Genomic DNA, 48544 nt, shown 5'->3' with positions numbered 1-48544 from the left:
GGCACCGTGATGGTGGTGACCGGGGTGTATACGCGCGGGATGTCGACGTGCAGCAGCACCTGTGCGATGCGCAGGCCGTCGGTGTAGGCGGGAATCCGGTCGGCGGTGACGGGTGCGGCGAACGAGAGCAGCGCCCAGTGCTGATCGGAGTCGTTGCCGCGCAGCGACTCTCGGGCGCGATCCAGGTAATCCGACACCCGCTCGCCATGATCGGGTCCCAGACGGTCGGTGGTCACCACCGACCGCACCGGCGGCTGCGCCCACCCCAGCACCAGCAGCAGCACCACGAGAACCACACCGCCGACCACGATTCCGGCCCCGCGCACAACCGGAGCGCCCAGCCCGAACCCACCGCGCGCACCTCGCAGCGCCTCCGTTCCCGACGCCGAAGCACCGCTCACCCGGCTGTCACCCACCCGGCCACCGTTCACCCGGCTGTCGCCCACCCGGCCACCGTTCACCCGGCTGTCGCCCACCCGGCCACCGTTCACCCGGCTGTCGCCCACCCGGCCACCGTTCACCCGGCTGTCGCCCACACGGTCCTCGCTCACACCGCTGTCGCCTTCGACGCCGCCGCCTTCGGCTGCGACACCGGCACTTTCACGGCCAGCGCCGATGCGGTACCCCTTACCTTCGCCGCTCGCACCGGCATCGCAGCGACCGGCCCGACCCTCGCGGCTGCCACCCGCGGAGCGGCCGCCCGCGTGCGGCGGGCGGTCACCCGCGACGGGGCCGACACCGACGGGACCCGCGTCGTCGGAGCCACCGACATCACGGTCACCGGACTCACAGCTGTCGCCTGCGCCGTCGTGATCGGTGCCGTCGTCGCGCGCGGGTCGGGCGGTCATCGGTTCGCGGCCGGACTACGCATTGCGCAGCCCATCCAGGGCGTGTTCGAGATCGGCGGGGTATTCGCTGGTGATCTCGATCCAGCGGCCGTCGGCCGGATGGTTGAAGCCGAGCTGGCGGGCGTGCAGCCATTGGCGTTCCAGGCCGAGGCGCTCGGCCAGGCGGGGATCCGCACCGTAGGTGAGGTCACCGCAGCAGGGATGCCGGATGGCCGAGAAGTGCACGCGAATCTGGTGGGTGCGACCGGTTTCCAGGTGGATGTCGAGCAGGCTGGCGGCCTGGAACGCCTCGATGGTGTCGTAGTGGGTGACGCTCGGACGACCGTCGGCGGTCACCGCGAACTTCCAGTCGTTGCCGCGCGCCCGCCCGATCGGCGCGTCGATGGTGCCGCTGGAGGGGTCCGGATGGCCCTGCACCAGCGCGTGATAGCGCTTGTCCACGGTGCGGTACTTGAACGCGCGCTTGAGCTGGGTGTAGGCGTGCTCGGACTGCGCCACCACCATCACCCCGGAGGTGCCGACGTCGAGCCGGTGCACGATGCCCTGACGTTCGTGCGCCCCGGAGGTCGAGATGCGGTAGCCCATGGCGGCCAGCCCGCCCACCACGGTCGGCCCGGACCAGCCCACCCCGGTGTGCGCGGCCACGCCCACCGGCTTGTCCACCGCCACGATGTCGTCATCGGCGTAGAGGATCTTCATCCCCTCCACCGGGGTGGCCTCCACGGTGAGTTCCCGCTTGGGCTCCGGGAACTCGACCTCGAGCCAGGCCCCGGCCGTCAACCGGTCGGACTTCCCGGCCGCCACCCCGTCGAGCTGCACCGAGCCGTCCTCGGCCAGCGCCGCCACCGCCGTGCGCGACAGCCCCAGCAGCCGCGACAGCCCGGCGTCGACGCGCATACCGTCGAGCCCGTCGGGCACGGGCATGCTGCGGGTCTCCCTCATACCGTCTTCTCCTCGGTGTTCTCCTCGGCCGACTGCCGGTGCGCGCGGGTGCCGTCCGGCTCGAACCCGAAAACGGTCAGCACCACCAGCAGAATCGCACCGCACACGATGGCGGAGTCGGCGACATTGAAGACCGGCCACCAGCCGACGGCCAGGTAGTCCACCACATGCCCCTGCAACGGTCCGGGCGCGCGGAACAGCCGATCGATGAGATTGCCCAGCGCCCCGCCGAGCACCATGCCGAGCCCGATCGCCCACCACAGCGACCGCAGCGTGCGGCCGATGCGGATGACGCCGATCACCACGGCCGCCGCGACCAGGGTCAGCAGCCAGGTCATGCTGGTCGCCATGGAGAAGGCCGCGCCCGGATTGCGCACCAGGCTGAACCGCAACCAATCGCCGATGAGGTAGACGGGCTCGCCGGGCGTCAGCGTCGCCACGGCGACGACCTTCGTCAGCAGGTCCAGGCCGAGCAGGACGGCGGCGATGATCAACAGCGTCCGCAACCGCAGCGGCCGACCCGCGGTCGCCGCATCATCCGGACCAACAGCGCCGGCTGCGGCATCCGAACCGACAGCGCCGCCCGAACCAACAGCGCCATCCGCGCCTGCCGTGGTATTCGAGCCTGCAGCGGTGTCCGAATCTGCTGCGGTGTCCGAATCTGCCGAGTCCGAGGTTGCTTCGGCAATCGACCCCGTCGCGAAATCCGTGCCCGTGGCGGCGTCCGCGTGTGTCTCGGCACCCGAGCCCGCCACAGCGTCAGAACCCACAGCGGCGTCCGAACCCACAGCGGCGTCCGAACCCACAGCGGCGTCCGAACCCACCGCAACACCCGAACCCGCCGCCGTGCCCGAGCCCTTCTCGCGCGCCGCTCCGGCCCCGGCCGCCCCGCGCTCCGCCCCTGCGCCGGACACCCCGGAACCACCCCTCGACGGCGCGTTCTCCGTATCGGCAGGGGTGTCGGGCGTGTGCTCGCCCACGGCGGAGCCGCCGGGTGGCGGTGGGGATTGGTCTGCGCCGGTGTCGCGCGGCCGGTCGATACTCACGCCTGCCATCATCCCCTATGCCGATTGCCGCCTCGTCGCTCACCGGGTCGCACACCCGAGCGCCGCCTGAGAACCAGGTGGGGGACCCGCCCCCTGACAACCCAGCTGATTATCAGGATCGCGCCGTACCCTGTTCGACGTGACGGTGTTGTCTTCTCCCACTTGCTCGGCGACCGCCACCGCACCCTGCGCCGGAGACTCCGGCCGACCGCGGTCCGCGATCCGATCCGCCCGCCCCAGCGTGCTGCTGGTGGTGATCGCCGTCGCCTTCTCGGCGTTCGGCGTCGGATGCAGCAATCGTTCGGAGGCCACCGTCGATGTCGAGGGTGCGGAACCGGCCGGGATCGGCAAGGAGGTCACGGTGCCCATCGCGGCGGTGGTGACCACCGTCCTCGATGCCGGGGAGAGCCCGCGCGGCATGCTGTCGCGCAGCCTCCCGACCGGCACCACCCAGGAGGTGACGCTGCGCACCGACCACCACATCGAGCAGCAGATCAACGACCAGGCGGTGCGCGACTTCTCCCCGCCGGCGGTCACCATTCCGCTCACCGCGCTGACCGATGAGCAGGGCTGCGAGCTGGTGCTCGGCAATGTCACCTCCAGCGACCCGGTGCTGGCCAAGGCGCTGCGGCCCGCCGACGGTTCGCGTGCGGGCCTGGAGATGAGCGAGTACGGGGCCATCACCGCATTGCGGCTGACCCCCAACACCGCCACCTCCGATCCGGCCCGCGCCGCCCTGGAGCAGGCGTTCTACCAGGCGGTATACCAGTCCATCGCCTTCCCGCGCACCCCGGTGGGCGTCGGCGCGGTGTGGACGGTGCGCCAGCGGGTGTCGGGCAGTGTGCCGCTCGACCAGGTGACCACCGCGACCCTCACCGATCGGGAGGGCGATCTGCTCACCATCGCGCTCGAGGTCACCCAGACGCCGAAGGTGTCGGAGTGGGAACTGCCCAACAATGCCGGAACCCTCGAGATCGTCGACTACCTCATGCACGGGTCGGGCGTGATCACCGTGGATCTGACCAAGCCGCTGCCGGTATCGGGCGCGATCACGGTGGGCGGCAACCAGACCTACAAGGATCCGCGCAGCTCGGTGACGCTGCGGCAGACGCTGAGCACCGAAGTGCAGTGGGGCGAATGAGCGGACGGACCGTGACGGCGGCCCTGGCCGCGGTCGTCGCGGGACTGGCCGTATCCGCGTGCGGCTCGGACGATTCCGAACCCGCGCCGCCGACGCTGGGACCGATGGTGCCGCCGCCCTCGATACCGGCCGACGCGCCCGTTCCCGACGCGGCCGCCCTGCGCGCCGACCTGCTCGGCATCGACCGGCTGCCCGCCGGTTTCGCCGCCCTGCCCGATCCGGAACCGGACGAGAGCGCGGCGTTCGGCGACACCGATCCCCCGCAGTGCGCGAAAGTGCTCGCACCCATTGCCGATCAGACGCCGGGCGCGGTGTCACGCGCGGCGGCGTCCTTCGGCGGACCGAATTTCACGAGTATCGACGTCGATGCCGCCGCCTACTCGAACAGTGCTGCGGCGCAAGCATTTTCGGAAGCACAAGCACTGCTTCGGGAGTGCGTGCGGTATTCCGCCGCCGATGCCGAGGACACCGTCGTGCGCTTCCGGGTGGGAGGGCTGGACCAGCCGACGGCCGGGGACGCCTCCACCGCCTTCCGGGTCGAGACCACCAGCGAAGGACTCACCCTGTACTCCGCGGTCAGCGTGACCCTGGTCGGCACCACCGTGGTGCAGGTGGCCCTGAGCGGTCCCGAGGAGCCCGATCCGCGGCGGCTCGGTGAACTGACCGCCGCCCAGGTGAACGCCCTGCGGGGGATCGCGGGTCCCTGACCTCCCGGATGGACCGGACAACCCGACCGGACGCCCCGGCCGGACAAGCCGCCTTGACACTCCGCGGGAAGGCCATCACCCCGATACGCTGGCGCACCCGGCGCGGCACCGCATCCGTCGATGCTTTTCTGTCGGTGCCCCGGCCTACAGTCGGGCTGTCACACCCACCATCGATCGGAGGTATTCCGATGTCCGATGTCACACCCATTCCCGAGGGCTACCCGGTGGTCTCCCCGGCTCTCGCCATCGACGGCGCGGCCCAGGCCATCGACTTCTACAAGCGGGTGTTCGGGGCGGCCGAGCGCTTCCGCATGCCGGGTCCCGACGGCAAGATCGCCCACTGCGAACTGCTGTTCGGCGATTCCGTCGTCATGGTCGGTGATCCGGCCCCGGAGATGGGCTTCCGCGATCCCAAGGCGGTGGGCGGCACCCCGGTCAACCTCTACACCTACGTCGAGGACGCCGATGCCGCGCACGCCGCCGCCCTGGCGGCCGGAGCCCGGGAACTCCAGGCACCCGAAACCCAGTTCTACGGCGACCGCACCGCCGCCTTCGAGGATCCGTGGGGCCACCGCTGGACGGTGTCCACCCATGTCGAGGAGGTCAGCCCGGAGGAGATGGAGAAGCGGATGGCCCAACTGGGCTGACCACCGCTGTGCCACCGCACCCGTCGCGACGAGGCAACGGGTGCGGGTCGACCGTCAGCGCCAGCCCAGCACGTCGATGGGGCCCGGACTCCACAGCCCGGAGTGGTTCTCCGGGGTGACGATCGGCCGCGCCGGAATCGCCGAGTCGTCGATGCGGGTGAAGCGCTGCAGCTCACCCCAGTCCGTGCGCCACGAGTGGTTCAGGTAGGTGGCCATGGTCTGCGGGCGCAGCAGCAGCGAACTCCAGCCCAGCGGGCCGCCGCTGTCGTGGCTCTGCCAGCGGTTCGTATCCTTGGCGCCACCGCGGTCGGGCAGAATGCGCCACTGCGGGGTCTCGGCGATGCCGTTGTGATGTTCGTAGGGCCGCTGGCACGGAACCTGCAGGCCCACCGCCCAGTCCAGCAGCACCGGGGCGTCGGAGCCGACGACCTGCTGCAGGGTGCGCGTCTGCGGGACGCGCGGCGGGGTCAGCGCCACCCACTGTTTCCAGTTGTCGTCCCGATCGGAGGCGATCAGACGGATCGCGGTGGCCTCGGCCGGGATATCGGTGAACGGGAAGCGCAGATTGCGCCAGGTCGGCGCGGGACCGATATCGATCGGCGCGACCCGGCCCACCTCCCGCACCCCGCCCGCCGCATCGGCGACGCCGTAGGCGATCTCGACCGACTGTCCGGGCGTGACGATGCCGGACGCGTCGACCGAGCGGATCCGACCCGCCGCCGTGACCGCGATGAGGCCGGTGCGCTCACTCGCCTCCGGCAGCCGGTACCAGCCGGTGGTCAGGCTCGCGATCGGCTCGGTCGTGCCGTAGCTGCCCAGCACCGGCGTGGTGGCCGGGTCGAGGCCGAACGGCAGTGCGGCCGAAGTGGTTCCGGACGCGTCGTCCTGTTCCGCACTGTCCAGCGCGCTCACGATGGCGCTGGTGTCGACCTCGTCGTCGGCCTTCAGATCCGTCGCCACCCCGTTCGGGGCGAAGCCGACCGCGTCGGCGGCGAAGGTAGCGAACGCGTCACCGGCCAGCGGTGCCAGCATGCCCGCATTGGGGTCGGTTTCGACCAGCACCTCCTCGGCGATACCGCACGGCTTGCCCAGCACGGCATTGACATTCGACTTCGCCAGGGAGAATCCCGGGTACTGCGCGACCGCACCCTTGGCCAGCGATCCCACCTCGAAAAGCACCATGAAGGCGGCCACCACCGTCAGCGGCGGCAGCGCCACCAGCCGCCACACGGGGCGGGAGATGCGGTGCGAGGCACCGGGTTCCGGCGCACGGACGTGAAACCATCCGGCGAGCGCGAGCAGCAGCAGGGCCAGCAGCAGGAACAGCTTGTTGACGCCGACACCGGCCAGCACCACGGACTTGTCGTTCCAGGGGATGCCCCAGTTGGAGACGTACCACCAGCCGTTCATGCTGGAGAACGTGATGGCCAGCAGGAAGGCCACGATAGCCGCGAACAGGGCGCGATTGCGGGGCGAGCGCAGCACGCGCGGACCGACGGCCACCGCGATCACCACGGCCACCGCACCGGCGATCCCGGCGTAGACACCGTTGTGGTGAGTCCACTTGGTGGGCGTGACCATCATGAGCAGGATGACGCCGACGCTGGTGCCGAGCAGACGGCGCACCGGACCGGCGGCCGTGAACGGAATCCGGCCGCCCCGACGCAGCAACACGAAGGCACACACCAGCAGTCCCGCCCAGAACATGAACATGCCGAAGCGCCGGGCCACCGAGCCGTCGATGGTGGGCATGAACAGGTACTGGTAGCGCAGATATTCGTCGTACCACTGGACATTCGGGCCGACGAGTTCGTGCACGTGCCGCATTTCCAGCATCGCCGCCGCGGTCTGGTCGGCGAAGGCCGCCGCCAGCACCACGGTTCCGGCCGCCGCCACCGGCGCGATCAGGCTCAGATAGGAGCCGATGCGCGTCCACAGTGTGGTCGCGAACCCGGCACCCGGGGCGACGGGTTCGCTCAGCTCACGCGCCCGCGCGTCGAGCGCCCGCCACATCGGCCTGATACCGGCCAGCAGCGGAGCGACGCAGATCACGCCCGAGGGTCCGGCCGTGCAGGCGAACGCCCCGATGAGCGCCGCCACCGCGTAGGGCAGCAGCCGCCGCGTCGCGACGGCGCGCTCCACCGACACCCAGGTGAGCAGCAGCGATACCGCCACGGCCGCCTCGGGCCGCAGCCCGTTGTTGTAGGGCAGCCAGACGGCCAGGAAGCCCAGACCGCCGGTCCACACCGCCACCCGGTTGCGCGAAATGCGCACGCCCAGACGCGGAATGACCTCGCGACTGATCACCAGCCAGGAGATGATGCCCGCCAGCAGCGCGGGCAGCCGCACCCACGGGCTGGCCGGTGAGATCAAGGCCAGGTAACCGAACAGTGAGTGGTATAGGCCCACCGGGTTCTCGGGGACCCCGAAGTAGGCGAAGTAGTTGGCCATATAGCCCGACGGGATGGCGGCGCGGCCCATACCGAACAGGTAGCCGTCGTCCGCCGTGGTGGCCCCGATGAAATGCCAGAGCACCAGCGCGCCCAGCACCGCCCCGTCGACCAGGGAGAAGGTCCACCACCGCCGCGGCAGGAAGCGTCGTCGCGAGCGCCCGTCGCGCCGGTCGAGGCGGTACAGCGCGAACAGCGCCACGACCGTCCCCAGCAGGGCGGTCCAGATCGCCACCCGCTTGAGCACGGTGGGGGTGGAGGAGAAGCGGCTGTCGACCTGGGCGGTGACGCTGGTCCCGGCCGCGGTGGCGAGATCGCTGTAGATGCCGACCAGCTGGGGCCGGAAGTCGCCGTCCAGGGTGACCGGCGCGACCGTGGTACCGGTGAGGGTGGCCGTGGTCCGTTCCATCCCGGCGTGCACGACCAGGGCACAGTCCGCGCCGAGTTCGTCGACGGGCACGCTGACCAGTCGCTGATCCCGCAGCACCGCCTCCAGCCGGGCCGGTGTGGTGGTGCCGTCCTCGGCGGTGCTCGCCGCGCTCACCCATGCCAGGAAGCCGTACCGCCACCGGTCCGGCGCACCGTTCGGTGTGGTCGCCACCAGCGTCCCGCCGTCCGGAACGAGCTGTGCCACAGCCGCACACGGGATCTCGGCGTCGAAGCTGACCGGGGCGTAGGAGACCAGCGGGGCCTCCACGCCGCGCGTGGAGTCGCCCTGCGGCCAGCTGAGGGTGGCCGCGTCGACGGTGACCGGGAGCAGCGGCACGGCCACCGCGGACAGCACCGCGAGGAGTCCCGCCAGGAGAGCGACGGGGCGGGCCCAGCCGCCCCTGCGATCGGTGGAACCCGGCTCCGTACTGTCGGCGGCATCGGAGTCCGCTCGCTCCATCACATCGGTCACGGAGGGCGATGTTAGCGAAAGAAAAGGCCCGGCGTCCCTTCGCGGACCCGGGCCCCTTCGCCGTCAGCGCGTCAGACGCAGGCCGGGGAGGTCTGGTTGGCCAGCTGGATCATGTTGCAGATCCACTCCTTCTGGACCTTCCACTTGCCGTCCTCGGCGACGAACGGCACGACCGCCTGCTGCGGCTCGCCGCCCGCGAGCGCCACCTGGGCGTCGGCGGTGATGGTGCCGTTGCCCAGATCGGTCACACCGGTGACGGTGATGGTGGCGTTGTTCTGCTGCACCGCCTCGACCAGGCGGGTGGGCAGCTGCGGATCGGCGCTGATGCCCTGGAGCAGCTCGAGCTTCTCCTCGTTCGGCACGTTCGGGTCGAGGCCGCGCTGCAGTTCCGCGTTGAGGTCGGCCACGGTCGGCACCGGCGGCAGATCGGACTGCGCCTGCGTCTGCACCTGCGAGGTGGTGGTCTTGGTCGTGGTCTTGGTGCCCTCGTTCTCCTTGTCACCACTGCCACACGCCGACAGTCCGAGTGCGGTCACGACTGCCAGCGTGGCGACCGCGATACGTCCGGTCTTCTGAAGCTTCAACTGCTCGTCCTTTGCGTTCGAGTAGGTCCGTTCGTCCATGTGACAGCCGCCCATAACCCGACCGGCGGCGCTGCACGAGGCACCAGGCTAACAGTGCTGTGGCCGGAAATAACTCCTCGAACCCGGTGCGGAGCAATTTCAGAATGAACCCACAGAGTTCGGCGAGGCTATCGCCAGGCGCACAGTCGATTCGCCGCGCCGCCGCGCCGTCGTGAGCGGGGCGCCGACCTCGGCCGACGCCGTCAGCGCAGGCTGCCGAGCGGGTCGGCGCGGCGCAGGTCGGGGTCCTCGGCGGCGAAGGTGCGGGCGGGGCCGGGTCCGGTGGAGCGGGTCTCGAAGCGCACCGTCACCACGCCGTGGCCCGCGCCCTGCACCCAGCCGTGCCCGAACTCCGGATGTTCGACATCCACCCCGGGGTACCAGGTCTGGGTGGTGTAGTAGCGGGTGGGCGGCGGCACCTCCGGCTCCGGCCCGGCGGCCAGCGCGAGAGTCGGCTCCTCCGATACCGATTCGGTGTCCACGGTCCGGTCCAGTTCCGGGAACAGCGATTCCTGGCGTATCTCCGACAGTCCCGCGAAACCCACGCCGACCAGGCGAATCGGCCCCAGCTCGGCCGGATCCAGCGCCGAGCGCTGCGCGGCGGCGGTGAGGGTGGCCAGATCCTCGGTGGCGTAGGGCAGCGTGGAGGACCGGGTCACGATGCTCATATCGGACTTCTTGAGTTTCAGCACCACGGTGCGGGCCGCCCGACCGTCGGCGGTGAGCCGCCGGTACGCGGCGGCGGCCATGGCCTCGATGGCGGGGCGCAGCTGCGCGAGGTTGACGATGTCGGATTCGTAGGTGGTCTCGGCGCTGATCTGTTTGGCCTCGGCGCGTTCGGCGACAGGCCGGTCGTCGATGCCGCGCGCCAGCCGGTGCAGGGCCGCGCCCACGCTGCCGCCCAGAATCGAGGCGGCCTCACTCTCCGGCAGCGCCGCGAACGCCCCCACCGTCTCGATTCCCAGTGTGCGCAAACGACTTTCGGCGACCGGACCGATTCCCCAGAGTTTGCGCACCGGCAGCGCGGCCAGCATGTCCCCCTGTTCCTCGGGTGAGATCACCCGCACCCCATCGGGTTTGGCGAGTCCGGAGGCGATCTTGGCGAGCTGCTTGCCGCTGCCCGCGCCGACCGAGGCGACCAGGCCGGTGCGCTCGCGCACCGATTCCCGCAGCTGCTCACAGAATTCCAGCACCCGCTGCGGCGTCGCCCCCGCCAGTTCCGCGGGTTCGCCGAACGCCTCGTCGAAGGACAGTGTTTCCAGCACCGGAATCCGCGCCCGCAGCACGTCGAACACCTGCCCGCTCAGCTCCGCGTACACCGCCCCGCGCGGCGGCACCACCACCGCGCTCACCCCGACCAGGCGGCGCGCCATATGCATGGGCATGGCCGAGCGCGCCCCGAACACCCGCGCCTCGTAGCTGGCCCCGGCCACCACACCGCGCCCGCCCACGCCCCCGACCAGCACCGGCCGTCCGCGCAGCGTGGGCCGGGTGAGCTGCTCCACCGAGGCGAAGAACGCGTCCATATCGATATGCAGCACCCACCGCCGGGTCGCGCGGGCCCGTTGACCTCGGTCCCGCCGGGTCGGTTCGAGGCCAGCGGCCGAGTTGTGTGCGGCAGGGACATGCGCGGCAGCGGTGTGAGCGGCAACGCTCGACGCAGCAACGCTCGACGCAGCAACGCTCGACGCGGCAACGCTCGACGCGGCAACGCTCGACGCGGCAACGCTCGACGCAGCAACGCTCGACGCAGCAACGCTCGACGCAGCAACGCTCGACGCGGCAGGCGCGTGCGCGATGGGCGGATGCGCCGCGCTGTCTCGCGGCACCGCCGCCGCGTCGCACCGTTCCGGCACCGCGCCCGGCCCCTTCGGCCCGTCCGGCCGCGGATCCGGGCGACCGTTCGACCCGTCGTCGACTGGGAGGTGGCTGTCGGTCTGCTGGGAGTCAGACCCGACCGAACGGTGTGCTGCGGGTGATTTGCCCGATCCCGCCCCGGGCCGCTGACCAGGCACAACGTACCCGTCAGTCGGTTCGGCGGCGGTGTTCACATCGAGGAATCTACGCTCGGCTACCGACAGGTACGACGCCGCGGATGTGTGATGATCGGGGCATGACTATTCGCAAGGCCGTGATCCCCGCCGCGGGTATCGGCTCCCGCCTGCTGCCGCTCACCAAGGCGATCCCGAAGGAGATGCTCCCGGTCGGCGACAAACCGGTGATCGAGCACACGGTCCGCGAGCTGGTCGCCTCGGGAATCACCGATATCACCATCGTGGTGAGCGCCGGAAAGTCGTTGATCCAGGACCACTTCCGGCCCAATCCCGCCCTGGTGGCGCAGTTGCGCGCCGACGGCAAGCAGGCGTACGCCGATGCGGTGGAGGAGGTCGGCGAACTCGGCCGCCTCGGCCATATCACCTACCTGGACCAGCACGGCCCCTATGGCAACGGCACCCCGGTGCTGAACGCCGCCCGCACCCTGGGTGACGAGCCCATGCTGGTGCTGTGGCCCGACGATGTGTTCGTCGCCGAGGTGCCGCGCGCCCAGCAGCTCATCGATGCCTACGAGAAGACCGACGCACCGGTACTGGCCCTCATGCCCATGGACCCCGCCGAATCCCAGCGCTACGGTGTGCCGGTGGTGGAGGAGGAGCACAGCGACGGCCTGATGCGCATCTCGGGCCTGAAGGAAAAGCCCAAGCCCGCGGACGCGCCCTCCTCCTACGCGGCCATCGGCGGTTACGTGGTCACCCCCGGCATCATCGCGGAACTGCGCCGCCAGGTCGACAACTGGTACACCCACCGCACCGGCGAGGTGTACCTGACCGACGCCATCAACACCTTCGCCGCCGACGCCCCGGTCTACGGCCAGGTCATCCGCGGCCGCTGGTACGACACCGGCAATCCGGCCGACTACCTGGTCGCCCAGTTCGCCTCCGCGCTCAACCACCCGGAGTACGGCCCGCTGCTGCGCGGACTCTGCGACTGACGCTCGATCAGTAGAACCGGCGCACGGAGAAGATGTCGAAGTCGGACAGCGGGGTCAGTCCGACCGGAACCCCGGGCGAGTGCGCATTGAGGACCTGCCCGGCCCCCGCGTAGATGCCCACGTGCGAGGCGTCGCCGTTGAGCACGATCACATCCCCCGGCTGCAGTGCGCCGACGGGCACGGTCAGCCCGGCCTCGGCCTGCTGCCACGTGGTGCGCGGCATGTCGATGCCGACGCTGCGGAAGGCCCACTGCACCAGCCCGGAACAGTCCCAGGCGTCGGGTCCGGTGCCGCCCCACCGATAGGGCTTACCGGTCTGGGTGGTGGCCAGGCCGAGCGCGACCATGGCCCGGGGACTGGCGAGCGGCAGTTGCGCCGAACCCGACGCGCTGCCGGAGGCCGAGCCGCTGCCGCTGCCCGAGGCGGAACCGGAGGCGCTTCCGGTATCGGAGTGGGCCGCGCCCGCCCAGAGCACACCGGCGCACAGCAGGGTCATGGTGGCCGCAACGGCCCGGATCAGGCGGTGGATCGCTTGTCGTCGCACGTGCTCGCCCTTCGGTCGGCACTCCCCGAACGCTCATTGCTCACGCAACGCTCATTAACCACGCATTTGCCGTCTCTTCTGTTGTAACCCAGAAGCGCGGCGAGTCGTCGAACCCTCCACCATGCGTGTCATGAGACTCCGATCACAAACCGTGGCCGGAATGTGACATTGCACCCCCATGGAAATCGGGGCATAAGTAGCATTTCGGCGTCCCGCGGGGGTCCGGGAGTCCGCATCCGCCAGCTACCACAGGGGCCCTGAGTTGACTCGTCGTATCAGGGCGCGAGCGCTACTGCTCGCGCTGACAGTGGTTTTCGCCTGCGCACTGCCCGGCACGCCGGGCCCTGCCGCGGCGGGGCCACCGCCCGACCCGGTCACCACCACCGGAACCCTCATGGCCACACCGGTTTCCGCGGACGGCTCCACCATCTCCTCGTACCGCGTCCGCGACGCCCGCAACATCACCCTCACCGTGCACTCGGCCGCCATGGACCGCGACGTGGTGGTGGAGGTGCAGCGTCCCGCCGACCCCTCGGTGCCCCGGCCGGTGCTGTACCTGCTCAACGGCGCTGGGGGCGGCCAGGATACGGCCACGTGGCGACGCAATACCGACGCGACCGAATTCTTCGCCGACAAGAACGTGAACGTGGTGCAGATCGTCGGCGGCGGCTTCACCTACTACACCGATTGGCGCGCACCGGATCCCCAGCTCGGCACCAATATGTGGCGCACCTTCCTCACCGAGGAGCTGCCGCCCCTCATCGACGGCGCTCTGGGCACCAACGAGATTCGCGCCATCGCCGGAATGTCCATGTCCGGCACCAGCGTTCTGCAGCTGCCCATCGCCGCACCCGGCCTGTACCGCGCGGTGGCGGCCTACAGCGGTTGCGCCCGCATCAGCGACCGAATCGGCCAGCAGTTCGTCAAATTGGTGGTCGCGGCGGGCGGCGGCGACGTGCACAACATGTACGGCCCGCCCGACGACCCGATGTGGGTGGCCAACGACCCCTACGTGCACGCCGAGGGTCTGCGCGGTCTGGAGCTGTACCTGTTCAACGGCACCGGTCTGCCCGGACCGCGCGACACCCCCGGCGATATCCGCAGTCTCGGCCCCAATGACGGCGGACTGATCCAGCAGCTGGTGGTCGGCGGCATCATCGAGGCCGCGACCGACTGGTGCACCCGCAGTCTGGTGGACCGGCTGCGGCAGCTGGACATCCCGGTAACCGCCGATTTGCCACCTCGGGGTACGCACTCCTGGGGCTACTGGGAGGACGCGCTCAAGCGGTCGTGGCCGGTGCTGGCGCGGGGGTTGGAGCTACCCGAGTCCTGAGCTGCGCCAGGGCGGTCTCCACGCCGGCGCGGACCGTCGCCGGATCGCCGAGACCGCCACTGAGGGCCACGCCGTCGCGCACCAGCAGCAGATAGTGGGCGGCGGTGTCCGGGTCGTCGTGCCCGGCCGCCGCCAACCGCTCGCGCACCAGCCGCCGGAACCAGTCCCGGTAGTCGGCCACCACCGCGCGCACGGCGTGCGCGGGGTCCGGGAATTCCACGGCCGCGTTGAGGAAGGGGCAGCCGCGGAAGCCGGGCGCACAGCTCAGCTCGCCGAGCCGCTCGAAAATCACGGTGACAGCGGCCATTCCGGAGTCGGGCACGGCTTCCAGCACGGCGCGCTGGCGCTCGTACTCACGCGCCAGATAGGCCACCACCAGATCGTCCTTGGTGCGGAAGTGCCGGTAGAAGGTGGCCTTGGCGATACCCGCCTCGGCAATGATCCGGTCGATGCCCACGGTATGGACGCCCTCGGCATAGAACAGCCGCGTGGCGGTGTCCAGGAGTCGATCGCGGGCGGCACTCATACCCTTGACGATAGCAGACAGATCTGTCTACTCTGGCCATCGAAGTGAACAGACAAGTCTGTCTAGGAGGACTCCATGGCTCCCATGTACACCGCCGTCGCCACCTCGGTCGGCCGCGAAGGCCGTTCCTACAGCGATGACGGCATCCTCGACCTCACCCTGGCCCGCCCCAAGGCGCTGGGCGGCGACGGCGCGGGCACCAATCCCGAACAGCTCTTCGCCGCGGGCTACTCGGCGTGCTTCGCCAGCGCGCTGCAGCTGGTCGCCAAGCGCATGAAGCTGGACGCCGACGAGGCCGCCGTCACCGCGGAGGTCGGACTCAACAGCCGCGAGGGCGGCGGCTTCAGCCTGTCGGTGGTGCTGCGGGTGGAACTGCCCGAACATCTGCACAACGAATCCGGGCGGGCGCTGGTCGAGGCCACCCACCAGGTGTGCCCGTACTCGCACGCCACCCAGGGCAATATCCCGGTCGAACTCGTCGTCGAGTAGCGCCCCGCCGACACATCACGCACGACCGGCGAGCTATCCGGGATCCCGCGCCGCTGCGCCCTGCTCGGCCGAGTCCTGCTCGGCCGAGTCCAGCTCCGCCGGGTGCCGCTCCGTCCAGTCCTTCTCCGAGCTAGTCCTTCTCCGACAGCGGAAATGTCTGCTGCGGCGAGGTCCAGTCGAACCAGGTGTCCGGTTCCGCCACCCAGGTGCGGCCGGTGGCGGTGTCCTCCACGGCCACCCGCAGCAACTGCCAGCGGTCGGAGTCGGCGCTCATCCCCCCGAGCCGGACCTCGAGGTCGGTCGGCGGATCGTGCGCGATGTACGTATACGGGCCGTAGCGGCGACGCGCGCCGCTCTCCAGATCCTCCGTGGGCCCGTTCAGCGGCAGCCACACCAAATGGCAGTCGGTATGGCCGAGCAGCCGGACCAGAATGCTGCCGGTGGTGCCCGCACCGGGTTCCCGCCCGGTCTCCAGGGTGATCCGGTAACGGGCGGACGGCTCCCGGTGCAATTGGAATCCGCGGGTCAGCACCGTATCGGCACTGCCGGTCTCCTCGGGTACCACCGCGGCGGCGAAACCCTGCTCGGTCTCGGGAACCGGCGTGCTCTGCCACAGCGTATGAGTATCGAGATCCTCCACCTGGAACCAGTCGATGGCCGCCAGCGTCCAGGTCGACTCCTCGGAGTCGACGCGCACCCACAGCTCGGTGAGATCGTCGAGCGCGGTGCCGTAGTCGATGTGGAATGTCTGCTCACGCCCGATCTGAGTGGGATCGCCGGGCAGATGCACCGCCGCCTCACCCGTCGCGCCCCCGGTATCCCCGAGCCGCACATACACATCGCCATTGCTGCCCGCCTGGTCGGCGCCTCCGTACCGGACGGTCACAGCGAACTTCGGTCCACAGGCCATATCGCCACCTCCGATAGCCGGGTAACCACACCGGAACGCCGGAAACCCGGGGTGATCGCCGCGACGGACGCCCACCCCGGATGCCGATCAGGCCGACGGCGCGGCCGCCACCCGGGCCGGAACCGCGGGCACGGCGTCGGTCTCGGGCACCTCGGTGCCGCGCAGCGACGCGCCCACCGTCTCCCGCAGGAAGGCCCAGGCCACCAGGCCGACCAGACACGCGCCCACCATGTAGAGCGCGGGGAACAGCGTCCAGCCGGTGCCCTCGATCACGGCCTCGTTCACCAGAGGCGCGGTACCGCCGAAGATCGCCGTGGACACGTTGTAGCCGAGAGCGAATCCCGCATAGCGGACATGGGTCGGGAAGATGGCCGGGAAGGTCGCGGTGATCGTCGCCAGCTGCGGCAGATACAGCAGCCCCAGCACCACGAAGCCGATGACGGCCCAGACGATGCCCTGCCCCATCAGCCAGTACATCGGAATGGCGAGCACCGCCAGGCTCAGCAGCGACACCAGCCACATCGGCCGCCGTCCGACCCGGTCGGAGAGATGGCCGAAGAAGGGCAGCGACACCATCATGATCAGCTGGCCGATCAGCATCATGGCCGTGGTGGTCGACTCGTCGACGCCGATGGTGTTCTCGAGATAGGTCGGCTGGTAGGTGAGCAGCGTGTAGTTCACCACGTTCAGCGCGATCACCAGGCCGCCCAGGGTCAGCAGCTCACGCCGGTAGTCCCGCAGCAGCACGCGCAGGCCGGTGCGCGGATGCTCCTGCTCCTGCACCTCGGTGAACACCGGGGACTCGTCCAGCTTGGTGCGCAGATACCAGCCGATCAGGCCGAGCGGCACGGCCAGCAGGAACGGAATGCGCCAGCCCCACTCGTACATGGCGTCCGACCCCAGCGCGAGCTGGCAGGCCAGCACCACCGCCGAACCGCCCACGAAACCGCCGAGGGTGCCGAACTCCAGGAAGCTGCCGAGGAAGCCGCGGCGGCGGTCCTCGCAGGACTCCGCGAGATAGGTCGCCGCACCGCCGTACTCGCCGCCGGTGGAGAAGCCCTGCACCACGCGCAGGGAGATGAGCAGGATGGGGGCCAGCACCCCGGCGGTGGCGTGGGTCGGCAGCAGGCCGATCAGGCCGGTGGCGGCGGCCATGAGCAGAATCGTGGTGGCCAGGACCGCTTTTCGGCCGATGCGGTCACCGAGCGGACCCCACACCATGCCGCCCAGCGGGCGCAACATGAAGGAGACCGCGAAGCCGAGCATGGTGCCCAGCACTCCGAGGTCTCCGGGAAAGAACGCGGCCGTGATGTAGGTGGCCGCCGCGGCGTAGACGCCGTAGTCGAACCATTCGGTGGCATTGCCCATGGCGGCCGCGGCCACCGAACGGCGCTGTTGTCTGGGTTCCGGATCGCGGCTAGTCATGCCAGCTCCTCTCCCCCGCGAATTGGCGTATATCGTTTCCGCGCCGTGAGGGCACGGCGCACACGAAATAACCGGGTACCCGGGACGCGGATTCGGCAAACCACAGCTACCGTCCAGCAGCGCCCGGGCAATACCGCTACCAGCGCATACGAGAGGATAGTGACCCCGGTCGCACCTCATTCCAGCGGGCACACGGACCTTTGCGCACAACCTGTCGCGGATACCGCCCCGGCCCGGAGCAACGCCAGCGCGACCGGCGGAGATCCACGACGCGACGATCATCACGTCGAACTGTCAGGCGGGCCAGGCCGAACGGCACCGAGAGCCCGGCCGACGAGGCGACTCGACCGTTCAGCCACACCGCGGCCCGACCAGTCGGCTCGGAACACCGAGCCGCCACCGCCGCCGACCACCCACCTCGAAACACCGAGCCGCCACCGCCGCCGGACCACTCACCTCGGGGCGGAGCCGTTCGGCTCCGCCCCGAGTTCGCCTAGCGCTCGCGGGCGATCACGCCTTGGTGATCGACACCCGCACGCCGCCCACGATCTCGCTGGCATCCGCGCCCGCCGCGTCGAAACTCAGCGAGGTGGCGAGGATTTCCCCGGCGATGAGATCGCGGTGGGTCCGCGCCCACTCCTGCCGCTCGGCGGGCACCTCCAGCACCACGGCGATGCGGTCGGAGACGTCGAGGCCCTTGGCCTTGCGGGTCTCCTGCAGGTCGCGGATGAGGTCGCGGGCCCAACCCTCGGCCTCCAGTTCCTCGGTGACCGCCGAATTCAGCACCACCAGACCGGCATTGCCGGGCAGGGCGGCGGTGGAGTCCGGCTCGGCGGCGACCAGGCGCTGGGTGTACTCCTCGGGCAGCAGGGTGATGCCCGCGGCGCTCACCACGCCGTCGGCCGATTCGGTCCACTCGCCCGCCTTGACCGCCTTGATGACGGTCTGCACGTCCTTGCCCAGGCGCGGACCGGCGGCACGGGCGTTGACCACCAGTTCGAAGCGGCCGTGCGCGGCCACATCGGTGGTGAGATCGACCTTCTTGACATTCACCTCGTCGGCGATCAGATCGGTGAACGGGGTGAGCCGCTCCGCGTCCTCGGCCGCCACGGTGACCTCCGAGAGCGGCAGCCGCACCCGCAGATTCTGGGCCTTGCGCAGGCTCAGCACCGTCGAGCACACCGCGCGCACCTCGTCCATGGCCGCGACCAACTCCGGGTCGGCGGGCAGCTCGGTCTCCCCCGGCCAGTCGGCCAGGTGCACCGAGCGGCCGCCGGTGAGGCCGCGCCAGATCACCTCGGTGATCAGCGGCAGCAGCGGGGCCGCCAGCCGGGTGGTCACCTCCAGCACGGTGTGCAGGGTGTCGATGGCATCGCGGTCCTCCTCCCAGAAGCGCGAACGCGACCGGCGCACATACCAGTTGGTGAGCGCGTCCGCGAAGGAGCGCAGTTCGTCACAGGCCCCGGCGATGTCGTAGACCTCCAGCGCCTCGGTCATGACCTCGCGGGTGCGGGCCAGCTTGGCCAGGATGTAGCGGTCCAGCACATGCGTTGAATCCGTGCGCCAGGTACCGGGTTTCGAGGCGTAGAGCTGCAGGAAGGTCCAGGCGTTCCAGAGCGGGCGCAGCGCATGGCCGACCCCCTCGCGGATCCCGCGCTCGGTGACGATGAGGTTGCCGCCGCGCAGGATGGGCGAGGCCATGAGGAACCAGCGCATGGCATCGGAGCCGTCGCGGTCGAACACCTCGTTGACATTCGGGTAGTTGCCCTTGGACTTGGACATCTTGAGCCCGTCGTCGCCGAGCACGATGCCGTGCGCCGCAACGGTTTTGAAGGCCGGACGGTCGAACAGCGCGGTGGCCAGCACGTGCAGGGTGTAGAACCAGCCGCGGGTCTGGCCGTTGTACTCGACGATGAAATCGCCCGGGTTGTGGCCGACGGCGCCCGTGGACTCGGCGGCGGTGCCGGCCGTGGACTCAGCGGTCGCGGTGCCGTCGAACCAGTCCTTGTTCTCGAACGGGTAGTGCACCTGCGCGAACGGCATGGAGCCGGACTCGAACCAGCAGTCGAGCACCTCGGGGGTGCGCCGCATCATCGACTTCCCGGTCGGGTCATCGGGATTCGGGCGCACCAGGTCGTCGATCATGGGCCGGTGCAGATCGGTCGGGCGCACGCCGAAGTCGCGCTCCAGCTCGTCGAGCGAGCCGTACACGTCCACCCGCGGATAGGCCGGATCGTCGGAGACCCACACCGGGATGGGCGAACCCCAGTACCGGTTGCGGCTGATGTTCCAGTCGCGCGCACCCTCGAGCCATTTGCCGAACTGGCCGTCGCGGATGTGCTCGGGCACCCAGGTGATCTCCTGGTTGAGCTCCACCATGCGGTCGCGGAACTTGGTGACGGCCACGAACCAGGACGGCACCGCCATGTAGATGAGCGGCTGCCCGGACCGCCAGCTGTGCGGGTAGGAGTGCTCGATGGTCTCGTGCCGCAACAGCTTTCCGGTGGCCTTGAGGTCCTTGATGATCACCGGGTTGGCGTCGAAGACCATGAGGCCCTCGTACGGCGGCACCATGGAGGTGAACTTGCCGCCCGCGTCGAGGGGCTGCACCAGTTCGATGCCCGCCGCCGACGCGACGTCCATATCCTCCTCACCGAAGGCGGGCGCGAGGTGCACGATGCCGGTGCCGGAGTCGGTGGTCACGTAATCGGCGGTCAGCACCCGGTGCGCGTTCGGGTGGCCGACGAAGAAGTCGAACGGCGGCTGGTAGCGCAGGTCGACCAGGGCGGCGCCGAGCTGCTCGCCGAGCACCTCGAAGCCGTCGGCCTCCTCGCCCAGCTCGCGCGCGTAGTGCGAAACCCGTTCGGCGGCAAGCAGGTAGCGCTTGCCGTCCTTGCCCTTGACGTGGGTGTAGGTGACGTCGGGGTGGACGGCGATCGCCAGGTTGGACGGCAGCGTCCAGGGCGTGGTGGTCCAGATCAGGGCGTTCGCGCCGTCCAGTTCGTGCAGCGGATGGTCCGCGGGCACCGACAGCACCATATCCACGGTGACCGCCGGATCCTGCCGCATCTTGTAGGCGTCGTCGAGGCGGGTCTCCTGGTTCGACAGCGGCGTCTGCTCATACCAGCTGTAGGGCAGCACCCGGAAGCCCTGATAGATGAGCCCCTTGTCGTACAACGCCTTGAAGGCCCACATGACCGACTCCATGAAGTCGAGATCGAGGGTCTTGTAGTCGTTGTCGAAGTCGACCCAGCGGGCCTGACGCGTCACATAGTTGCGCCACTCATTGGTGTAGCGAAGTACCGAGGACTTGCACGCGGCATTGAATTCCGCCAAGCCCATGGCATCGATCTGTGATTTGTCCGTGATACCGAGCTGCTTCTCCGCTTCGATTTCCGCGGGCAGGCCGTGAGTATCCCATCCGAATCGGCGCTCGACCTTCTTTCCGCGCATGGTTTGGAAGCGCGGGATCAAATCCTTGACATAGCCGGTGAGCAGATGTCCGTAATGCGGCAACCCATTGGCGAAGGGGGGCCCGTCATAGAAGACGAATTCCGGTGCATCGGAACGGTTCTCGATGCTGGCGCGGAAGGTGTCGTCGGCGGCCCAGTACTCCAGGACGCGCTGCTCCAGATCGGGGAAGGACACCTGGCCGCCGGTGCGGCCCAGGTCGACGCGGGGATACGCGTTCCGGGTGACTGTGGGGTCCACAGCGGGGTTGTCTACAGGGGCCTCGTCCGCCATCGCGGGCTCCGTCTCTCCTCGTGCCATCACCTGGGGCACGGGGACGACGACGAGCGCTCGGTGCGCTCTCACCGCGGTACCACCCCGCTTGTCCGGCGGCGTCCCGATCGGGACGGCCGAACCTCTCGTTGCGAGCTGTGACGGGCTCACCCGTTCGGTTCTACTGAGCGGCCGCGGCCGCCGTTCTTCCGAAGGCTCCCCGGTGATTGCCGGATCGACGCCGTAGTGCAGTGTCAAGTCTAGCGAGCGCGGTCCAGGGATTATTCCGCGGACCCGCGCTCTAGTGTCTGGCGTGCTTACCGCCTGGCCGGGACTGGGTCTCGTCCTCGTCGGAGCGCATGGACAGCGCACTGACCAGCAGGAGCACCGCGCCGATCACACAGACCACGATGCAGGCCCATGCCCACACCACGGAACCGGTGGTCAGGGCGGCGACCAGCAGTCCGAATCCGACCGCCGCGAGGCCGAGCGTCACCACGAGCACGGGCACCCCCTGGTCTGACCGCGAATTCCGAAACGGTGGTGTCGCTGCGCTGTGTCACCCGGCCCGTGGCCACCCGGCCCGTGCGGGCCGTGCGGCGCAGCACCGGGGGACGTCGTCGCGACGGCTTTACTTGCCGCCCTTGAGCAGTGCACCGTTGCCGGACGCGCCCTCGCCGAACTCGCCACCGTCGACCGGCACCGCGGACCCACGGTTCTCCAGCTCCTCGAGCTGCGATTCCAGGTAGGACTTCAGCCGCACCCGGTACTCGCGTTCGAAGGTCTTGAGCTGCTCGATCCGACTCTCCAGCACACTGCGCTGCTGGGTGATGGTGGCCATGATCTCGGTGTGCTTGCGCTCGGCGTCGGCCTGCAGGCCGTCGGCCTTCTCCTTGGCCTGGCGCAGCTGATTGTCGGAGCGGGTCTGCGCGTCCGACAGCATGGCCTCGGCCTTCTGGCGGGCGTCGGCGATCATCGACTCGGAGCGGGTACGTGCATCGCTGACCAGGCGCTCGGAATTGGTTCTGGCGTTCGCCAGCAACTGCTCGGCCTCGGTCTTGGCATCGGAGGTGAGCCGATCGGCCATCTCCTGGGCCAGCGAGAGCACCTTGGCCGCTTGCAGATTCGCGTCCGCGGAGGGCGCGTCCTTGGCGGCGGGCGCGGGAGCCGGCATGGGCGCGGGGGCCGGAGCCGGGGCGGGCTTGGGGGGCTCCGGCGCGGGAGCCTGCTTCACGGCCGCGACCGGGCCCCGATTCTTCTTGGCGTCAGCGAGTTCCGCGTCGAGCTCGGCGACCCGCTGGCGCAGATCGGCGTTCTCTTCGATGAGGCGTGAGAGCTCCTGCTCGACCAGATCGAGGAAGGCGTCGACTTCGTCCTCGTTGTAGCCGCGCTTCCCGATCGGTGGTTTGCTGAACGCGACGTTGTGCACATCGGCTGGGGTCAGCGGCATGGAAGGATCCCTTCACGCTTCGTACGGAGATCTAGCACTAGATCAGACAAGCTTTCTTCTCGGCCCATTCTGTCACATCTCAGCTACGCGGTGCCGCCAGTGGCCGTGAGCGAGTAGAGGAAGAAGACGACAAAAAGCAGGACCATAATCGACAGATCGAGCCGAATTCCCCCAAGATTCACTGGCGGTATCAAACGCCTCAGGAGTTTCACCGGTGGATCCGTGATCGTGAAGATCACCTCGAAGATGACGGCGAGGAAGCCGCTGGGGCGCCAATCACGCGCGAACACGTGGATGAACTCCACGATGACGCGGCTGATCAGCAGCAGCCAGAACAGGAGCAGGACTAGGTTCAACACCGCGATCAGGGCCACGTGTTCACTCTGCCTCAGAATCGGTGTCCCGCAAAACATACGCGCCGCTCGGATCGGCGCGCCCTCCCCCGTGCACGGCGTGTCCCCGCAGGGTGCGGCGGTGCGGCCGCACCCGGATCGGGTCGTTATTTCTGGTTGTAGAAACCGGTTTCGGCGATGCGCCGACGCTCCTCGGCCGATACGTCCACATCGGCCGGTGAGAGCAGGAACACCTTGGTCGCGACCTTGTCGAACGAGCCACGCAGCGCGAAGGCCAGCCCGGCGGCGAAGTCGACCAGGCGGCGGGCGTCGGAGTTGCTCATCTCGACCAGGTCCATGATCACCGGGGTGCCGTCGCGGAAACGCTCACCGATGATGGCAGCCTCGGCGTAGGTGCGCGGACGCAGCGTCGTGATCTTGGACAAGGGGCCGCCTTCCTCGAAGAGCCCGGACCGGCGCGGCGGCGCGGTCTCGATGCGGCGCTCCTCCATCCGCAGCTCTTCCATGCGCCGCTCGGCCTCCGTGTCCACCGCCAGCGCACCGCGGGTCGCGCCGCGCACCATCGGCGCACCGCCGCCCAGGCTGCGGGTGCGGCTGGACGGGGCGGTGTCGATGCGGGTGGGACGGCGCGGCGGCTCGTACCGGTCGTCCGCGTAGTCGTCGGCGTAGTCATCGCGACGCGCCACGCTGTAGCCCGGCTGGTACGGGGCCTTGTAGGACGGCTCGGGGTAAGCGGGCTCGTCGTCGTAGCGGTCGTCGGCGTACCGGTCGTAGTCGCGGTCGTATTCCCGGGGACGCGGCCGACGCGCACCACGCTCGTCGAGGCCACCCCGGTGTCCCCCGCGGTCGTCGACGTAGTCGTCCTCGTAATCCTCGAGCGGAACCATGCCGAAGTACGCCTTGAACTTGTGCAGCGTGCTCATGCCTCCACCTCGCTAGCGCTCGGCTCCAGCACGAGCACGCTCGTGGCTGCGTCAACGGCTCGCTCGCTACGCTCGCTCACTGCCTCCACCTCGCTAGCGCTCGGCTCCAGCACGAGCACGCTCGTGGCTGCGTCGATCATTCGCTCGCTACGCTCGCTCATACCGGTCGACCTTCCTTCGGCCCCGACTGGCCTGGGGTGTTGAAGTACTGCTCAGTCCCTCGTCCTTCACAAGCATATGTTTCAAATGTGACTGATGAGGTTTCTTTGCTAAGGCGAGGTTATCGGTCGCGCGCCCATCAACGCGGTACCGACACGCACGCAGGTCGATCCGTGGGCGATGGCGGCCTCCAAATCGTTTGACATCCCCGCCGACAGCTCCCTGGCCTGGGGATGTGTCGCCAGCAGGCGGCCGTGCAGGTCGGCTAGGCGGGCGAATTCGGCGGCCGGATCGGTGCCCAGCGGCGGAATCGCCATCAGGCCCGCGAGCTGCAACGATGCCGATTCCTCGATCCGGTCGGCGAGGGCCGGGAGATCGTCGGGGGCGACGCCGCCGCGGGTGGGGTCGGCGTCCAGGCTGACTTGCAGCAGGACGCGCAGGGGTGTGTCGCGATCGCCCGCCTCGAGGGCGGCGGTGACGGCGGTGTCGAGTGCGGTCGCCAACCTGTCCGAATCGACCGAATAGACGGTATTTGCCCAGCGTGCAACGTGTTTCGCTTTGTTGCGCTGGAGACGCCCGATGAATTCCCAGCGCACGTGCGACAGGTGGCGCAACTGGGCCACTTTCTCGCTGGCCTCCTGTTCTCGGGATTCGCCGAATTCGCGGCGGCCGAGCCCATAGAGGATTTCGATATCCGAGGCCGGAAAGAATTTAGTTACGGGGAGTAAGCGTACGGTGTCGGGTTCCCGCCCGGCCACCCGGCATGCTGCGTCGATGCGCTCGGTCAGGGTGGTGAGGTTGGCCGACAGTTCGGCGGTGCGCGCCGTGACGCGCGTCTCGCCGTCGGTTTCGATACCCATTGCGGCGGTGGACGATTCGGAGGTCATGCCGCCGCTCCCTCGGATGACATCCAAATCACACCGGCGATTCGGCCGGTCGGCGCGCCGCGACGGTGCGAGAACAGCGTGTCGTCCTCGATGGTGCAGCGCGGGTCCACCGCGACGGCGCCGACCCCGGCCGCCTCCAACTGCCGCCGGATGCCCGCGCGCAGATCCAGGCCCGGGGTGCCCTTGGCGGTAGTGGTGGCGCTGCCCGGCAGATGCTCCTCGACGTCGGCGCGCATGGTGGCGGGCACCTCGTACCGGCGTCCGCTGGCAGCCGGACCCAGGAACGCGCCGATGCGTTCGGGTTTCGCGCCGAGTTCGTACATGGCCTCGAGCACCCGCGGCACGATGCCGATGCGCGCGCCGATGCGGCCCGCGTGCACGGCCGCGATCACCCCCGCCTCGTCATCCGACAGCAGCACCGGGACACAGTCGGCGGTCAGCACCACCAGCGCCAGATCCGGCTGCGTGGTGACCAGGGCGTCGGTCGCGGGCACGGCGTCGGTGCGCGGCCCGTCCACCACCGTGACGGTGCGCCCGTGGATCTGCTCCATCCAGATCAACCGCTCCGGCGCCAGCCCGAGGTTCTCGGCCAGCCGCAACCGATTGCGTCGCACCGCCTCCGGATCGTCGCCGACATGATCCCCGAGATTGAACGAGTCGTACGGGGCCTTCGAGAACCCGCCCGCCCGTGTCGTCGTCACCCGCCGAGTACGCAGTACCGGTGCAGCAGAAGTCATGCCTCCGAGGGTAATGGCCACCACCGGGCAACCCGCGCCAGCGGCCGCGTGCGGACCATCACGTGACACGCGACACCGGGACCGAACGCCCGCCGCCCCACAGCGTGCGGCTCTCGGCCACGCTCGGTCCTGCGCGAACTCTCAGGCGGACCGGGTGGTGCGAGCGGAAGCTGGCAAGTGCGCCCACCGGTCCACGGACAACACGCACTCCAGGGTCAGTGAACCGGCAACCCGGCGGCCACATACCGGCTGGATGATGGCACCACGAACACATCGCGTCCGATCGCGCCACCGGCGGGCGCTGTCACCGGACGAGCTGCCGAGCTGACAGGTCTGCGAGCAGAACGCGCCGACGCGACAGTCAGCGATCACGCGCCCGACAGTGCGGGTCAACCGTGCTGGACCGACACGACACGTCGGCGGCGGTGTGCCGACGCGAGAGAAATCAGCAGCGATGTGCCGGGAGTTGGGCGAACTTCGTCTGGGGGGCCGGATACCGGTCAGCCGCGGGCCTGCCGGTCAGCCCGCGGAGCCGCCGGCCGAACCCGAGGAACCGGAGGAGCTGCCCGCCGAGCCGGAGGCGGAACCGCTGCCGCCGCCGGTGTTGCCGGTGGCGACGACGCTGAAGTCGCCGCACCAGCCGCCGGGGCCGCGGGTGGCCTGGCAGGCGATGTAGGCGGTGTCGCCGACGGCGGTGAAGGTCTGGGTGACGGTGGTGGGGGCGGTGGCGGTGACGTCGCGGCTCACGTAGGCCACGCTGGTGGCCGAGTCCAGGGCCAACGCCAGCACTCCGCCGCCGTCGGCCGCGCCGACCCGCACCGAGAAGGTGTACTCGGCACCCTTGACGACGGGGACGTCCTGGCCCACGTACCCGCTGTCGCGCACGGTGGCGGTGCCGCCGCCGAGGTGGGCGTTGTAGATGTGCCCCTCCCAGCCCCGGGCTCCCTCGGTGAACGCGGGATTGGCGACCAGATTCTGCGCGGCGGTCAACTCCACCCCCGGCGATGCCTGGGCAATCCCGGCGGAGGCGAAAGATCCCACCGCCGCGACCGCAATCGCGCAGCGAGCAGTCCGTCCCACCGTGCTGATCATGAAGCTCCTCCCGCATGCGGCGAGCACCGCGCATCGAATCCGTTACCCGCTGGCAACCCAACGACGGGCCAGGCTAGCAGGCCGCGACACGCGGACCACGTCCGCCTCCGCCGCCACCGGCACGGCGCGCCACGCCGCCCGACGATGCGGCGACCGGCGCTGCGGCCCGTCGCGGCACGCTGCGACACGACCGTTCGCGGCACAGCTGCGCCGCAGCCGTCGAGGCACAGCAGCGGCGGGTATCGGCGCACCGTGCCCGCGGCAATCGGCCCTCACCGGCACGGACACGCTGTCGCCGCCGACTCGATCACGTCCGTCGCACCGGCCGACCCTGGTTGCGACACACCAATCTGCGAACTCTCCGCGGCAGCGGAGGCGGTGCCCACGAGAGGGTCGACGGCTCGGCGTGGCGACCGATCCGGAAGTCCGCGTGGTCACCCGGGTCGGGTGAGTAGCGCCGTGCAAGGTTCGGCTGCCGAACTCCGGACGCGCACCACGGCCGCTCGCCGCGACCCGAACGCACCGACACCGCGCGTGAACATCACCGCGCCCCCGAACGCACCGACGCACCGGCCCCCTGCACAGGTAGGTGCGTCGACGGTGGTGGGTTGGGTCAACGACGCAGCAACACAGCGACGCCCACGTCGTCGTCGGACGGCTGGATACGCGAGCGGGGGTTGTGCACCGCCGCCACGCCCCCGAACGCACCGACGCACCGGCCCCTGTGCGGGCACCGGTGCGTCAGCGGTGGTGCGTCAGCGGTGGTGCGTCAGCGGTGGTGCGTCAGCGGTGGTGCGTCAGCGGTGGTGGGTCAGCGGCGCATGAACGAGGGGACGTCCACGTCGTCGTCGGTGTCGTCGTCGGACGGCTGGATGTGGGAGCGGGGGTTGTGCGCCACCGTCGGGTCGATCGAGGAGGGGCGGGGCGAGCCGTAGGAGGGGGCCGGGCCGCGGGAGACCGGTTGTTCCGGGGCCGGGGTGGGGTCGGGGCGCACCGGGTCGGGGGTGCGGGCCGAACCGTAGTCGGAGGTGCGGGAGGTGGACGGGGCCACATCGCCCGCCCGGGCGGAGCCGATGGTGGAGGTGGCGGTCCGGGTGATGGTGGATTCGATGCGCCGGGCGGGGCCGGTGCCGTCGAAGCCCGCGGCGATGACCGTGACCCGTACCTCGTCGCCGAGGGAGTCGTCGATGACCGTGCCGAAGATGATGTTGGCCTCGATGTGCGCGGCCTCCTGCACCAGCGAGGCGGCCTCGTTGATCTCGAACAGGCCCAGATCCGAACCACCGGCGATGGACAGCAGCACCCCGTGCGCGCCGTCCATGGACGCCTCCAGCAGCGGTGAGTTGATGGCGGCCTCGGCCGCTTTCACCGAACGCCCCTCACCCCGCGCCGAGCCGATGCCCATGAGCGCACTGCCCGCCCCGGACATGACGCTCTTGACGTCGGCGAAGTCGACATTGATCAGACCGGGGGTGGTGATCAGGTCGGTGATGCCCTGCACACCGTTGAGCAGCACCTCGTCGGCCGAGCGGAAGGCGTCCATGAGCGAGACCGCCGCATCGCCCAGCTGCAGCAGCCGGTCGTTGGGGATGACGATGAGGGTGTCGCAGGATTCGCGCAGCGCCTGGATGCCCGCCTCGGCCTGGTTGGAGCGGCGCTTGCCCTCGAAGGAGAACGGCCGCGTGACCACACCGATGGTGAGCGCGCCCAGCTTGCGGGCGATGCTCGCCACCACCGGCGCGCCGCCGGTGCCGGTGCCGCCGCCCTCACCGGCGGTCACGAAGACCATGTCGGCCCCCTTGAGGACCTCCTCGATCTCGTCCTTGTGGTCCTCGGCGGCCTTGCGGCCCACCTCGGGGTCCGCGCCCGCGCCGAGGCCGCGGGTGAGTTCCCGGCCGACATCGAGCTTGACGTCCGCGTCCGACATCAACAGCGCTTGCGCGTCGGTGTTGACCGCGATGAACTCGACTCCCTTGAGTCCCTGTTCGATCATTCGATTGACGGCGTTCACGCCGCCGCCGCCGATACCGACGACCTTGATCACTGCAAGGTAGTTGTGCGGGGGCGTCATGGACTCTCGCCTTCCTTCGATCCAACAAGCTTGGTGTCTTCGGATGCTCGCCGTAAGCCAGTACCGAAAGGTCTCGGTCTGATAAAGCCTCAACCATAGGTTTAGCGTTATGTCAAGTATCCGACTGTTGCGGAACGCTATTCGCAGCCACCGCGTTACGCGCGCAGGCGCGCCGAAACGAGATTCAGAATCTTGCGTGATCCCACTCGTCCGACCCGCCTCGCATCGTATCGTGGACGGTTGCTCTCCGGTGCCGGGATGGCAGCCGGAAGCGCTCCGGATGACCACCGAAAATTTCGGTGTCCCAAAGGGTATCGTTCACTTTACCGTGACGAGATTCGGACTCGAAATGTCGAACACCTCGCCGTCGCGTGTCAGCAGCGGTATCACCACCGCCGCCTTGCGCTCGGAATCGCCTGCTCCACCCCACAGCACGCGCCGTCCGTCGCGTAGCTCGAGCTGAATGTCCGAAACCGATCTCGCCACAATCGCTCCCACCTCGAGCCGCAGTGATACCGGGACCGCATTGATCACGGTGACGGCCGCACGGGTGGCGGGATCGTTGCCGCCGGGAGTTTCGGTGACCAATTTCGGTACTCCGATCGGGGCCGGTTCGATGGCGAATTCCACGCTCTCGGAATCGATCAGATGGGCGCCGTCGGGTGCCTCGAAGTAGAGCACCGGTGTGCGTTCGACCACCGTCAGCCGCACCGAGGACGGGAACACCCGCTGCACCCGCACCGAGTGCACCTTGGGCAGCCGCGCCACCCGCTGCGCCAGCTCGGTGGTGTCGATGCGGAGCATGGACCGCCCCGCCGGCATGTCGAGGGCGTCGAGGACCTGTGCCTCGGTCACCACCGACAGGCCGTCGACGCGCACCGTGCGCACCGCCAGCAGCGGCGAGAAATAGGCGACCAGGCCGAGCGCCAGCGTGACCACGACCCCGGCGGCCACGCCGATGCGCGCCCGCCGCGACTCCCGGACCCGGATCCACCAGGGCTCCCGGCGACCGCGCCGGAGCCGGGCCCAGCGGGCCGCGTCGTCGGGCCGGCCGGTCTCGTCCGGGTCGACGGGATCATCGACCGGATCGGCCGTTTCGGCGTCCACTCCCCCGCGGCGCATGCCGGATCACCGCCCGTGCGCGGGCCGGGCGCGCAGCCCGTCGAGAATCTGGCCGCCGAGCATGGTGACATCGCCCGCGCCCATGGTGATCACCACATCGCCGGGGCGCGCGAGTCCGGCCACCTGGCGGCCCACCCGCGACATATCCGGCTGGTAGTGCACGGGTTTGGTGACGGCCTGCGCCACCAGTGCCCCGTTCACGCCCGGCAGCGGCTCCTCCCGCGCGCCGTACACATCGAGCACCACCACTTCGTCGGCGAGGTCGAGGGCGGCCCCGAATTTGGTAGCGAAGGTGGCGGTGCGGCTGTACAGGTGCGGCTGGAAGACCACGATCACTCGCCCGGGCCGCGACCGCGCCCCGTCGGCGGCCTCCTGCGCCACCAGCTCCGCCGCCGCGCCGAGCACGGCGCGCACCTCGGTGGGGTGGTGGGCGTAGTCGTCGAAGACGCGCACGCCGTTCTCCCGCCCGGTGAGCTGGAAGCGTCGGTGCACGCCGCCGAAACCCTCCAGCCCCTGGATGATCTCGCCAACGTCGGCCCCGGCGGCGCGGGCGGCCAGCAGCGCGCCGAGCGCGTTGAGCGCCATGTGGCGGCCGGGTACCGAGAGCCGGAGCGTGCGCGGCGCGGGTTCGTCGGCGAGCTGGAACTGCGCCACACCGCCCACATCGCGCGGCTCCCAGGAGTGCAGGCGCGCGGCGACGGGCACCCCGGTCGCCACTCCGGCCGAGCCGTAGCCGAGCACCTGGATGCCGCGGTCGTCGTCGGCGAGCCTGGCCACGGTGCGTTCGGCCAGTCCCAGCGAGCCCGGATCGTCCAGGCACACCACGAGTTTCCCGCCGGGTACCAGGCGGTCCACGAAGTCGTCGAAGACCTGCACGTAGGCTTCGTCGGAGCCGAAGTAGTCCAGGTGGTCGGATTCGATATTGGTGACGACCGCGACGTCGGGCGCGTATTGCAGCAGCGAGGCGTCGCTCTCGTCGGCCTCGGCCACGAAGCTGCCGCCGGTGCCGTGGTGGGCGTTGGTGCCGGATTCGTTGAGTTCGCCGCCGACCGCGAAGGACGGATCGAATCCGCAGTGCTGCAAGGCCACCACCAGCATGGAGGTGGTGGAGGTCTTGCCGTGCGTACCGGAGACCAGCAGCGAGCGGTGCCCCTGCATGAGCGAGGCGAGCACGGCGGGGCGCAGCAGCACCGGGATGCCGCGGCGATTCGCCTCCACCAGTTCCGGATTGGTCTTGGGGATGGCGGCGTAGGTGGTGACGACGGCGCTGGGGCCGCCGGGTAGCAGGTCCAGGGCGCTGGCGTCGTGACCGATGCGCACCTGCGCGCCGCGCGCCCGCAGCGCCAGTACGCCGCGGCTCTCCTTGGCGTCCGAGCCGGAGACGAGTCCGCCGCGGGAGAGCAGGATGCGCGCGATGCCGGACATGCCCGCGCCGCCGATGCCGATCATGTGCACCCGGTGCAGATTCGCGGGCAGGTCGGTGCGCTGTTCGACCGGTGCCGCCGTCTCCTCCGTCATCGGCCCGCCACCTCCAGCACGATACGCGCGATGACGTCGGCGGCGTCGCGATGTCCGGCGTTCGCCGCGGCGCGCCCCATTGCCGTCAGCCGATCGGAATCCATGAGCAGCGGTATCACCTCGTCGATCACGTATTTCGGAGTCAGCTCCGCGTCCGCCACGATTCTGCCACCGCCGGCGGCCACCACCGGGCGGGCATTGAGTTCCTGCTCCCCGTTTCCGTGCGGCAGGGGCACGTAGAAGGCGGGCAGACCGACGGCCGACACCTCGGCGACGGTCATGGCGCCCGAGCGGCACACCACCGCGTCGGCGGCGGCGTAGGCCAGATCCATCCGCGACAGGTACGGCACGGCAACGTATTTCGCATTGTCCCCGGCGGCGTCGTCGAGGGTGAGGCTGTTCTTCGGCCCGTGCGCGTGCAGTACCGAGATGCCGGCGGCGATGAGCTGCGGCGCGGCCGCCGAGACCGCTTCGTTGAGCGTCCGCGCGCCCTGGGAGCCGCCGAAGACCAGCAGTACCGGCCCCTCGGCGGGCAGGCCGAATTCGCTGCGCGCGGCGGCCCGCAGGCCCGCGCGGTCGAGTCCGGAGATGGATCCGCGCACCGGAATGCCGACCACCTCGGCGTCGGCCCGGCCGCGCGCCGCCACGCCCGAATTCGGCACGGCCGCCAGCACGCGCGCCGCGACGCGGGCGCCGATTTTGTTGGCGATACCGGCCTTGGCATTGGCCTCGTGGAGGACCACCGGTACCCTGCGCCGCCGCCGCAGCGGACCGGGACCGGCCGCCAGATAGGCGGGTAGCGCGACATAGCCGCCCACCCCGAAGATCACATCGGCCTCGACGGCGTCGATGATCTGGCGTGTCCGTGACACGGAGGCGCGGACACGCCCCGGCAGCCGCAGCAGATCCATGGTGGGCTTACGCGGCAGTGGCACCGGCGGCACGAGTTCCAGCGGATAGCCGCGTTCGGGCACGAGTTTCGTTTCGAGTCCGCGCTGGGTGCCGAGTGCGGTCACCCGGATATTCGGGTCGATTCGCCGCAGCGCGTCCGCCACGGCCAGCGCGGGCTCGATATGTCCCGCGGTGCCACCGCCCGCCACGATCACCGAGAGCGGTCGCTCCCCTGTCACCTCGAATTTCCCCGTTCTCTCGCATGTCTCATCGGATAGCTGGGCTCCCAGGCCCGGGTGCTGCGCCACGATTCGGTGGAGGCCGAACGGCGACGCGATGAATCCGAATCTATCGACCTGCGCGCGTCCGCGCCGCCCCGACCGCTCGGCGGCAGCGCGCGTCGCGATTTCGCGCCCGGTTTGACCGCTTTCGCCGAGCGTTTGGCCGCCGAGCGGGCGCGGGCGGCGCGGGCGCGTCCGGCGGAGTAGATCTCCGGCTTCGGCAGCCGCAGCAGGCGGCTGAACCGACCGTCCTGTCCCGCGTGCAGCGCGGCCACCGCCTCGGGTTCGTGCCGGGCCGCATTGGCGACGATGCCGAACATGAGCAGCGTGATGGCCAGCGACGAACCACCCGCCGACACCAGCGGCAGCTGGAGTCCGGTCACCGGGAGCAGCCCCACCACATAGCCGATATTGATCAGCGCCTGGCCGGTGATCCAGGTGGTGGCGGTGGCGGACAGCAACCGCAGGAACGGATCCACCGAGCGGGTGGCGATGCGCAGCCCGGTGTAGGCGAACAGCGCGAAAAGCCCCAGCACCAGCGCACATCCGAGGAAGCCGAGTTCCTCGCCGATAATGGCGAAGATGAAATCGTTGTGGGCATTGGGCAGATAGCTCCACTTGGCCCGGCTCTGCCCGAGGCCGCGACCCCAGATACCGCCGTCGGCAAGCGAATACAGCGCCTGCCGGGACTGGTAGCCGATGCCCTGCGGATCCTCACCGGGATTGAAGAAGGCGCGCATGCGGTCGGAGCGGTAGCCCGCCGACAACGCCAGCACCCCCGCCGCCGCCACGCCCGAGACGGCGATGGTGACGAACATGCGCAGCGGCAGCCCGCCGAACCACAGCAGCGCCGCCAGCACGATGCCCAGTGCGATGGTGGTGGACAGATTGGGCTCCAGCACGACCAGGAAGCACACCAGCAGACCGGCGGGCACCAGCGGCATCAGGATCTCGCGATAGCCCACGTGCCCGTCGGCGTATTCGGCGCGGCGCGAGGCCAGCAGGTGCGCGCCCCACACCACCAGGGTGACCTTCACGATCTCCGAGGGCTGTACGGAGACGAATCCGAGGTCGAACCAGCGCCGCGAACCCGACACCTTGGTGCCGATGCCGGGAATGAGCACCAGCACCAGCAGCACCACCGACAGCGCGAACACCGGAAAGGACAGCTGCCGCAGCACCCGCAGCGGAATCCGCAGCGCCACATAGAACGCCAGCGCGCCCACCGCCGCGAACGCCGCCTGCTGGATGAACAGCGAGTACGCCGATTTGCCGACCGCGTACGCCTCGACGCTGGAGGCGGAGAGCACCATGACCAGGCCGAGCACCGTGAGCAGGGCCGCGATGCTCACCACCAGGTGGAACGAGGCCAGCGGGCGGGCCAGCCACGCGCCGAACCACCCGGCCCGGGCCCGTCGCGGGGACTGCGCCGCGGCGGGCCGGGTGGCGGTCATTCGGTGCTCCCGATGTCCTTCTCGTTCAGGTCCGCCACCGCGGTGGCGAAGCTGCGGCCGCGATGAGTGTAGTCGGTGAACATGTCCAGCGACGCGGCGGCCGGGGCCAGCAGCACGGTGTCGCCGCGCCGGGCGAATCCGGCGGCGGCGCGCACCGCGCGCGCCATGACGGCGTCCGGCCCGATCGCGGCGAGTTCGGTGGCGACCATCTCTGCATCGTCCCCCGAACCCACGGTCACGACCGGGACGTCGGGGGCGTGTCGCGCGAGCGCGGCCGCGATCACCTCGGCGTCCTGGCCGAACAGCACGGCGGCGACGAGGTGTTCGCGCACCTCTTCGACGAGGTCCTCCACTCCCGCGCCCTTGAGCTGACCGCCCGCCACCCAGATCACGTGCGGGTGCGCCAGGATCGACGACCGCGCGGCGTGCGGGTTGGTGGCCTTGGAGTCGTCGATGAAGTCGACGCCCCCGACCTCGCGCACGAAGGCGGCCCGGTGCGGGCCCACCTTGTGCTCGGCCAGGCCCTCTTTCACGAATTGCGGTGCCACGTCGATGGATCGGGTGAGCGCGGCGGCGGCGAGCGCGTCGGCCACCCCGGCCGGGCCCGGCGGGCTGATATCGCCGATCTCGGCCAGGATGGCGGCCTTGGTGAAGGCGCGGTCGAGCAGTTTGCCGTCCACCACGCCGAGTTCGCCGTCGGCGGGCACGCCGACGCGGAAGCCGACGGTGCGGCGCGCCTTGGACTTTCGCGCCAGGGCGGCGGCCACGGCATCGTCGAGGCCCACCACGCCGACCCGCCCGGTGAGCGCGCGCGCCTTGGCGGCGGCGTAGGCGTCCAGGCCGCCGTGCCAGTCCAGGTGGTCCTCCGCCACATTGAGCACCACCCCGGCCTCGGGGCGTACCGAGGGTGCCCAGTGCAGTTGGAAGGAGGACAGCTCCACGGCCAGCACCTGCGGTCCGGGATTGCGCCGCAGCGCGTCCAGGATGGGGGTGCCGATATTGCCGCAGGCCACGCTGGGGATGCCGGCGGCGCGCAGGATGGCGTGCGTCATCTGCGTGGTGGTGGTCTTGCCGTTGGTGCCGGTGATGACCAGCCACTTGCGCACCGGCCCGTAGATGCGGGCCTGATCGACCCACCACGCGAACTCCACGTCACCCCAGACCGGGATGCCGGAGGTGACCGCGGTGACCAGCACCGGGGAGTCCGGCCGCCAGCCCGGGCTGGTGATCACCAGCGCGAATCGGTCCAGCGCACCGTGTTCCACCAGATCCGCGGGGGCGGCGGTGGCCAGACCGAGTTCGGCGGCCTCCGCCAGGGCCTTCTCACCGCCGTCGGTGACCACCGGACGTGCGCCGATGTCCAGCAGCGGCTCGATGAGCGAGCGCCCGGACACCCCCCATCCGGCGACGAGAACGTCACGGCCACGCAGAAATTCGAGCATGGGCCCCGGTGACCGGAGCACCCTCGGAGAATGTTCGACCATCGCCTTCGACCTACCCGACCGACAGATACTCGCTGTAGAACAGGCCAAGACCAACCGCGGACGCCATACCGGCGAGCATCCAGAATCGGATGATCACCGTCGTCTCGGCCCAGCCGCTCAATTCGAAATGGTGATGGAACGGGGCCATCTTGAACAGCCGGTTCCGGGTGGTGCGGAAGACCGCGACCTGCAGCACCACCGACGCCGCCTCGGCCACGAACAGCGCGCCGATGACGATCATGAGCAGTTCGGTGTGCGTGGTGATGGACAGTCCGGCCAGCAGGCCGCCCAGCGCCAGCGATCCGGTGTCACCCATGAAGATCTTCGCGGGAGCCGCGTTCCACCACAGGAATCCGATGCACGCCGCGCCACCGGCCGCGCACACCAGCGCCAGATCCAGCGGATCGCGCACGTTGTAGCAGCCCGCCTCCGGGTAGTCGACGCAGGCGTTGCGCCACTGCCAGAAGGTGATGATCATGTACGCGCCAAGCACCAGGCTCATGGATCCGGCGGCCAGACCGTCCAGGCCGTCGGTGAGGTTCACCGCATTGGACCAGGCCACCACGACCAGGCAGACGAAGGCCAGGAAGATCCACACGCTCATCGACACGGTGGTGATGTCGCGCACGTAGGACAGGTGCTTGCTGGCCGGGGTCAGCCCGCTGTCGTTGCGGAACTTCAGCGCCAGCACGCCGAAGACCACGGCGGCGGTGAGCTGTCCGATGTACTTGCCCGCCGCGGTGAGACCGAGATTCCGCTGCTTGCGGATCTTGATGAAGTCGTCGAGGAAGCCGACGCCGCCCAGCGCGGTGGCCAGGCCCAGCACCAGCAGGCCCGAGGCCGACGGTCCGGGCTGGCCGTAGCTCATGCCGATCAGGTGGGTGCCCAGGTAACCGGCCCACATACCGGCGAGGATGGCGACGCCGCCCATGGTGGGGGTGCCGCGCTTGGCCTTGTGGCTCTCCGGGCCGTCGACCCGGATCTCCTGTCCGAAGCCCTGTTTGGCGAACATGGAGATGAGGACGGGGGTGAGCAGAATGGAGACGGCGAGCGCGATGGCGGCCGAGAAGAGGATCTGGGTCATCGTGCGGCCTCCTCCGCCGCGGCGTGCCGCGCATCAGAACCAGCGGCGGGCCGCGAATCAGAACCAGCGGCGGGCCGCGCAATCGAACCAGCGGCGGGCCGCGCAATCGAATCAGCGGCGGGCCGCGCATCAGAACCAGCGGCGGGCCGCGCATCCGGGCCTGCTGCGGCCGTCAGATGTTCGGCGACGGCCCACAGCCCCACCGACTTGGACGCCTTGACCAGCACCACGTCACCGGGTGCCAGTTCACTGTCGAGCAGTTCGACGGCGGCGGCGATATCCGGCACGTGCACCGCCTCCTCGCCCCACGATCCCTCCTGCACCGCGCCCTGGAACATGGCGCGCACCGGGCGGCCCGCCCCGACCACGATGAACCGGTCCACGTCGAGCCGGACGGCCAGGCGGCCGATCCGGTCGTGTTCGAGCACCGATTCCTCGCCCAGCTCCCCCATCTCACCGATGACGGCCCAGCTGCGGCGCGGGGTGTCGCCGGATTTGGCCATGGTGACCAGCGCCTTGAGCGCGGCCCGCACCGAGTCCGGGTTGGCGTTGTAGGAGTCGTTGATCACGGTGACGCCGTCGGCGCGGGTGCGCACGTCCATGCGCCGTTCCGAGACCGCTTGCGCCGCACCGAGAGCCGCGGCGACGGTCGCCAGGTCCGCCCCGCATTCCAGGGCGACCGCGGCGGCGGCGAGCGCATTGCCGACCTGGTGTTCACCGTGCACGGCCAGGGTCACGTCCACGCTCTCGTCGCCGCGGCGCAGGGTGAAGCGGGCGCGTGCCTGGTCGTCCAGGGTCACGTCGGTGGCGCGCAGGTCCGCCCCGGCGGCCTGGCCGACCTGCACCACGCGCGCCGCGGTGCGTGCCGCCATGGCCGACACCAGCGAGTCGTCGGCATTGAGCACCGCGAGCCCGGTGGCCGGAAGTGCTTCCGCCAGTTCGCCCTTGGTCTCCGCGATCGCCTCGCGGCTGCCGAATTCGCCCAGGTGCGCGGTGCCGACATTGAGCACCACGCCGATGCCCGGCGGGGCCACCTCGGTGAGGGCGCGAATATGGCCCCGGCCGCGGGCGGACAGTTCCAGCACCAGGAAGCGGGTGTCGGCGTCGGCGCGCAGCGCCGTCCAGGGGTGACCGAGCTCATTGTTGAACGAACCGGGCGGAGCGACAACGGGTCCCAGCGGGGACAGGACGGCGGCGAGCAGGTCCTTGGTGGAGGTCTTACCGGAGGAGCCGGTCACGCCGACGACGGTGAGGCCACCCGCGGCGACGAGCCGGTCGACGCTGGTGCGGGCCAGCTTCGCCAGCGCCGCCAGCACGGCCGCGCCGGAGCCGTCGGTATCGGCGGCCAGCGCCAGCGCCCGGCTGGTGCGGCGGTCGTCCGGTGCCGCGCCACCGGACGATCCGCGGTCGTCCTGTTCGGCATCTCCGTCTCGCTCGTCGGGGGCGGCGGACGGTGGCGTGACCACGATGGCGGGCACGCCCACCGGTCGGGCCGCCAGTACCGCCACCGCGCCCGCGGCGACGGCCTGTCGCGCGTAGTCGTGTCCGTCGACCCGCGCGCCCGGCAGCGCCAGGAACAGGTCGCCGGATCCGATACGGCGCGAATCGAATTCGACCGCGCCGGTCACGGTCACCTCCGGGTCGGGACAGTCGTGTAGCGTGCCGCCCACGACATCCGCGATCTCCCGCAGTGTCATCTCGATCATGAAACCGTCAGGTCCTTAGTTTTCTCGGAGAGAGCCGCCGCGAGCACCTCGCGGTCGTCGAACGGATACTTCACACCCGAAATCTCCTGCCCTGTCTCATGTCCCTTGCCCGCCACCAGCACCGCGTCCCCGGGCCGGGCCCAGTCCACGGCGACGGCGATGGCGGCCGCCCGATCCCCCACCTCGCGCACCTCGCCACGCTGCCCTTCCGGCAGCGCGTCCGCGCCCGCGCGCACGGCCGCGCGGATGGCGGCCGGATCCTCCCCGCGTGGATTGTCGTCGGTGATGATGAGCAGATCCGCCCCGCGCGCCCCCGCCGCACCCATGAGCGGGCGCTTCCCGGCGTCGCGGTCCCCGCCCGCGCCCACCACCACGGCCAGGCGGCCGCCCGCGCCCTGTTCGGCGAGATACGTTCGCAGCGTGGCGATCACCGATTCCACGGCGGCGGGCTTGTGCGCGTAGTCCACCACGGCGAGGAAGCCCTGGCCCCGGTCCACGCGCTGCATGCGGCCCGGCACGTCCACCTCGCCCAGCGCGGCGGCGGCCGCGGCCGGATCGACACCGGCGGCCTCGCACACCGCGACCGCGAGCAGGCCGTTGGCGATGTTGTAGTCACCCGGAAGGCGCAGGCGCACCGGCACGTTCAGCGCGCCGCGGGCGGCGGTGAAGCTCTGAGTACCACCCGGTCCGGCGGTGACGTCGGCGGCGGTCCAGTGCGCGGGCTGCGTGGTGGAGACGGTCACGATATGGGTGCGCTGTTCGAGCTCCCCGGCCAGCCGCCGTCCCCAGGCGTCGTCCACGCAGATCACCGAGGTGGCCGCGCCCACCGACGAGGCCGGATCGAACAGGCGGCGCTTGGCCGCGTAGTAGTCCTCGAAGTCGGCGTGGAAATCCAGGTGGTCCTGGGACAGATTGGTGAACGCGCCCACCGCGAACTCGACACCGTCCACCCGGCCCAGCGCCAGCGCGTGACTGGACACCTCCATCACCACGGCCTGCACGCCCCGCTCCACCATGACCGCGAACATGGCGTGCAGCTGCGGCGCCTCCGGGGTGGTGAGGGCGCTGGGCACGCGCACGCCGCCGATGCGGGTCTCGATGGTGCCGATGAGCGCGGTGCGCAGCCCGGCCGCGGTCAGGCCCGCCTCCACCAGATACGAGGTGGTGGTCTTGCCGGAGGTGCCGGTGATGCCGATGATGCGCAGCCGCCGCGACGGATCGCCGTAGAGGGCCGAGGACAGCACACCGAGCACCGCGCGCGGATCGTCGCGCACCAGCACCGGCACCTCGATCGCGCCGATCAGGTCCGCACCCGCCGCGTCGGTCAGCACGGCGACCGCGCCGCGCGCGACGGCATCGTGGGCGAAGCGCGCCCCGTGCGCCCGCTCCCCGGCCAGACCCGCGAACAGGTCGCCGGGCCGGACGGCGTTCGAGCGCTGCTCGATACCGGTGACCCGGATATCGTCCAGGGCCGCGGCGGCGAGCGCCGAGCGCCGGTCGTGCGGCGCGAACCGCGCGCCCGTCAGCTCGGCCACCGACCGCAGGCTGGTCGCCGGTGGGTCCGCGGGCCGGAGTACCTGCGGCTCGGTCGAACCTCCGCTACGCGGTTGCGACTGCGCGGGCACGAAGCTCCTCTCTGGGGATGAACGGCTGGGCGATGATCGAGCGCGTCGCGGGCCACCGCAACGGATCGACGAGTCAGGTTACCTGTGTTGCCTCACCGGGCGATCGGCGCGGCGCGGTTCGCTCACCCGCCGGAGTCGGTGCGGGGTCGTCCGAAGCGTGCACTCACCCGTTTCCAGCCCTAGGACGCCTGCAGGATCAGGGGTTTCGCCGGGGGCGACGGCGGGACGCGATCGCGCTGCAGGGCCCACGACGCGATGGCGTGGAACAGCGGTGCGGCCGACTGCCCGCCGCTGCCGTCGGAGCTGCGCACCGGGGCGTCGAGCATCAGGCCGATCACGTAGCGCGGGTTGTCGGCGGGGGCCATCCCGGCGAAGGTGATCCAGTAGCTGGAGGTGGAGTAGCAGCGGCAGCCGGGGTCGATCTGCTGCGCGGTACCGGTCTTCCCGGCCACCTGGTAGCCCTCGACGGCGGCGGGCACCCCGGTGCCCATCTGGACGCCCATGGGATCGCGCTGCACCACGGCCTGGAACATCTCGCGCAGGGTGGCGGCGGTCTCCGGGCTCACCACGCGCACACCCTCGGGCGGTTCCTCCTCGGTGCGGTTGCCGTCCGGGTCGATCTTGGACTTCACGATGCGCGGCGGCACCCGGACACCGTCGTTGGCGATGGCCTGGTACATGGCGGTCATCTGCAGGGTGGTCATCGAAAGGCCCTGGCCGATGGGCAGATTGGCGAAGGTGGAGCCGGACCACTGCTCGCGGGAGGGCACCACGCCCGCGCTCTCGCCGGGCAGGCCGACGCCGGTGCGCTGGCCGAGGCCGAATTTCTGCAGCATGTCGTAGTAGCGGTCCTCGCCGATGCGCTGCGCCAGCATCAGCGTGCCCACATTGGAGGACTTGCCGAAGATGCCGGTGGTGGTGAACGGCATGACGCCGTGCTGCCAGGCGTCGTTGACGGTGACGCCGCCCATGAAGATATTGCCCGGCACCTGCAGCACCTCGTCGGGCGTGGTGAGGCCGTATTCGATGGCCGCGGCGGCGGTGACGATCTTGTTCACCGAACCGGGTTCGTACACCTCCTGCACCGACGGGTTGCCCAGCGAGGAGCTGGACCAGTGCTGCGGTCCCAGGGCCGGATTGAAGGTCGAATCATTGGCCATGGCGAGCACCTGCCCGGTGCGCGCGTCCAGCACCACCGCCGAGGCCGCCTGCGCTCCGGACAGCTCCTTGGCCTGCTGGGTCTGCTGCTGCACGTAGTACTGCAGATCGGAGTCGAGGGTGAGTTCGACGCCGTAGCCGTTGACGGCGGGCTGCCGGTCACGCCAGCTGCCCGGGATGACCGCGCCGTCGGAGCCGCGGTCATAGGTGTGCGAGCCGTCGGTGCCAGCGAGAATCGCGTCCAGGGCCGATTCCAGGCCGATCTGGCCGTGCCCGTCCCAGCCGGTCGCGCCGATCACATTGGCGGCCAGGGAGCCGCCCGGATACTCGCGTAGATCCTGCCGCTCGGTGCCGACCTCCGGGAACTTCAGGCTGATATCGGCCGCCACCCGGGGATCCACGTTCCGCACCAGGTAGACGAACGGCTCGTCGCTGCGCAGCTTCTTCAGCAGATCCTGTTCCGGCGCGGCGGTGCCGAGTTTGTCGTGAATGTATTTCGCGATGGCCTGCATGCGCTGATCCGGCTCGGGTGTGGCCGAATTCTCGTCGTGCGCCTCCTGCAGGTCCTTGCGCACCCGCACCGGCTGGAAGGTCAGCGCCTTGGCATTGACGGTGAAGGCCAGCGATCTGCCGTTGCGGTCCATGATCGGCCCCCGGGTGGCGGCATCGACCTGATGCACCGTCCGCTGACTGGCCGCCTCCGCCGACAGCCGTGGCGCGGACACACTCTGGATCCACAGCAGCTGCAACGCCGCGACCAGCAGCGCCACCAGCATGACGATCCGCCCCACACCGAACCGGAACCGGGTGGACGCGTCCACACCCGGCGCGGGCCGCGGTCTGGACGGCTTGCGCCCGCGCGCGGCCCCCGCCGCGTTCCGCGCCCCGGTCGCGCGCTTCCCCGAATCCGTGTGCCCACCACCGCCGTTCCCGCGCCCACCACCGAAACGGCCGCGGCCGCGGCCGTTCTCGGCACGGCCGCGGCCGGAATCACGGCCACGCGACATCCGCGACGTCACCCGATCACCTCGCTCCGCGCATCCGACAGCGTGCGGTCGCACCCGGACGACGGCACGACCGCGACGCCTCGCTGTCCAAGGCCGTCGAGGCGCGAATCAAGCGGTCCCGTACTCGGATTCGGGCGCGAGCAGTAGGGTCGCGGCGCACTCCGCTCGATGCGATCGCGGCGGAGTCTGGCACACCCGGCCGCACCGCAGGCGGCGACAGCGACGGCAGGCGGGATCGGCTCACTACCGCCACAGCCCGGATTCGTATGCCCAGCGGTCACAACGGCGTGCCCCGACCATCGCGGGCGGGTGTGCCGCGCACCTGCTTCGTGCGGACGGAGCGACCGGGCGACCCCGGGCGGTGTCGATCCCGCCGAGATCTGGCCGCGACGGACCCGCGTGACCGGACGTGCGACCACGCGGTCCACCGGTGCGGTGGCGGACGTTCGACGAACCCGAGTCATCGCGGCACCCCCTGGAGGGCCGGGGCGGGTGTGGCCTGCACCGGATTCGGGGTGACGGGCAAGGGTGCCTGCGGGGGCTGCTGGACCTGTTGCGGTGCGGACGCGACCGGGTCCTGCGGGGCGGGCTGCGCCGCGGCCGGGGCCTCCGGAGCGGGCGGAACCTGTTGGGGTGCAGGCTGGTCGGCCGGGGCGGCCGGGGGCGGGGGCGCGCCCTCGTTGTTCACCGGTGCGGCGGGAGGCTGCGGCGCGCCCTCGTTCACGGGTGCGGCGGGAGGCTGCGGCGCGCCCTCGTTCACGGGTGCGGTGGAAGGCTGCTGGTTCGGCGGAGCGGCCGGGGTCGGCTGCGGAGCGGCCTGGATGGCCGGGTTCTGGTTCGCCGCGGGCGGGGCCGCCGGGGTGGTGGTGACCGGGACGACGCGCTCGCCCTGTGCCTGCGACAGGTTCGGTGGGGGCGTGCCAGGGGTGGGCGGCAGCGTGTTCAGCGGGGGCGCGGGAGAACCGGCCGCCGGGGTCGGGTCGCCGACCACGATCACCTCACCGTTCGGACCGATCACCAGCCGCGCGGGGTCGCGGGCCGGGATCATGCCGAGTTCGCGGGCGCGCGAGGCCAGTTCGGGGGCCGAGGCGGCGGCCGCTACGTCGCGCGCCAGCGCGTCGCGTTCATCGGAGAGCTGCTGATTCACCCGCCGAGCCTCGCCGAGTTCGTAGCTGTCCTCGGTGGCGCGGGTGGTGAGCAGCAGGGTGAGCGCCAGCCCGCAACCGAGCAGCGCGAGAATGGTCGCGACGAACGGAATGCGGCCCGCCAGCACCGGTTCCCCGGTACGCGGCAGGGCGGGTGCGCCCTCGCGACTGCGCCGCTTGGCGTAGGCCCGCTGCGCCGCACCGGATTTCACCTGCTCGGCCGCCTTGACCCGACGGGCCGGGCGGTTCTCGCGACGCTGCACACGTCCCTGCGTCATCGTCATAGCACCACCCCTCCCACACATGTGCCCGCGCGCGGTCGTCTGCTCCGGGTCATGTCGTCTCCTCCCCAGCGATCCGCTCGGCCGCGCGCATCCGTACCGGCGCGGCCCGCGGGTTGTCCTCGATCTCCTGCTCCGTCGCCTTCTCCGCGCCCCGGGTCAGGATCTTGAATTCCGGGCCCATACCGGGCAGTTCGACGGGCAGGTCGAGTGGGGTGCGCGAGGCGGACCGCTTGGCGAACTCCGCCTTGACCACCTTGTCCTCGAGCGACTGGTAGCTCATCACCACGATGCGTCCGCCCGGGGCGAGCGCGTCGAGGGCGGCGGGCAGCGCCGCTTCGAGGGATTCCAGTTCTCGGTTCACCTCCACCCGCAGCGCCTGGAAGGTGCGCTTGGCGGGGTGCCCGCCGGTGCGACGGGCGGCGGCGGGAATGGCGGCGTAGAGCACTTCCACCAGTTCGGCGCTGGTGGTGAAGGGCTTCTGCTGGCGGCGGCGCAGCACCTCGGAGGCGATCTTGCCCGCGAACCGCTCGTCACCGTAGGTCTTCAGCACCCGGGCCAGATCACCGTGGCTGTAGGTGTTGAGCACATCGGCGGCGGTCATCCCGCCGCTGGGGTCCATGCGCATATCGAGTGGCGCGTCCACGGAGTAGGCGAAACCGCGGTCGGCCTCGTCCAACTGCATGGAGGAGACGCCGAGATCCATCAGGATGGCCTGTACCGAACCCCGCGGGGCGAGTCCGGCCTGCTCCAGCGCGCCCGGGATCCCGTCGTACCTGGTGTGCACCAGGGTGATTCGGTCCTCGAACGGGCGTAGTCGCTCACCCGCCAGTGTCAGCGCCTCGGTATCGCGATCCAGTCCGACGAGCCGGATGTTCGGATAGGTGCGCAGGAAGTACTCGGCGTGGCCGCCCAGGCCGAGGGTGCAGTCGACATAGACCGCGCCATCGGAATGCAGTGCGGGACCGAGGATTTCATCGGCGCGGTGGAGGAGGACCGGAACGTGACGGGGACCATCGGTGTTTCGGTGCACCTAGACCTCCCGGATCCTGCCTCACGTTCGTTCGCACACCCCGTGCGGGTCGCTTGCGATTCGGACTTCACTGCTGAGTTGGTCGACTCTTCAGTGCGGTGACCAATGCCCCGTGGTCTCTGACCGAAGCACCGCACCTGGCGTTGGGGAAGTACGTCAGGGTCGGCGTCGGGCAGAGGCCGCAGGGCACTCGCCTCGCTGTGGGCTAGAAGATCCCGCCCAGCGACTCGTCTCTGGCTTGCGAGTAATCCTCCTCATGCTCGGCGAGGTAGGAATCCCACGCCGCCTTGTCCCAAATCTCCAGAAAGTCGACCGAGCCGATCACCACGCAGTCCTTGGTCAGGTTCGCGTAGCGGCGGTGTTCGGCCGACAGCATGATCCGGCCCTGTCCGTCCGGGCGCTGCTCATCGGTGGAGGCCGCGAGTGCGCGGACGAAGGCACGGGCCTGCGGATTGCTTCGAGACGCGGCCGCGGCTCGCCGCGCGAGGGCGGTGAACTCGTCCTTCGGATACACGGCAAGGCTGTGGTCCTGTCCCTTCGTGACCATCAACCCTCCCGCCAGTTCGTCTCGAAACTTCGCAGGCAACGTCAGTCGCCCCTTGTCGTCCAAACGGGGGGTATAGGTCCCGAGAAACAACTCCCGACACCTCCTACCGGATCACCCCTCGTCTGTTCGGCCTCCTGTAGTGCGCGCTCCACATTACCCCACTTTCCCCCACTTTCAATCGAAAGCGGCGGTGATCTCGGTCCCCGGTTGGCGAACTTCGCAGGTCACATCAGCTATCACCGAGGTGGGGAACTTGCGCCGCAGTTCCCCCGACACACACGGCACACGGTGCCGCCGGTCCGACAACCGTCAGCAAACCCGCAGATAGCACGCATATCCGACAGCCGTGGGGCGCGGTGGGGAATACGGGTGGGGAGGTGTGGGGAGTCGTGGAATTGGGTATCGGGAACCCGCGACACGCACAAGACACGCCGCAGCGCCACACCCGAAATCAGTGTGGCGCTGCGGCGTGTCGCGCTTGTTTCCGAGCCGGGCCGAAGCCCGGCCGTCAATTGTCCTGTTCGAAGCGCCGCCGGAAGCGGTCTTCCATCCGGGCGGAGAATCCGCCCGCCTTCTTCGGGCGACCGCGCCCGCCACCGGGATTCGCACCCGATGTCGGATCGCCCTCGCCGCCGCCGGAGGTGGCGCCCAGTCGGGGGCCACCCATCAGCAACAGCACGCCCGCTCCGAACATCACGATGAACCCGACCAGGCTGATGATCGGGAAGTCCCCGAGCTTGATCGGGGCGGCAATGCCCGCGACGAGTAGGAACAGGCCGAGGACGAAGAGCGCGGCCGCTTGCAGTCTGCGACGGCCGGTGGCGGAACGTAGCCGCCCGCCTCGTACGGTCGACGCGAACTTGGGATCCTCAGCATAGAGCGCGCTCTCGATCTGTTCGAGCATGCGCTGCTCGTGCTCGGAGAGTGGCACGGTACCTCCCCCGGCACTAGGTAGTGGCGGTCGCCTCCGGGTAAGCGACGGATAGCCGACCTTGGCGGCTGTCTGCCACCAATGATACGAGTTCGATCAGAACCGGACCACCTACTCGGCCGATGTTCAAGCCAGCATTCCCGCGATCCACCCCGTGGAGGGTCTCGTTTTGGCCGCCGCGGCGAGCAGATCGTCCACGTCGTGCAGGAATGCGCCTACCCGCGAAGCGAACTCGTCGGCCTTGGCGTCGTCGATCTCCCGTGGTAGACCGGCCTCCAGCGCCGCGCGCGTCTCCGACTGGGCGCTGAAGTAGTCCGACCACATGATGAATTCGGGGGCCGCCTTCTGCATGAGCACCCAGGCATTGCGCGAACGCGCCCGCGGCATCCGGTCGACTCCGGTCAGCGCGAGCACCGCGCCCGCGCCGCGCAGGGCCGCCAGATAGGCGGTGCGGAAGCGCTCGGCCGGATCCCTCTCCCCCGCCGCCTGCATGAGCAGACCGTCGGCGCGCCGCAACAGCTCACCGGCCCGGCCCGGACGGCCCGGACGTTCAGTTTTCCCGGTCATCGGGTACCTCCCCTCTCGCATACCCTGATCCACCAGGCATCTTGCCCATCGTGCGACCGGTGACGGCCACCGCCGAAGATCGAACAGGTATTCGAAGGATTCAATTGAGTTTGAATATAGAGAGAGCCACCGACAAGTTCCGGCGCTTCGCCGCACCGGATCCCAGCGCACACGGAAGTCGCGTCTGCCCCACATGACCGCCGTCACCCCGAAACCCACGCCCGTCGTCGTCGATCTGTCGGCCGCGACCATGCGCGCCCGGCTCGCCGACGCCCTCGCGGTGTACGTCGCGGCCATGGACTATCCGCCGGGCACCGAACACCACCGCGCCCCCATGTGGACCGAGCACACCACCCGGCCCGGCTGGCAGGCCGTCGCCGCGCTGCTCCCCGACGACGACGGCCGCCTGGACCTGCGCACCGCCCCGGTACTGGCGATCGCCTACGGCTATCGCGGTGCGCCGCACCAGTGGTGGCATCAGCAGGTGTACACCGGCATGCGGCGCACCGGCTGGCCCGAATACGCGGCCCGCGACCTGCTCTCCGACTATTTCGAACTCACCGAACTACATGTGCACCCCGCCGCGCAGGGCCGCGGCATCGGCGAAACCCTGCTGGCCCGCCTGCTGGCCAACCGCCCCGAACGCATGGTGCTGCTGTCCACCCCCGAGGTGGACCAGGAGGCCAACCGCGCCTGGCGCCTCTACCGCCGCCAAGGCTTCGGCGATATCGTGCGCCACTTCGTCTTCTCCGGTGACACCAGGCGTTTCGCCGTCCTGGGCCGGCGGCTGCCGCTGTGAACGCAACACCGGACAGCGTTCGCGTCACACCCCGTGACGATCGCCCGCAGCCCCCGCGACCCCACGCCGAAGACGGTCACGCCCGCCGAGACGACCGCGAGCGCGTCACGTACCCCCGAAGGATGGCGGTGCCACCACAACCAGGTCATGAGCCGAGTCACGGCGCCCTGGCCGCCAGGGCGCGGTGGGCACGCAGCGGCTGCACCCGATATGAGATCCGGCAAGCACACAGCGGCTCCACCCGACACGAGACACGGCAAGCACACGGCGGATCCCGACACGAGACGCGGTGGGCACACAGCGGCCTCACGCGGCACGAGATCCGGCGGGCACACAGCGGCCTCACGCGACACCAGACACGGCGGACACGCGGCCGATTCACGCGGCACGAGAGCCGGTCGACATGCAGCGGCCTCACCCGGCACCAGACGCGGCAGGCACACAGCGGCCTCGCCCGACACGAGAGCCGGCGGGCACACACCCACACCACGCGGCACGCGATCCGGTGGGCACGTGGCGGATTCGCGCGGGGAGGGGTGCGGGCGTGCGGGTGATCGTGGTCGGGTCCGGGCACAATGCGCTCGTCGCCGCCTGTTATCTCGCGCGGGACGGGCACGCGGTGGAGGTGCTGGAGCGGGATACCGTGATCGGCGGGGCGGTGTCCACCGTGGAGCGGTTTCCCGGACATCAGGTGGACCGCGGGTCGTCGGCGCACATCATGGTGCGCCACACCGGGATCATCGAGGAGCTCGAGCTGGAGCGGTTCGGGCTGCGCTATATCGACTGCGATCCCTGGGGTTTCGCGCCCGCGCCGCCCGGGGGCGGGCATGAGCCGCCGCTGATCTTCCATCGAGACGTGGACCGGACCTGCGCGTCCATCGCCGCGGCGTGCGGGGAACGGGAGGCCGAGGCATACCGGCGATTCGTCCGGGTGTGGGGGCCGCGCACCGCCCGCGTCATGCGGTCGTTCGCGGGCGCGCCCACCGGCGGGCGGC

At 70.1% G+C, this 48544-nt stretch carries 41 protein-coding genes and 1 pseudogene; 8 read left to right on the top strand and 34 right to left on the bottom strand.

Features of this window, described 5'->3' with window-relative positions; translation table 11 throughout:
- The 3 genes and pseudogenes from QJS31_RS36250 to lspA form a co-directional block, all read right to left on the bottom strand.
- A pseudogene (locus QJS31_RS36250) lies at window positions 1-848 on the bottom strand (hypothetical protein); the annotation flags it as partial.
- A gap of 15 nt (window positions 849-863) precedes the next feature.
- On the bottom strand, window positions 864-1790 hold the full coding sequence (locus QJS31_RS36245; RefSeq protein ID WP_282784005.1) for an RluA family pseudouridine synthase: 927 nt from the start codon (window positions 1788-1790) through the stop codon (window positions 864-866).
- Window positions 1787-2479 carry a signal peptidase II gene (gene lspA, locus QJS31_RS36240; RefSeq protein ID WP_306358914.1) on the bottom strand — a complete coding sequence of 231 codons (693 nt, stop codon included), beginning with the start codon at window positions 2477-2479 and terminating at the stop codon, window positions 1787-1789. The genes QJS31_RS36245 and lspA overlap by 4 nt, the downstream gene beginning before the upstream one ends.
- 496 nt (window positions 2480-2975) lie before the next feature.
- Between lspA and QJS31_RS36235 the strand changes: the two genes are divergently transcribed.
- The 3 genes from QJS31_RS36235 (at window position 2976) to QJS31_RS36225 (ending at window position 5331) form a co-directional block, all read left to right on the top strand.
- A complete protein-coding gene (locus QJS31_RS36235; protein WP_306358913.1) occupies window positions 2976-3977 on the top strand; it encodes a hypothetical protein in 1002 nt (333 codons plus the stop codon).
- Window positions 3974-4684, top strand: coding sequence for a hypothetical protein (locus tag QJS31_RS36230; RefSeq protein ID WP_282784001.1), 711 nt, complete (start codon window positions 3974-3976; stop codon window positions 4682-4684). The genes QJS31_RS36235 and QJS31_RS36230 overlap by 4 nt, the downstream gene beginning before the upstream one ends.
- 188 nt (window positions 4685-4872) lie before the next feature.
- Entirely contained in the window at window positions 4873-5331 is a 459-nt protein-coding gene (locus QJS31_RS36225; RefSeq protein WP_282783999.1) for a VOC family protein, read from the top strand.
- A 54-nt stretch (window positions 5332-5385) separates the two neighbouring features.
- Here QJS31_RS36225 and QJS31_RS36220 read toward each other — a convergent pair whose 3' ends face one another.
- The 3 genes from QJS31_RS36220 to QJS31_RS36210 form a co-directional block, all read right to left on the bottom strand.
- A complete protein-coding gene (locus QJS31_RS36220) occupies window positions 5386-8670 on the bottom strand; it encodes an arabinosyltransferase domain-containing protein (protein ID WP_372341696.1) in 3285 nt (1094 codons plus the stop codon).
- An 83-nt stretch (window positions 8671-8753) separates the two neighbouring features.
- Window positions 8754-9266 (bottom strand): hypothetical protein, encoded by a 513-nt coding sequence (locus QJS31_RS36215; RefSeq protein ID WP_282783995.1) that lies wholly within the window; start codon window positions 9264-9266, stop codon window positions 8754-8756.
- Window positions 9267-9508: 242 nt separating this feature from the next.
- Complete coding sequence (locus QJS31_RS36210; RefSeq protein WP_372341695.1) at window positions 9509-10831, bottom strand: DNA polymerase IV; 1323 nt, start codon at window positions 10829-10831, stop codon at window positions 9509-9511.
- Window positions 10832-11418: 587 nt separating this feature from the next.
- Here QJS31_RS36210 and QJS31_RS36205 point away from each other — a divergent pair.
- The gene (locus tag QJS31_RS36205) at window positions 11419-12294 is read left to right on the top strand and encodes a UTP--glucose-1-phosphate uridylyltransferase (RefSeq protein WP_282785423.1); all 876 of its coding nucleotides are present in this window, start codon (window positions 11419-11421) and stop codon (window positions 12292-12294) included.
- Between the two features lie 7 nt (window positions 12295-12301).
- Here the strand turns inward: QJS31_RS36205 and QJS31_RS36200 are convergent, their stop codons facing one another.
- A complete protein-coding gene (locus QJS31_RS36200; RefSeq protein ID WP_195144504.1) occupies window positions 12302-12790 on the bottom strand; it encodes a C40 family peptidase in 489 nt (162 codons plus the stop codon).
- A 310-nt stretch (window positions 12791-13100) separates the two neighbouring features.
- On the opposite strand from QJS31_RS36200, the gene QJS31_RS36195 reads away from it, so the two are divergent.
- On the top strand, window positions 13101-14171 hold the full coding sequence (locus QJS31_RS36195; RefSeq protein ID WP_306358911.1) for an alpha/beta hydrolase family protein: 1071 nt from the start codon (window positions 13101-13103) through the stop codon (window positions 14169-14171).
- Here the strand turns inward: QJS31_RS36195 and QJS31_RS36190 are convergent.
- Entirely contained in the window at window positions 14119-14697 is a 579-nt protein-coding gene (locus tag QJS31_RS36190; protein WP_282785421.1) for a TetR/AcrR family transcriptional regulator, read from the bottom strand. The two genes, QJS31_RS36195 and QJS31_RS36190, sit on opposite strands and share 53 nt — an antisense overlap.
- A gap of 75 nt (window positions 14698-14772) precedes the next feature.
- Here QJS31_RS36190 and QJS31_RS36185 point away from each other — a divergent pair, with 75 nt between their 5' ends.
- On the top strand, window positions 14773-15186 hold the full coding sequence (locus QJS31_RS36185) for an organic hydroperoxide resistance protein (protein ID WP_029929268.1): 414 nt from the start codon (window positions 14773-14775) through the stop codon (window positions 15184-15186).
- Between the two features lie 130 nt (window positions 15187-15316).
- Here the strand turns inward: QJS31_RS36185 and QJS31_RS36180 are convergent, their stop codons facing one another.
- The 26 genes from QJS31_RS36180 to QJS31_RS36055 form a co-directional block, all read right to left on the bottom strand.
- Window positions 15317-16096, bottom strand: a complete 780-nt coding sequence (locus QJS31_RS36180; RefSeq protein WP_282785420.1) for a hypothetical protein — start codon at window positions 16094-16096, stop codon at window positions 15317-15319.
- Between the two features lie 87 nt (window positions 16097-16183).
- Window positions 16184-17521 carry an MFS transporter gene (locus QJS31_RS36175; protein ID WP_282785419.1) on the bottom strand — a complete coding sequence of 446 codons (1338 nt, stop codon included), beginning with the start codon at window positions 17519-17521 and terminating at the stop codon, window positions 16184-16186.
- Between the two features lie 510 nt (window positions 17522-18031).
- Window positions 18032-21265, bottom strand: a complete 3234-nt coding sequence (gene ileS / locus QJS31_RS36170; RefSeq protein ID WP_372341690.1) for an isoleucine--tRNA ligase — start codon at window positions 21263-21265, stop codon at window positions 18032-18034.
- A gap of 280 nt (window positions 21266-21545) precedes the next feature.
- Window positions 21546-21749 carry a hypothetical protein gene (locus QJS31_RS36165; RefSeq protein WP_282785154.1) on the bottom strand — a complete coding sequence of 68 codons (204 nt, stop codon included), beginning with the start codon at window positions 21747-21749 and terminating at the stop codon, window positions 21546-21548.
- A 126-nt stretch (window positions 21750-21875) separates the two neighbouring features.
- Window positions 21876-22694 carry a DivIVA domain-containing protein gene (locus QJS31_RS36160; protein WP_039812462.1) on the bottom strand — a complete coding sequence of 273 codons (819 nt, stop codon included), beginning with the start codon at window positions 22692-22694 and terminating at the stop codon, window positions 21876-21878.
- An 83-nt stretch (window positions 22695-22777) separates the two neighbouring features.
- Window positions 22778-23068, bottom strand: coding sequence for a YggT family protein (locus QJS31_RS36155; protein ID WP_029929281.1), 291 nt, complete (start codon window positions 23066-23068; stop codon window positions 22778-22780).
- Window positions 23069-23193: 125 nt separating this feature from the next.
- Window positions 23194-23970: a cell division protein SepF gene (locus tag QJS31_RS36150; RefSeq protein ID WP_029929282.1), complete on the bottom strand. Its 777-nt coding sequence runs from the start codon at window positions 23968-23970 to the stop codon at window positions 23194-23196.
- Complete coding sequence (locus tag QJS31_RS36145; protein ID WP_282785153.1) at window positions 23967-24131, bottom strand: hypothetical protein; 165 nt, start codon at window positions 24129-24131, stop codon at window positions 23967-23969. The genes QJS31_RS36150 and QJS31_RS36145 overlap by 4 nt, the downstream gene beginning before the upstream one ends.
- A 108-nt stretch (window positions 24132-24239) precedes the next feature.
- The gene (locus tag QJS31_RS36140; RefSeq protein ID WP_282785156.1) at window positions 24240-24989 is read right to left on the bottom strand and encodes a YggS family pyridoxal phosphate-dependent enzyme; all 750 of its coding nucleotides are present in this window, start codon (window positions 24987-24989) and stop codon (window positions 24240-24242) included.
- Window positions 24990-25012: 23 nt separating this feature from the next.
- Entirely contained in the window at window positions 25013-25753 is a 741-nt protein-coding gene (pgeF, locus tag QJS31_RS36135; protein ID WP_282785152.1) for a peptidoglycan editing factor PgeF, read from the bottom strand.
- 519 nt (window positions 25754-26272) lie between these two features.
- Window positions 26273-26845 (bottom strand): hypothetical protein, encoded by a 573-nt coding sequence (locus QJS31_RS36130; RefSeq protein WP_306358909.1) that lies wholly within the window; start codon window positions 26843-26845, stop codon window positions 26273-26275.
- Between the two features lie 811 nt (window positions 26846-27656).
- Window positions 27657-28916, bottom strand: coding sequence for a cell division protein FtsZ (gene ftsZ, locus QJS31_RS36125; RefSeq protein ID WP_282785731.1), 1260 nt, complete (start codon window positions 28914-28916; stop codon window positions 27657-27659).
- Between the two features lie 318 nt (window positions 28917-29234).
- Window positions 29235-30038, bottom strand: coding sequence for a cell division protein FtsQ/DivIB (locus tag QJS31_RS36120; RefSeq protein ID WP_282785732.1), 804 nt, complete (start codon window positions 30036-30038; stop codon window positions 29235-29237).
- Window positions 30039-30044: 6 nt separating this feature from the next.
- Window positions 30045-31556, bottom strand: coding sequence for a UDP-N-acetylmuramate--L-alanine ligase (murC, locus tag QJS31_RS36115; protein ID WP_306358908.1), 1512 nt, complete (start codon window positions 31554-31556; stop codon window positions 30045-30047).
- Window positions 31553-32686: an undecaprenyldiphospho-muramoylpentapeptide beta-N-acetylglucosaminyltransferase gene (gene murG / locus QJS31_RS36110; RefSeq protein WP_282785733.1), complete on the bottom strand. Its 1134-nt coding sequence runs from the start codon at window positions 32684-32686 to the stop codon at window positions 31553-31555. The genes murC and murG overlap by 4 nt, the downstream gene beginning before the upstream one ends.
- Window positions 32683-34182 carry a putative lipid II flippase FtsW gene (gene ftsW / locus QJS31_RS36105; RefSeq protein WP_306358907.1) on the bottom strand — a complete coding sequence of 500 codons (1500 nt, stop codon included), beginning with the start codon at window positions 34180-34182 and terminating at the stop codon, window positions 32683-32685. Before ftsW ends, murG begins: the two co-directional genes overlap by 4 nt.
- Window positions 34179-35624: a UDP-N-acetylmuramoyl-L-alanine--D-glutamate ligase gene (gene murD, locus QJS31_RS36100; RefSeq protein WP_306358906.1), complete on the bottom strand. Its 1446-nt coding sequence runs from the start codon at window positions 35622-35624 to the stop codon at window positions 34179-34181. The genes ftsW and murD overlap by 4 nt, the downstream gene beginning before the upstream one ends.
- 52 nt (window positions 35625-35676) lie before the next feature.
- Window positions 35677-36750: a phospho-N-acetylmuramoyl-pentapeptide-transferase gene (gene mraY, locus QJS31_RS36095; RefSeq protein ID WP_029929299.1), complete on the bottom strand. Its 1074-nt coding sequence runs from the start codon at window positions 36748-36750 to the stop codon at window positions 35677-35679.
- Window positions 36747-38456 carry a UDP-N-acetylmuramoyl-tripeptide--D-alanyl-D-alanine ligase gene (gene murF / locus QJS31_RS36090; protein ID WP_372341689.1) on the bottom strand — a complete coding sequence of 570 codons (1710 nt, stop codon included), beginning with the start codon at window positions 38454-38456 and terminating at the stop codon, window positions 36747-36749. Before murF ends, mraY begins: the two co-directional genes overlap by 4 nt.
- Window positions 38453-40081, bottom strand: coding sequence for a UDP-N-acetylmuramoyl-L-alanyl-D-glutamate--2,6-diaminopimelate ligase (locus QJS31_RS36085; protein ID WP_306358905.1), 1629 nt, complete (start codon window positions 40079-40081; stop codon window positions 38453-38455). Before QJS31_RS36085 ends, murF begins: the two co-directional genes overlap by 4 nt.
- Window positions 40082-40260: 179 nt before the next feature.
- Entirely contained in the window at window positions 40261-42246 is a 1986-nt protein-coding gene (locus QJS31_RS36080) for a peptidoglycan D,D-transpeptidase FtsI family protein (RefSeq protein ID WP_372341694.1), read from the bottom strand.
- 460 nt (window positions 42247-42706) lie between these two features.
- Window positions 42707-43669, bottom strand: coding sequence for a hypothetical protein (locus QJS31_RS36075; protein WP_306358904.1), 963 nt, complete (start codon window positions 43667-43669; stop codon window positions 42707-42709).
- A gap of 55 nt (window positions 43670-43724) precedes the next feature.
- Window positions 43725-44705 carry a 16S rRNA (cytosine(1402)-N(4))-methyltransferase RsmH gene (rsmH, locus tag QJS31_RS36070; RefSeq protein ID WP_282786184.1) on the bottom strand — a complete coding sequence of 327 codons (981 nt, stop codon included), beginning with the start codon at window positions 44703-44705 and terminating at the stop codon, window positions 43725-43727.
- Between the two features lie 205 nt (window positions 44706-44910).
- The gene (gene mraZ / locus QJS31_RS36065) at window positions 44911-45342 is read right to left on the bottom strand and encodes a division/cell wall cluster transcriptional repressor MraZ (protein ID WP_029929310.1); all 432 of its coding nucleotides are present in this window, start codon (window positions 45340-45342) and stop codon (window positions 44911-44913) included.
- A 418-nt stretch (window positions 45343-45760) separates the two neighbouring features.
- A complete protein-coding gene (locus QJS31_RS36060; RefSeq protein ID WP_282786306.1) occupies window positions 45761-46183 on the bottom strand; it encodes a DUF3040 domain-containing protein in 423 nt (140 codons plus the stop codon).
- 126 nt (window positions 46184-46309) lie between these two features.
- Window positions 46310-46750: an SAV_6107 family HEPN domain-containing protein gene (locus QJS31_RS36055; RefSeq protein WP_039812420.1), complete on the bottom strand. Its 441-nt coding sequence runs from the start codon at window positions 46748-46750 to the stop codon at window positions 46310-46312.
- A 193-nt stretch (window positions 46751-46943) separates the two neighbouring features.
- Here QJS31_RS36055 and QJS31_RS36050 point away from each other — a divergent pair, with 193 nt between their 5' ends.
- A complete protein-coding gene (locus QJS31_RS36050; RefSeq protein ID WP_282786307.1) occupies window positions 46944-47549 on the top strand; it encodes a GNAT family N-acetyltransferase in 606 nt (201 codons plus the stop codon).
- Window positions 47550-48093: 544 nt separating this feature from the next.
- Window positions 48094-48544, top strand: a 451-nt coding sequence (locus tag QJS31_RS36045) for an NAD(P)/FAD-dependent oxidoreductase (protein WP_306358903.1), incomplete at its 3' end; no start/stop codon positions are given.

Origin of the sequence: Nocardia sp. CC213A (assembly GCF_030766805.1) — a bacterium.
GTDB classification, from domain to species: Bacteria; Actinomycetota; Actinomycetes; order Mycobacteriales; family Mycobacteriaceae; genus Nocardia; species Nocardia otitidiscaviarum.
Note: the sequence above shows the minus strand (reverse complement) of the source record. Positions and strands in the feature narration are given on the sequence as shown.

Excerpts from the sequence above, each read along its gene's own strand:
- QJS31_RS36245 (WP_282784005.1), bottom strand. The coding sequence starts at position 1,790 with ATGAGGGAGACCCGCAGCATGCCCGTGCCCGACGGGCTCGACGGTATG.
- QJS31_RS36230 (WP_282784001.1), top strand. The coding sequence starts at position 3,974 with ATGAGCGGACGGACCGTGACGGCGGCCCTGGCCGCGGTCGTCGCGGGA.
- QJS31_RS36225 (WP_282783999.1), top strand. The coding sequence starts at position 4,873 with ATGTCCGATGTCACACCCATTCCCGAGGGCTACCCGGTGGTCTCCCCG.
- QJS31_RS36220 (WP_372341696.1), bottom strand. The coding sequence starts at position 8,670 with ATGGAGCGAGCGGACTCCGATGCCGCCGACAGTACGGAGCCGGGTTCC.
- QJS31_RS36210 (WP_372341695.1), bottom strand. The coding sequence starts at position 10,831 with ATGGACGCGTTCTTCGCCTCGGTGGAGCAGCTCACCCGGCCCACGCTG.
- QJS31_RS36205 (WP_282785423.1), top strand. The coding sequence starts at position 11,419 with ATGACTATTCGCAAGGCCGTGATCCCCGCCGCGGGTATCGGCTCCCGC.
- QJS31_RS36200 (WP_195144504.1), bottom strand. The coding sequence starts at position 12,790 with ATGACCCTGCTGTGCGCCGGTGTGCTCTGGGCGGGCGCGGCCCACTCC.
- QJS31_RS36190 (WP_282785421.1), bottom strand. The coding sequence starts at position 14,697 with ATGAGTGCCGCCCGCGATCGACTCCTGGACACCGCCACGCGGCTGTTC.
- QJS31_RS36185 (WP_029929268.1), top strand. The coding sequence starts at position 14,773 with ATGGCTCCCATGTACACCGCCGTCGCCACCTCGGTCGGCCGCGAAGGC.
- QJS31_RS36180 (WP_282785420.1), bottom strand. The coding sequence starts at position 16,096 with ATGGCCTGTGGACCGAAGTTCGCTGTGACCGTCCGGTACGGAGGCGCC.
- QJS31_RS36175 (WP_282785419.1), bottom strand. The coding sequence starts at position 17,521 with ATGACTAGCCGCGATCCGGAACCCAGACAACAGCGCCGTTCGGTGGCC.
- ileS (WP_372341690.1), bottom strand. The coding sequence starts at position 21,265 with ATGGCGGACGAGGCCCCTGTAGACAACCCCGCTGTGGACCCCACAGTC.
- QJS31_RS36160 (WP_039812462.1), bottom strand. The coding sequence starts at position 22,694 with ATGCCGCTGACCCCAGCCGATGTGCACAACGTCGCGTTCAGCAAACCA.
- QJS31_RS36150 (WP_029929282.1), bottom strand. The coding sequence starts at position 23,970 with ATGAGCACGCTGCACAAGTTCAAGGCGTACTTCGGCATGGTTCCGCTC.
- QJS31_RS36145 (WP_282785153.1), bottom strand. The coding sequence starts at position 24,131 with ATGAGCGAGCGTAGCGAGCGAATGATCGACGCAGCCACGAGCGTGCTC.
- QJS31_RS36140 (WP_282785156.1), bottom strand. The coding sequence starts at position 24,989 with ATGGGTATCGAAACCGACGGCGAGACGCGCGTCACGGCGCGCACCGCC.
- pgeF (WP_282785152.1), bottom strand. The coding sequence starts at position 25,753 with ATGACTTCTGCTGCACCGGTACTGCGTACTCGGCGGGTGACGACGACA.
- QJS31_RS36130 (WP_306358909.1), bottom strand. The coding sequence starts at position 26,845 with ATGATCAGCACGGTGGGACGGACTGCTCGCTGCGCGATTGCGGTCGCG.
- ftsZ (WP_282785731.1), bottom strand. The coding sequence starts at position 28,916 with ATGACGCCCCCGCACAACTACCTTGCAGTGATCAAGGTCGTCGGTATC.
- QJS31_RS36120 (WP_282785732.1), bottom strand. The coding sequence starts at position 30,038 with ATGCGCCGCGGGGGAGTGGACGCCGAAACGGCCGATCCGGTCGATGAT.
- murC (WP_306358908.1), bottom strand. The coding sequence starts at position 31,556 with ATGACGGAGGAGACGGCGGCACCGGTCGAACAGCGCACCGACCTGCCC.
- ftsW (WP_306358907.1), bottom strand. The coding sequence starts at position 34,182 with ATGACCGCCACCCGGCCCGCCGCGGCGCAGTCCCCGCGACGGGCCCGG.
- murD (WP_306358906.1), bottom strand. The coding sequence starts at position 35,624 with ATGCTCGAATTTCTGCGTGGCCGTGACGTTCTCGTCGCCGGATGGGGG.
- mraY (WP_029929299.1), bottom strand. The coding sequence starts at position 36,750 with ATGACCCAGATCCTCTTCTCGGCCGCCATCGCGCTCGCCGTCTCCATT.
- murF (WP_372341689.1), bottom strand. The coding sequence starts at position 38,456 with ATGATCGAGATGACACTGCGGGAGATCGCGGATGTCGTGGGCGGCACG.
- QJS31_RS36080 (WP_372341694.1), bottom strand. The coding sequence starts at position 42,246 with ATGTCGCGTGGCCGTGATTCCGGCCGCGGCCGTGCCGAGAACGGCCGC.
- QJS31_RS36075 (WP_306358904.1), bottom strand. The coding sequence starts at position 43,669 with ATGACGCAGGGACGTGTGCAGCGTCGCGAGAACCGCCCGGCCCGTCGG.
- QJS31_RS36055 (WP_039812420.1), bottom strand. The coding sequence starts at position 46,750 with ATGACCGGGAAAACTGAACGTCCGGGCCGTCCGGGCCGGGCCGGTGAG.
- QJS31_RS36050 (WP_282786307.1), top strand. The coding sequence starts at position 46,944 with ATGACCGCCGTCACCCCGAAACCCACGCCCGTCGTCGTCGATCTGTCG.